The sequence below is a fragment of the Oceanobacillus jordanicus genome, from assembly GCF_022095695.1.
Taxonomy (GTDB): Bacteria; Bacillota; Bacilli; order Bacillales; family Amphibacillaceae; genus Oceanobacillus_B; species Oceanobacillus_B jordanicus.
Map to the genome: position 1 here is coordinate 172,669 of NZ_JAIFZM010000001.1, position 57,671 is coordinate 230,339.

Here is a 57,671-nt window from a genome sequence, read left to right on the forward strand (position 1 = left end):
CATGTTTCTAGACACAGCGCAGAGCAAGTGAAGGAAGTTATTGAAAGAGAAAACCCAGATGCCGTTTGTGTGGAACTGGATGAACAGCGATTCCAATCCATTCAGGATGAAAACCGCTGGCGTAATATGGACATCTTTAAAATAATTAAGGAAAAGAAGGCCACGCTATTATTGATGAATTTGGCTATATCTTCATTCCAAAAAAGGATGGCTAAGCAGTTTGATATTAATCCGGGGCAGGAAATGATCCAGGGGATTGAATCGGCTAAAGAGACAGGGGCAGAGCTTGTGCTTGCCGATCGCAATATCCAAACGACCTTCTCTCGTATTTGGCGGGGGATTGGTCTTAAAGGGAAGGCTACCTTACTGATGCAAGTAATCGCAGGCATATTTAGTAAGGAAAGCATTTCAGAGGAAGAACTGGAAAAGATGAAGAACCAGGATACGATTAATACGATTCTTCATGAATTCACAGAGCATTTTCCAGAGTTAAAAACCCCCTTAATTGATGAACGCGATCAATATTTATCGCAAAAGATCAAGGATGCACCTGGTAAGAAAATTGTTGCCGTACTTGGAGCAGCGCATGTGCCAGGGATTAAAGAGGAAATAAACCGGGAGCATGATTTAAACAAACTAACGGAGCTCCCGGCAAAATCATCTTGGCCCAAAGTCATTGGCTGGACCATCCCATTTATTATTTTGGCGGTCATCGTCTACACCTTTATCGCTAATCCGACGGCTGGTTGGCAGCAAACAATAAGTTGGGTCGTATGGAACGGTGCCCTTTCGGCTATTGGGGCTATCATCGCACGTGCCCACCCGCTGGCTATTTTGACTGCCTTTATCGTGGCGCCACTAACCTCTTTAAACCCACTGCTTGCTGCAGGGTGGTTTGCTGGTTTTGTGCAAGCGTATTTCAAGAGGCCTAATGTGGGTGATTTTGAAACCCTTACTGAGGACGTATTTACCGTGAAGGGGTTTTTCCATAATAAAGTAACCCGTGTGCTATTGGTTATATTATTGACTAACTTGGGAAGCTCACTTGGAACATTGATTGGTGGAGTGGATGTTATCCGTCGATTTATCGAAAATATATAAGAACAAGGAACCCTGGTGCCTGCCAGGGTTTTTGTTTTGCCTTTTTAATAGGTCCTAACAATTTCTGATTATTCTCCATCGTGAAAAATAAATTTCTGTTAATCTAGTCATTTTATATTTACTTTTCTATCATTTGTGTCTAATATATTTAGGGACACGAAATAATAAGGCGGCGAACATCATGCGATTTATTCAAGAATGGGTAACGCAATTCAAAACATACAATAATAATATTAAACTAGCTATTTTGGCAAATATTTTTTCCCAAGTTGGTCTGGGGATTTTTATGGTTGTTTACAACTTTTATATACGGGAGCTTGGCTATAGTCAGGATGTAAATGGCCAGGTCATTGCGCTAACAGCACTTGCCACAGCGATTATTCTCGTACCAGCTGGTTTTCTCAGTGATAAGTTGGGACGAAAACGCATTATGGGGTTTGGCATCCTCGCAGCAGGGCTGGTACTTTTTTTACGGAGTATTATAGAATTGGAATCTTTGTTACTGGTAGCAGGTTTTGCTACAGGGATATTCACTGCCTTTTTGCAGGTTTCTACGGTACCATGGCTTGCAGAGAACTCTGCTCTAAAACAGCGCGTGCATCTGTTTAGCCTGCATGCTGCACTTGTCACGGTTGCGAATGTAATTGGGAGTATCCTTGGAGGTACCTTGACCGATTTGTTTTCCCTTTTAACAACAGATCTGCAAAGTATTCGGTATACCTTAATTATTGGAAGCTTGTTTTATTTTCTATCCTTCTTTCCTATATTAAAGCTGAGCGAACAACGTAAACCGAAGCCTGAAAAGAAACAGAAATTCAATATGAAGCAGTATGTCAGCGAAAATAAGTTTGGTTTTAAAATTATCGCGCTTTTCGCCATTGCGCAGTTATTAATTGGGTTCGGTAGCGGGCTTGTCATTCCATATCTTAACCTGTATTTTGCCGACAGGTTTTCTGCCTCAAATTCTGTAGTTGGTCTGATTATTTCCATCGGTCAAGCGGCTACGGCTATTGCCATGTTTGTTGGGCCTTTTGTTGTGAGCAAGATGGGCGAGGTACGTGCTGTTGTCACCTTACAACTCCTTTCACTGCCTTTCCTGCTATTGACCGCTTATACGGATAATTTACTGTTGGCAACGGTTGGGTTTTTATTCAGGCAAGCTTTAATGAACGCTGGGAACCCAATTCAGTCCTCGCTCATGATGTCACAGGTGGACGATTCGATGAAAGGCCTGGCGAACTCAGTAAACCAGATGGTATTCAATTTAGGTTGGGCATTTATGGGCCCTGTTTCTACCGGAATTGTGCTTAAGTATGGCTCCTATTGGGGCTATGCTAATGTGTTTACAATTACGGCCTGTCTCTACCTAGTCGGTTCCTTGTACTTCTATTTTGTTTTCCGTTCTGTGAAGCGGACGAATGAACCTGTGGAAAACAAACCGGCATGATGAATAAGCCTGCTGCATAAAATGTATAAACCATGCCCTAGATGGAGGGAACCTAATGGATATACTAAACAAAGTGAAGCAGTATCGTGAAGAAGAGAAAACATTGAAGTGGGAAGGCACGTTTGCAGATTACCTTGCAATCATAAGGGAGCGGCCAGAAGTTGCCCAAACTGCGCATTCGCGTGTGTACAATATGATAAAGCACTCCGGTTTAAGTGAAAGAGATGGTAGAAAGATGTACCACTTCTTTGGGGAAGAGATTTTTGGGCTGGAGGAATCGATTGAACGACTAGTGGAGGAATACTTTCACCCAGCAGCGAAACGACTTGATGTGCGAAAACGGATATTATTATTAATGGGACCGGTCAGTGGAGGGAAATCTACCATTGTTACCATGCTAAAGCGTGGTTTGGAGCAGTATTCAAGGACGGACGAAGGTGCAGTTTATGCCATAAAGGGCTGCCCAATGCATGAGGATCCCCTGCATTTAATTCCGAAGCATTTACGCGAGGAGTTTTATGATGACTATGGGATTAGAATAGAAGGAAGTCTGTCGCCATTAAATACAATGCGACTGGATAAAGAGTATGGTGGGAAAATTGAAGATGTTCTGGTAGAACGGATTTTTCTCTCGGAAGATAAGCGAATTGGAATCGGCACATTTAGCCCTTCTGATCCCAAATCACAGGATATTGCAGATCTTACGGGGAGCATCGATTTCTCTACGATTGCAGAATACGGGTCTGAGTCAGATCCACGTGCATACCGGTTTGATGGGGAATTAAATAAGGCAAACCGAGGGATGATGGAGTTTCAAGAAATGCTAAAATGTGATGAGAAGTTCCTTTGGCATCTGCTTTCCTTAACACAAGAGGGTAACTTTAAAGCCGGACGATTTGCGCTCATAAGTGCTGACGAACTAATTGTTGCCCATACAAATGAGTCAGAGTATCGCTCCTTTATTTCCAATAAGAAGAACGAGGCACTTCATTCCCGAATTATTGTCATGCCAATTCCTTATAACCTTCGGGTAAGTCAGGAAGAACGTATTTACGAAAAAATGATTAATGAGAGTGACATGAAGCACGTCCATATTGCTCCCCATGCCCTGAGAGTTGCAGCGATATTTTCTATATTGACAAGATTAGAAGATTCTAAGAAACAAAGTGTTGATATCGTGAAGAAAATGCGTCTATACGACGGGGAAAATGTGGAAGGGTTTAGTCAGATAGACGTAGAAGAATTAAAAAAAGAATATCCTGTTGAGGGCATGAATGGAATTGATCCACGTTATGTTATTAACCGTATATCCTCTGCCATTATTAGAAAAGAAGTGCCTTCCATTAATGCATTGGATGTATTGCGATCGTTAAAAGATGGACTTGATCAGCATGCATCGATTTCAGATGAGGCAAAAGAAGATTACATGAATTATATATCGGTGGCCCGGAAAGAGTACGACGAGATTGCTAAAAAAGAAGTACAAAAAGCGTTTGTCTATTCTTATGAAGAATCTGCTAAAACGTTGATGGATAACTACTTGGATAATGTAGAAGCATTTTGCAATAAGAATAAGCTACGAGACCAGTTGACCGGGGAAGAAATGAGTCCGGATGAAAAACTAATGCGTTCGATTGAGGAGCAGATTGGTATTTCGGAAAATGCGAAAAAGGCTTTCAGGGAAGAGATTTTGATTCGAATTTCTGCATATGCTCGAAAAGGAAAACGATTCGACTACAATTCTCATGATCGTTTGCGTGAAGCGATCCAAAAGAAATTATTTGCTGACTTGAAGGACATTGTTAAAATTACCACCTCATCGAAAACACCAGATGAGTCTCAATTGAAAAAGGTTAATGAGGTCATTTCGCGCCTGATTGACGAACATGGCTACAACTCTGTATCTGCCAATGAGCTACTGCGGTATGTGGGAAGCTTGTTGAATCGATAAGAAAAGCGCAGGCAAGATAGAATGAACATGTTTTAAAAATAAAAAAGCTTCCTTTTGAATTTACTTTCAGGAGGAAGCTTTTTTCGTTTGATGTAGTTAGGAAAGCTTCTCTATAAAGTAGGCTGACGTTTTGGGAGGATTTGATTCTTGTAGGTAGTCACTATATATTCTTACCTTTTGGTTAATTTTAAGATTGTGAAACAAGGGTTTGGCTTTGTGTAGGAGAAGAGGTGCTATTCAATCAACCATGTATGTGGTCCAATCGATCAAGAACGTTGTTCTATCAATCAAGAAAGCAGTCCAATCAACCAAGAATGCGGCTCAATCAATCAAGAGAGCGTCCCAATCAACCAAGATTGCGATCCAATCGATCAAGATTGTAGCCTAATCAATCAAGAGAACAGCCCAATCAACCAAGAATGCGACTCAATCGATCAAGAGAACGGCCCAATCAACTAAGATAGCAATCCAATCGCCCCCAGCCCTTCCCGAAAAATTAATCCAGCCGCACCCCAATCCAATTAATACGTCCAAAAAGTTTAAAAAATGCAATAATTAAGTTGTCTTTGCATAGTATAGAGAAAGCCATTATTGCTTTGATAAGTTAGTAGGAGGAGAGGTTATGCAGGAGAAAAAGGAAACCTTTGTTGTCTCCCAGGAAAACTGGTCCCTCCATCGCAAAGGCTATCAAGATCAAAAACGACATATTGATAAAGTAAAAGATGCGATAAAAAACAACCTCCCCGATTTAGTAAGTGAGGAAAGTATCATTATGTCGAATGGCCGCGATGTTATTAAAATACCAATACGTTCATTGGATGAGTATAAGATCAGATATAATTACGACAAGTCAAAACATGTTGGGCAAGGGAATGGAGACAGCAAGGTTGGAGATGTCGTCGCCCGTGAGCCAAATAAAAAAGGTAAAGATGGTGCTGGTCAGGGTAAAAAGGCTGGAGATAAGCCAGGAACAGATTATTATGAAGCAGAAGTTTCTCTGGCAGAATTAGAAGAAGCATTATTTGCGGAATTGGAGCTGCCAGACTTGGAACAAAAGGATCAGGACAACATCATTACTGAGAAAATTGAGTTTAATGATATCCGGAAAAAAGGATTGATGGGGAATATTGATAAGAAGCGGACGATTCTTACTTCCATAAAGCGTAATGCTACAGAAGGAAGACCTGGCATTATGCCAATATATAATGATGATTTACGTTTTAAAACGTGGAATGAGGTGACGAAGCCTGAGTCAAAAGCAGTCGTACTTGCAATGATGGACACAAGTGCTTCTATGGGAACATTTGAAAAGTATGTAGCACGTAGTTTTTTCTTCTGGATGACCCGTTTTCTTCGTTCCAAGTACGAAACAGTAGAGATAGAATTTATCGCCCACCATACTGAAGCAAAGGTAGTTTCAGAAGAGGATTTCTTTTCTAAAGGGGAAAGTGGTGGTACGATTTGTTCCTCTGCTTATTACAAGGCTTTAGAGCTAATCCAGGACACGTACAGACCATCCAGCTATAATATTTATCCTTTTCATTTTTCTGATGGGGAAAACATTACGTCTGATAATCCAACCTGCATTCGGTTGGTAAATGAAATTATGGATCTATCGCAAATGTTCGGATATGGTGAAGTAAATAGCTATAATCGCCCGTCCACCTTAATGCGAGCATACAGCACGATATCGAATGAAAAGTTCCGACATTATGTGTTAAAAGAAAAAAAGGATGTCTACCACGCAATGAAGCAATTTTTTACTACTAAACCTGCATTAGTATAAGCAACATACTGCCGCCAGCATAGAAAAAGCTGACGGCAGTTTCTATTCGATTACTTCAATAGTATAAATACCTCTGTCCGTTGTTAAAGAAAAGCGGGAGCCATCAAATTGGTACAGCGAAGAATCCTCAAGCGGAATTTCGTAAACAGAAGAAGGGAGCTGTTCCATATTCTGTGCACTGTTTTCTACTTGCCCTGTCCCATTCAGTTGTAGGGAATGAAGGGGGGTGTATTCATCCAGACGGTGGGGATTTGATTCATAGGTGACAGCCCGGAGGTCGATAATCAATTCATCACAGTCGTCGATTTCCTGTTTGACTACCCGTACTTTTTTCCCGTTCCACTTCGTTAATAACTTATTAAATTTTTCGATCGTTAAGTATTGATCCATTGTCATCCCTCCATTACCGTATTTTCCCCTTTTTGAATAGAAACATACCTAGAATTAAAAGCGAAACAACCTAGCTTGCGATTCGTAATTAGACGAAAAAGGAAGTGCGCACGTCAAAAAAGGCTCCGGTTTTTAGCCAAAGCCTTGCTCATATATCTAATGCATTTACGTTGTACGTAATCGTTTAAAAACAAGTCCATGCCTTGGACTGAATAAAAAGGCAAGGATAAATAATATGCCCGTAGAACTAGCCATCGATCCAGCAATTGAAACATTAAAATATACGGCGCTTCCATAGCCAATTAAGGCAGATAAAATGCCGATCGCTCCACTCATCCACAACATCGTGAAAAATTTGTCTGTTAAAAGATAGGCCGTCGATCCAGGTACGATAAGCATCGCTACTACGAGAATAGCACCTACACTGTCAAAGGATGCAACGGTTGACAGGGATACCATAATCATTAGCAAATAATGAATAAAAACAACTGGAACGCCAATCAGCAGCGCATATTGCGGATCAAAGGTAGATAGTTTGATTTCTTTGTAAAAGATTGCGATTAAAAGTAAGTTAACGAAGAGCACCCCTCCAAGCATCCAAACAGCTACAGGGCCCAAGGAAACTCCCCCAATTTGGAGCGTGTTCCATGGCACAAAGGCAATTTCCCCCATCAAGGCATGTTGTACATCCAAATGGACTTGATCGCCAATAAAGGCAATGAGTACTACCCCAAGTGCGAAAAGGGAGGTGAAGACAACACCAATTGCTGCATCCGACTGCACGCCAGAGCGATGTAGTGTCTCCACAAAGAAGGCGGTAAGTAGGCCAACAATTGCTGCGCCAATTAACATCGGAACACCATTAAGAGACTGGGTTACAAAGAAGGCACCGACTATGCCTAGTAGTACTGTATGGCTGATCGCATCAGCAATCATGGACATCTTACGCAAAACAAGAAGCGAGCCCGTTACACCACATGTAAGCCCTACTAAACAACCAGTTATTACAATCCATAATGTATAGGTCATGCCTGTCTAACCCTCCTTATGACGAGCCCTTTCTTCTTACCAAACAACAAAGATATAAAAAAGATGAAGGATGCACTGAGTACGATTACCGGACCAGTAGGCAAGCCAACTATCGTGGTACTGATAACTGCCCCGAGCACTCCAGATATTGCGCCGAATATTCCGGCTAGGATCGCCATCACACCCAATCTCTCTGTCCAATATCTTGCTGCAAGAGGGGGAGTAATTAATAAAGCGGCAATTAAAATGACCCCAACCATTTGGATTCCGATTACAACGATAGCAACAACAAGGAACAACATTAAGCCATTTAGAAAGCTAACAGGTAGACCTATACCTTTCGCAAACTGTGGATCGAACAAGGTTAGCTTAAATTCTTTAAAGAAGAGCATAGAAATTAATACTAAAAGGAATGCTCCCCCTGTGATAAGCTGAACATCACTTTTCACTAGTGATGCTGCCTGCCCAAAGATAAAGGTGTCCAGACCCGCTTGGCTACCGGTAGAATTTTGCTGAATATAAGTTAGCAATACAATACCAAATCCAAAAAATACAGAGATAATAATCCCAATTGCAGCATCTGTTTTTATTCGCGATTTGTTAATAATAAACTGAATAGCTTGGGTTGCCAGGAAGCTCGTAATGGCTGCTCCAATTAAAAGGATAGGTATACTTTTCACTTCAAAGATTAGAAACATAATACAGACTCCAGGCAGTGCGGCATGGGCCATTGCATCACTAATTAGACTTTGTTTTTTTAGTAATACAAAGCTACCAATAACGCCGCTGGCAAATCCTAAGAGCAGACTCCCTACTAACACCCATTGGAAATTAGCATTACTCAGACTCGAAAGCAAGGTGTCCATGTGCGTGATGCTCCTTTTCTGTGCTCGGCGTTTTTTGTAAAAAGGCAATTTTCCCGCCGTAGGTTTTTTCCAAGTTTTCCAGTGTGAAAACCTTTGGAGTTTCCCCAAAGTCTACTAGCTGTTTGTTCAGAAGCAAGACATGGTCGAAATAATCTTCTACTGTTTGCAGATCATGGTGGACTACGATAACCGTCTTACCTTCCTGCTTCCAATTTTTCATCAACTGAATAATAGCCCGCTCTGTTGCTGCATCAACTCCGGAAAATGGTTCATCCATAAAGTAAACCATGGCATCTTGAGCCAGTGCACGTGCCAGGAAGACACGCTGTTGTTGGCCGCCTGACAGTTGGCTAATCTGCCGTTCGGCATAACCCAACATTCCCACCTTTTGAAGACACTCTCTAGCCCAGGTGATTTCCGCTTTTTTGGCCCGTTTAAATATGCCGATATGGCGGTACCTTCCCATCAGTACGACATCAAGCGCATTGGTTGGAAAGTCCCAGTCGACTTCACTGCGCTGTGGAACGTAACCGATCAGTTTCTTTTGTTGCGCATATGGTTCCCCATATACTTTTACTTCTCCAGTAATAGATGGGATTAGCCGCAATATAGATTTTATTAAAGTGGATTTTCCTGCGCCGTTAGGCCCGATGATCCCTGTAATTGAACCATTCGGAATGGAAAAAGATACGTCTTCCAAAACAGGTTTTTTATCATAAGATACAGTTAGATCTGAGACATGAAGTGCATGCATTGGTTCTCTCCTCCTTTTTAAGTATTACTTATTTTAAAGAATCTACGATGGTGTCGACATTATGTCTGAACATTCCAATATAGGTTCCTTCCTCTGTACCTTCTTCACCCATGGCATCGGAATATAGCTCTCCACCAATGGAAACATCGTGACCTGCTTCCTTTGCACCTTCTACAACAGCATTAATTGACCGTTCAGACACACTGCTTTCAACAAATACCCCTTTAATATTCCGTTCTATGAGGACATCGATAATGCGTTGAATATCGTTTACGCCATCAGATTCAGTACTCAATCCTTGTAGTCCGATAACCTCAAAGCCATACGCTTCCCCGAAATAATTGAACGCATCATGAGCAGTTACTAGTACACGGCTCTCCTCTGGTATTTCGGTAAACCGATCTTTTGCATAGGTTTCTAGTTCTTGCAATTCGGTTAAATACGCTGATGTATTTTCTTTATACACCGACTCATTGTCTGGATCTAACTCAATTAACCCATCTCGTACAGCTTCTGTTGCTCGTTTCCATAGACCGATATCAAACCAGACATGTGGGTCGCTAATATCCGGACTGGCTGGATCTGCCAAAAGCTCCTCATTCGGAATACTTTCAGCAACCGCAATCGTTGGCTTTTTTTCCTGCATATTTTGAAAAATCTCATCCATTTGTCCCTCTAAGTGTAGGCCGTTGTAGAAAATGATATCTGCTTCGTTAAGCTTTTGGATATCTCCTTGAACGGTATTGTATAAATGTGGATCAACGCCAGGCCCCATTAAACTTTCAACTTCTATCGTCTCTCCACCTACTTGCTTTGCTATGTCCCCAATTTGGGCAATCGTTGTTACTACTTTGACTGGTTCCTTGCTAGAACCTCCATTACTTTCTGTCTTGGTGGAGCAGCCAACCAATCCAAATAACAAGAACACAAAACCAATTAAAAATAATTTTTTCATTTTCATTTTCCCCTCTCTCTATTTTGTTTCCTTTGTGCAAAACTTAAGCAAAAAAATATAATGGCATTTTATGCTGTGCTAGTAAGTGTTGTGATTGCGATAAATATTTATACGATAGTTAAAAAGTTTACCTTAGGCAAATTATATTCGGTAAACTAAAAAAATGCAACGGTTTTACAATAAAAAAATAAAACGCTCCCTAATTAAAAGGAGCGTGTAGTTTAAGCGAAATTTAGAACTGTAGATGATGTCGTGTATCCACCATTAAATGAGTAGAAATTAAAATGAAGAGGACGTGTCATCTGACACGTCCTCGTTAAACTTTATTGAAGTGCTTTATTTAATGTTTCTAGATTTTTTTTCATAAGACTGAAATAGTCTTCTTCATTTTCCGCATCTTCCTCCGTTAGAACGGAAAGATTATGCAGTTGCAATGGCTCTGCACCAATTTCATTACGGATTACTTCTGCTACTTTTGTCGTTACGTTTTGCTCAAATATAACATATTTCAAGTCTTTTTCCTTTGCAACACTAATAACTTCTGTAAGTTCCTTCTGGGACGGCTCTTCACTAGAAGATAGTCCTGAAATCGGGATTTGTGCAACACCATAGTTTTCTTCCCAATAGCCGTACGCAGCGTGTGAAACAATCATCTCAGGGTTTTCTTTCGATTCTATTAAAGTATGAAACTCTGCATCTAAATTCTCTAAGTCTGCTTTCAATGTTTCAAAGTTTGCTTCAAACGTTTCTTTTTCTTCAGGCTTTAATTCTACTAACTGGTCTTTAATATTTTCCGCAAGGGCGATAGCACGAATTGGATCTAACCATACGTGTGGATCCATGTCCCCGTGATCATGATCATGTGTAGCTTCTTCGCCTTCGTGATCGTGCTCTTCCGTGGTAGCATCTTCGCCTTCGTGATCGTGCTCTTCCGTGGTAGCATCTTCGCTTTCGTGGTCATGTTCTTCCGTGGTAGCATCTTCGCCTTCATGGTCATGCTCATGGCTGTGTTCCACTGTCTCAATTCCCTCTGCAGCTTCTATTAGGGCAACGACTTCGCCTTCAAGTGCTGAAGACATGCTTTCTGCATAGGATTCCATACCCATTCCGTTATAAATGAAGGCATCAGCTCCGGCGATATCCACCATTTGTTTGGAGGTTGGTTCAAACGTATGAGCATCTGCGCCGAGTGGCATAATGCTTTCCACTTCAACAAACTCACCACCAATTTTCTTAGTGAAATCTTCAAGTGGATATAAAGTGGTATAAATCTTAAGCGGGTTATCTGATCCGTCATTGTTTTCAGCAGACGTATTTTCAGACTCGCTATTACATGCAGCTATGAATAACAGTGAAAACAATAGTCCGGTTAGAACTATGTAATTTCTTTTTTTCATTTGTTTGCTCTCCCTTACGTTTATATCGTTTTGATCTTTTCATATCATAACGTAATGGTTACGGTTTGTAAATAGTAATTGTTTCGATTTGCGAGAGTTTCTTTGCTAAATGTCTGGATGTTAGAAAGTTGTTCATCATTAATAGCCCTTCTCATACACTATATAAAGCATGATAGGAGGGATATTCGTTGACCGACACGAGAGCACTTACCCGTGCAATTGAAGAAATTACCGAAATTGCAACCGGATTTGGTTTGGATTTTTATCCGATGCGTTATGAAATTTGCCCTGCTGATATAATTTATACATTTGGTGCCTATGGGATGCCAACCCGTTTTTCCCATTGGAGCTTTGGTAAACAATTTCACAAAATGAAGCTGCAATATGATCTTGGCTTAAGTCAAATATATGAGTTAGTCATTAATTCAAATCCTTGTTATGCTTTCTTGCTTGATACAAATAGTCTCATACAAAACAAATTAATCATCGCACATGTCCTTGCCCACTGTGATTTCTTTAAAAATAACGTTCGTTTTTCCAATACACGGCGTGATATGGTGGAAAGCATGACAGCTACGGCGGAAAGAATTGCTAACTATGAAATGGTTCATGGCAAGGAAGAAGTGGAGCAGTTTTTAAACGCAATTCTTGCTATTCAAGAGCATATTGATCCATCCATTGTTCGGCCAAAACTCCCTGCTTATAATTTGGAGGATGATGAAGAAGAAGAGCCATACAAAGCAAAAACGGCTTATGATGACCTTTGGGATTTGGATAAAACAACAGATAAAGGAAAACGGTATGTGAAAAAGCGGAAAAAGTTCCCGCCACATCCAGAAAAAGATTTACTATTATTTATTGAAGAGTACAGCACGGAGCTAGAGGATTGGCAACGCGATATTTTAACTATGATGCGGGAGGAAATGCTTTATTTTTGGCCACAGCTGGAAACAAAGATCATGAACGAAGGCTGGGCTTCGTACTGGCATCAACGTATTCTTCGTGAGATGGATCTTAGCACAGAGGATACCATTGAGTTTGCCTCATTAAATGCAGGTGTGGTGCAACCATCCAAGCAAGGCATTAATCCTTATTACCTTGGGTTGAAAATCTTTGAAGATATAGAAGAACGCTATAACAATCCAACAAAGGAAATGCGAGAACTCGGCATACAGCCTGGATCGGGTAGAGAGAAAATGTTTGAGGTAAGGGAAATAGAAGCTGATATTTCGTTTATTCGCAACTATTTAACAAAAGAGCTTGTACAGCGGGAGGATCTTTATCTCTTTGAGAAGAAGGGCAGAGACTATACGATAACCGATAAAAAATATGAAGAAGTGCGCGATCAGCTTGTGTCCATGAGGGTAAACGGAGGGTTTCCTTACATCACTGTAGAGAATGGAGATTACTTGCGAAATGGCGAGTTATATTTGAAACACAGCTATGAAGGTATGGAGCTCGATATTGGCTACCTAGAAAATGTTTTGCCCTACATTTATCAGCTATGGGGGAAGACCGTTTATATGGAAACCTCTGTAGAAGAAAAGCCAGTCGTCTACTCCTATGATGGGAAAAAAGTGTATCAGCGGAATTTGTAAATTAAAATGCGCTGTTACCTGGTGTTAAATGTCTAAGTTGAAAAGAGGAGCAGCTTCCATAAGCTGCTCCTCCTTATTTTTTATTCCTAGCGAGCTGTTCCCTATTCCTTGTACCTGGTGGCTGTTCTAGCCAATGGTTCTCAATCATTAGATCTGCGCCACTTTTCGCTAGTTTCGCTACTTCAAGCGAGAGGCGTTCATAATTAACGGCTAAATCTAATCTTTGGCTGGCCGCAGCAGCAGTGGCGTAATTTCCAATCCCAGCAGAAATTAACAAGGACATATGAAACATGATCATTTTGTCAGAAAATGTTTCTGTCGTCGAGTTGCTAACAGCCACATCTGGAAGTTGTGGTGTTTCAATGTTATTGTCACTTAAGATGGAATTAAATATTTTTCTGTGCTTTTTGGAAATCTCCTTTGATCTTAAAAGGAAATCCTGTACCTTTTTGTTAGGGGAAGTTTGAGCAAAAGCAAGACATAGTTTCATGCCAACATAATTGGACAGGGCATTCATGTATAAATGAGAGATCTCGATAGCGTTCAACGGGCGTTTATCACTAAATGGATTAAGCCCGCTATAATACTCTTTGCTGTTAATGTAATCTGCTTTTTTAGGTACTTCAATATAAGGAATGCGTGGATTAACCCCTTTATGTGTCGCAATTTCAACTGTTTGATTATATAAGGAAGCTGTTTGGTTTAGGGAAGTAGTGAAGTAATCCCGGATGGAAGGCTTTGTACTCATGGACAGTAACCCGCTGTAGGATAGCATGCCAACCTTTGCCAAATGGCCTACATAGGTTAGACAGAATGTATCGGAAAACAGCCATGGGGCATCTAAATGAACATCCTTACTCGTAAATCCATTTGGAATCGCATATTCTTCCGCTTCAAAGATGGCTGTTAGCTGTGTAAGATGGCCATCTGAAATATCCAAGGCATGCTGAATTGCAGGCTTAATATCAGGGTCTTGAATATGCTGAATCATAAACTGGAGGATATAGATAGACATGCTGTCATTTACATAGGCTGTCCAAAGGGAGGCGATTTCACCTGAGTCTAAGTGAATCTTTTTTTCTTCGTTCATTTCTTCACTCCTAGCTAGTTTAGTTACTTTCTAGCTTCTCTCAAATACCATTTATTATGTAAATGTTGTTTTTAAAATAGATGGCATTGAATGATTTGGAAAATTTTAATATTTCCGCTAAAGTTCTAAAAATGTATGGACATATTTATTTTGCGTGGTAAACTTTAAGTAAGTATATAAAGTGAAAACGTCAATCAGTGGAGGTTTTCATTCTTTCCCCACTAATTGTTAGTTGAACGAATCGGCGTGTTAGCGTCCGTTTAATCCCACTAAAAACTAACAGTTTCACCTCATGTTTTGAATTGGGAGTCTTACGGACGGTTGCACCGGGATAAAAGGGGCTCGTAGTATGAAACTTTGGCTAAGGAAGGCGGCAGTCGTCCTCATTACCATAATGACGCTGGGAATGTATGTCCCGCCAGCTTTTTTAAACGCTGATGAGAGTAAAGACGATATCTCTGCCAAAACCGATATAAAAGAAGATATTTCCACCTCTGTAGCAGAAGCAGATAGTCCATTAGAAGAGGAAAGGCAAGAAGATAAAAGCGTCTCCTTTGTCCAGTCAATGACATCAGAGGCAAAGGTACAAACGATGAAAAAACTTGGCCCGAAAATTTCGTCGCAAATTGATCCTGTATTCTTAGATACCATTTTATTTGGTGTGGAAGAAGCAGTAACCAAAACATTGGCTACAGTTGATGAGTCGGATTACCCTTTTATTGGGATCACAGATCAACCAACAGATGGATGGGGAGAAAAGATATTTAACCTCTATGATGTTCGGACAGATAAAGCCCTCGCGAAGTTCCATGTACGCCGGGATAACCGTCCAATGGAAGGTTATTGGTTTAATTTTCATTACCATGTAAGTAATGATCGCTTCGAAACACACCGGGAGATTGGTGAAATATTTTGGAATAAAAACGTTCCTCCGAAATGGATGGCATAGTTGATAATGAAAGGAGCTGGATTATACATCCAGCTCCTTTAATATGTCTCCAATATTGCGATTGTGGATAACAAGATCCGCATAGTAATCCAAGTCAGTTTCCTCGCGGTTAATAATGACAAGTTTTGCTCCACTATCTTTTGCAATTAAAGGAAATTGGTTTGCAGGAGTCACACTTAGAGAGGAACCAAGCACCACAAACAGGTCACAGGCCTGTGCTTCTGTAAAAGCCTGTTGGAAAGCTCTTTGTGGCAATGCCTCTCCGAATAGAACAATAGAGGGGCGGAGAATACCACCACAATCACAGTGGTATTCTTTATCAAGATACGCTTCACTGCTATATTTCTTGTTACAGGACTGGCAATACAGTGTTTGCAATGTACCGTGTAACTCCGCTACCTTTTGGGAACCTGCTTTTTGATGGAACCCATCGACATTTTGGGTAATAATCGATTTTAATTTTCCTTGTTTCTCCCAGTCCGCTAAAATGTAGTGACCTTTATGGGGCTCATAGGTTTTCACTCCGAGCACTCGTTGGCGATAGAATTCTGTAAAGGCATGCACATTTTTATTTAAAGCATCAGTACTTGCAATTTCACTTGGGTCTAGGTTATTCCATAACCCTTGCTTTGCAGAACGAAAATCAGGCAATCCACTTTCGGTTGACATACCAGCCCCTGTAAATACTACAGTATAACTTGCATCATGAAGCCATTGCTCTAGCATCCTTCCACCATCCCATCTAACTTTTCGTGTCCAATTTAACAAAACGAAGATATTTAGTACGTGTTGCTCTACTACTAGTGTATCAAATTTCTAACTACTGTCCCATCATCCATGTCCTTGCATATTCTATATGGAAAGAACCCAGAAAGGATGACAGGTATGGGGCTATATATGGATCGAAACAAGCATCGAAACTTGTTTAAAAACAAGGAACCATTAAAAGAGCCAAACCAAGGGATCTATATAAAAAATCATGTAGCTGAAATGATAATGGAGCAAAAGAAAGTAAACGAGTCGCTTCACCAGACGCAAGTAAAAATGAAGCAGCATTTTTATAGACAAGAAGGAAAGAATGCTGGGCAATGGCGGGAAATGCTAACGGAGTTAAACGCATTACAACAAAATAATTCAATGCAAGACAGACGTGATGCAGAGATGATTCGCCTTTTGGAGCAAATGGAAGAAAAGCATACAAGAATGGAAAAGCTACTAGAAGATACACAACGAACAAATAAGGAGCTTTCCGGGAAAGTGAACCATCTACAATTGGCCCAGTCAGATATGACGGATCATATAACGTCCCGGAAACAAGAGGATAAGGATTTACGAACTAGTTTGCAGCAACAATCTGAGTGGCAGGAAAAAATCGAAACAAAGCTAACGAAACAGGAGGAGCATCAGAAAGCTGTCATGGCAAGTCTGGAAAACCAGGAAGCCTTAACGGAAAAATTGGCGAGGCAGCTTGACCATGTTCGTTCTACCTTGTTCGAACGAACCAGTCATTTGGCAGAAAAAATTGAAGAGAATTATCGTCTAACCACCACATATATTACAAAGCTCTTCACTGGCTCAGAAAATCAAATAGCACACTTTAAAATGGATCGAAGGCAAAATAAAAAGTAGGGAAATTCCCCGTCGATGTGCAGTACATGGACGGGGCGGTTTCCTTACTAATGTTTTACTGGAATGGTTTCCGTTAGTCTGCTGATTTCTACCATCTGTTCATGGTCCATCTCATCGAGTGGAAAGACAGTAGCGGTGCCGTTATCTTCTGCAACTGACTGGATATAAACCGGTATCCCAGCGTAATCAACTTGAATTAAATTCGGAGCTTCTAGGATTTCCCTTACGCGTTGTTTTTCCATAGGTGTGGCTCCTTAATGCCGCTTGTTTGGAAGCTTTTTGGCCGGGTCATTAAACCCTTGGCGCTTTTTATTTTGTATATCCTTTTGCTTTGTTTCATTAAACTTTTTAACGAATTCATTTGTACTCTCCATTTAATCCCCTCCTGAAGAAAATGTCCCCTTTAATAATTTAACCAGTGGTGACCAAATCATGTGAGGATTTTCGTTTTCCTTTTCAAGTGGGGGGTAATACTTTATTATATGGATAATATGAAGAAGTGCATTCATCCAAGGAGGAATTTACCAAGTGATTATTGCTATAATCATTTTAATACTTACATCGTTTTTCTTTTCCGGTAGTGAAACAGCTTTAACTGCAACGAATAAAATGAGATTACAGTCTAAGGAAGATAAAAAATCCAAAAAATTACTCGATATCGTTTCAAAGCCTGAGCAATTTATAACCGCTATTCTAATTGGAAATAATATTTCAAATATACTGCTGCCAACCTTGGTTACCATGGTTGCCCTAGAGTATGGATTTAGTGTTGGTTTGGCTTCTGCTATCCTAACAGTCGTGATTATTATCTTTGCAGAAGTTATTCCTAAATCGGTTGCTGCAGCTTTTCCGGATCGCATTTCGTATATTGTTTATCCGGTTATTCGGTTCGTTATCATAATTTTTAAACCGTTAACGTTCCTATTAAATTCGATTACTGGCTTTATTATAAGGAGTCTATCTAAAGGACAGGATAAAGAGGCATCTGTATCGAAGGAAGAAATTAGAGCCATGGTGGATATTGCCCGGACAGAAGGCATTTTTAAACAAGACGAGTCCCATCGAATTAAAGGGGTTTTAGAATTCAATAATTTAAATGTGAAGGATGCCTTAAAAACTCCTAGAGTAGATCTTGTTGGCTTGCCAAACAACGCTACCTTTGAGGAGGCTCGTGATGTCGCCATTCAAAATCCTTTCACAAGATATCCCATTTATGAAGAAGATGTGGATAATATTATAGGGGTATTTCACTCGAAATATTTATTATCTTGGTCGATAGACCCTGATCAAACATTGGAATCCTTTAGTGATATGGACCCGCTTATTGTGTTTGAGTTCCATTCGATTGAATATGTTTTTCGTAAAATGATCCAAGAGAAAAAGCATATGGCTGTGGTGTTAGATGAGTATGGGGGAACAGAAGGGATTATCACGCATGAGGATATCATCGAAGTGTTAATTGGACTTGAAATTGAAGATGAGACAGATGTCGTGAGTGAAGCCCTGGTGGAAAAAGTATCAGATAAGGAAATCGTGTGTCACGGAAAAATACCGCTCCACCGCTTAAATACCATTTTTCATACGAATATTCCTGAAGAGGAAGATGTGCTTGCTGGCTATTTAATTAAGGAGTTTAATTATTTTCCTGAAGAAGGGGAAACGCTTACTGCTGCTGGATTAACCTTTACTATTTTGCGGACAGATGACCGAACGTTAAAACGTGTCCAAATTTTGAAGGAACCCGAAAAGGGAATTAGATAAGCAAAAGGCATGCTGCTATGTAGTAGCATGTTTTTTGTATTGCGTATATAATCATATAGTTATATACTTATGCAAAAGAGGTGATGGCGTATGGTAAAGGCGAGTGTTGAAATGGAGCAAGCAGCAGTGATCCTTAAACTGCTCGGGGATAGAACCCGACTTACGATGTTAAAGCTGTTGGATGAACATACCTGCTGTGTGTGTGAGTTTGTGGAAATTTTTCAAGTGAGTCAACCATCAATTAGCCAACATTTACGTAAGCTCAGAGACGTTGGTCTTGTGAAGGAAGAACGAAAAGGCCAGTGGATTTTCTATTCGCTGAACAAAACGAATACGTACTATACTTTTCTTGTGCCCTTATTAGAACAGCTTCCTGATCAGCGTTATCGTTTAAAGGAGCTTGAGGAGAACGGTACAAGAATAAATTGTTGTTAGGGGGAAATATATTGTTATCTGTCATCTTAGCGTTACTCATTTTCCTGGTGACCTTAATCTTTGTCATTTGGCAACCGAAAGGATTATCTATTGGCTGGTCAGCTTGTTCCGGTGCAGTACTTGCTTTATTGGTGGGGGTAGTGGACTTCCATGACGTGGCCGAAGTAACCGGTATTGTATGGAATGCTACACTTGCCTTCGTAGCCATTATCCTTATATCATTGGTGCTTGATGAAATCGGGTTTTTTGAATGGGCAGCACTACATATGGCCAAGGCGGCAAAGGGTAATGGGGTTAGAATGTTTATCTATGTTAGTATCCTTGGAGCAATTGTTGCGGCCTTTTTCGCAAATGATGGCGCAGCATTAATCCTCACCCCTATTGTGCTTGCTATGGTGCGGAATTTAAAGTTTAAAGAAAAAATGATTTTTCCATTTATCATGGCAAGCGGGTTTATTGCAGATACGACCTCTTTGCCCCTCGTGGTAAGTAATTTGGTAAACATTGTGTCAGCGGATTTCTTTAATATTGGATTTGTCGAATATGCTTCTCGAATGATCATACCGAACTTTTTCTCCCTAGGAGCAACCATTCTAGTTCTATTTCTATACTTTAGAAAAAATATTCCTGCAACCTACGATGTCACGCAGTTAATGAAGCCGGCAGATGCTATTAAGGATAAGAAAATGTTCCGTCTTTCCTGGTATGTACTTGGAATATTACTTGTTGGTTACTTTATTAGTGAGTTCATCCATCTGCCTGTTTCGATTGTAGCTGGTGTGGTAGCCATTTTCTTTTTATTCATGGCTAAGTCAAGCAAGGCTGTTAATACCCTTGCTGTAATCAAAGGAGCACCTTGGGCGATAGTCTTTTTCTCTATTGGAATGTATGTGGTGGTCTTTGGTTTACGGAATGCAGGGCTTACGGACATTTTAGCCGTCGTGATCCAAAAGAGCGCGGAGCAGGGATTATTTTTCGCAACAGTAGCGATGGGGTTCATTGCAGCAATTCTTTCCTCGGTTATGAATAACATGCCGACTGTTATGATCGATGCTATTGCAATCGCGGAAACAGATACAACAGGAGTGATTAGAGAAGCGCTGATTTATGCGAATGTGATTGGATCAGATCTTGGACCGAAAATTACGCCAATTGGTTCATTAGCAACTTTACTGTGGCTCCATGTTCTCTCGCAAAAGGGAATTAAAATATCATGGGGGACATACTTCAAGACAGGGATTATCCTTACGCTCCCTATTTTATTTATTACATTAATTGGTTTATATTTAACGTTAACTTTACTATAGGAGGTAGAAAAACATATGGCTAAAAAAAGCATTTATTTTTTATGTACTGGAAACTCATGTCGTAGCCAAATGGCGGAAGGCTGGGCAAAAAAAATACTTGGTGATGAGTGGGAAGTGAAGAGTGCGGGTATTGAAGCACATGGTTTAAATCCTAAAGCGGTTCAGGCAATGAAGGAGATCTCCATCGACATCTCTGACCAGACCTCTGACATAATTGTTCCGGAAATTTTAAACAATGCAGACTTGGCAGTAACGTTATGCGGTGACGCGGCTGATAAATGCCCAATGACACCTCCCCAAGTACGTAGAGAGCACTGGGGATTTGATGATCCAGCAAAAGCAGAAGGAACAGAGGAAGAGAAGTGGCAAGTTTTTCAACGTGTTAGAGATCAAATAGGTGAAAGAATCAAGCAATTTGCCAAGACGGGGAAGTAAAGATTTAAGAGAGACTGGAACAGTTATGGTAAGTGTCTAATTTTCGCTACGGATAAATACTACGCTTTCCGTGGGCACGGCCTCAGCCTCCTCAGAAGCAAAGGACGCTTCTGAGGGGGTCTTCGGACTCGTGCTGTTCCCACTGGAGTCTGCGTATTTTCCTCCGCTATATAGCGTATGTAAACCAATCCCCAACGTGTAGGAAGGGGAATCGTATTCGAAGGCTATATGGGCGTTCCCGGGTTTGAGTTTCAAACCTCTCTTGTCCCGGTCTTTCTTTTAGTAAGTGATGTTGCTCTATGCCCACCACATGTCGCCCATGGATTCTTTAACCATGACTGGCTTGAGGTTTTCTACTGCTTTCGTGAAGCCTTCGTCTACTGACATGAGGCCATCTTCGTGTTCAATGCTAACTACATAATCATAATTCATTAAACGTAGGGTGCTCACAATATCGGCCCATGTTTTCGTGTCATGACCAAATCCGACACTTCTAAAGTACCACGCTCGATCACGCATTTGGGAATAGTCGGTCATATCTGTAAGTCCATTTCGGTTCATATTTGGCTGGTCAATGATCGTATCCTTCGCATGGAAATGATGAATCGCATTTTCACGGCCAAGAATTTTAATCGATTCAACAGGATCAATGCCTTGCCACCACATATGGCTAGGATCAAGGTTGGCACCAATTGCCGGACCGCACGCTTCCCGAAGTTTCAACATGGTTGCAGGAGTATGTACAGAGAAGCCACCATGTAACTCAAGTCCAATCTTAACACCATGTTTTTCTGCAAAATCATTTTTTTCCTTCCAGTACGGAATAAGCTTTTCTTCCCATTGCCATTTTAGTACCTCTTGGAAGTCGTGTGGCCAAGGTGTCACTGGCCAGTTTGGATAGAGGGCACCTTCATGGTCTCCTGGGCATCCAGAGAAGGTATTTACAACCGGTACACCAAGCTTCTCAGCAAGGATAATCGTTTTTTCTAATATTTCATCTGCAGGTTCTGCAATTTTCTTTTGAGGATGAAGAGGGTTTCCGTGACAGCTTAGGGCACTAATCATTAACCCGCGTGATTCCACTTTTTGTTTGAATTCGGATAATTTCTGTTCATCGTTGAGTAGTTCATCAACCTTACAGTGTGCATCACCAGGATAACCACCTGTTCCTAACTCTACCGCTTCCAATCCTTTGGAAGAAACGTAGTCTAACATGTCATCAAATGACTTATCGGAGAATAATACTGTAAAAACACCTAATTTCATTTGAACAACCTCCTCTATTAGTCTTGTATATTCATTTTGTAATCCTTTACATTACTAAACATATATAATTCAACATGATAAATCAACCATTTTGTATATATTTAAAAAATATATTGACAGAAAATTGGGACTGTATTACTATAAAATTGTAAACGATTACAATTGGCGGCATTTGAAAAGAGGGACACCATAATGACCAACATCCACCACGTAGCAAAAGAAGCAGGCGTATCTGTCGCCACGGTATCACGTGTATTAAACGGGCAAAATAGCGTTACATACAAGACGAAGCTAAAGGTTGAAGAAGCAATCAACAAGTTGAATTATGAACCGAGTGTACTGGGCAGAAATCTACGAAACTCTGAAAGCAGAATACTATTGATTCTTATCCCGCAAATTTCTAATCCCTTCTACACAGAAATAATTAAAGGAATTGAGCAAACTGCAATTAGTCTTCACTATAATATTTTACTTTGCGAGACAGATTCAAGTCCACAACGTGAGAACATCTATTTTGAGCTTGTGCGCAACAAGATGGCTGATGGTATTATCTCTATGGACCCTGCGGTAAATCGAGAAACCTTACTTAAACTGGCTGAGAAGCACGCGATTATCCAATGCAGTGAATATACGCCAGACAGTGGGATACCGTATGTAACGATTGATAATGAAGAGGCTGCCTATCGTGCGGTAAATCATCTGATTCAAATTGGCCACCGTAACATTGCGATGATCAACTCTGATGAGACCTATCTCTATGCACAGCAGCGGAGACAGGGCTATCAAAAAGCGTTGTTGAAGCACGACATTCCAATCCGACCAGAATATGTCCTACATGCTTCTGAGCTGGGGTTTGATAATGGACAGCAGGCAATGAAAAGGATTCTAAAGCTGAAAGATCGGCCAACAGCCGTTTTTGCAGTGTCAGACTTGTTGGCTATCGGTGCACTAAAGGAAGTGAATAATCAACGATTACAGGTACCAGAAGATATGGCCATTGTTGGTTTTGACAAGATCGATTTTTCCAATATGACCTATCCAACTTTGACGACCATCTCCCAGCCAATGTATAAGATGGGAAAGATTGCAGCAAGCATGCTCATTGACCGGATAAAAGGAAAACAGGTTGAAAGCGTCATTTTAGAACATGAACTTGTAATTCGTGGCTCAACTGCAGGATAACTACCTAAGACTAGCGCTCTGTTATTAAACGTCTGCTTTAATAGTAGAGCGCTAGCCTTAGACAGATAAATGTAAACGTTTACAATGGCTTGGCTAGTATTTTAAAAACACAAAAGGGGTGGTTGGTGTGAGAAAGCTTTGGTTGTTTTTGTTGGCATTATTCGTTATTGGTTTAGTTGCTTGTGGAGAGGAGAGCAGTGGGGATAGTGAAGATGGAGGTGATAGCGTAGATAGCGATCTAACGATTGGCATATCCCTTCCTTCTGCAACCCATGGGTGGATGGGGGCATTAATTGATAATGCGGAAAGTCAGGCGAAGGAGATACAAGAGGCAGAAGGTATTAACTATATTATGACGAATGCAGCAGATCCTAACTCTCAGGCAAATGATGTGGATGATCTGATATCACAGGATGTAGATGTAATTGTTATGCTTCCTATTGAATCTGCAGCACTGTCGCCAGTAGGGCAAAAAGTAAAAGATGCCGGTATCCCATTAGTTATCGTCGATCGTGAGCTGGAAAATGATGCAGCAACAGTCGTCGTGAAAGGGGATAATGAAGGAATTGGTGTAAATGCTGGGGAGTACTTCATTGATAAGTTAGGCGGAAAAGGAAAGATAGTCGAAATTACCGGACCTCCTAGTTCTGTTACAGAACAACGTGGTGCAGGCTTTAAAGAGGCAATTGAGAGCACAGATGGCATGGAGATCATTGCATCTCAAAGTGGAGATTTTTCAACCGAGACTTCTTTAGAAGTAATGCAAAACATTTTGCAAGCACAACCGGAAATCGATGCCGTGTTTACGCAAGATGATGGAATGGCATTAGGGGTAGTGCAAGCAATTAAAGAAGCCGGACGCGAAGATATTCAATTTGTGACAGGTGCAGGTGGAGCGAAAGAGGTATTTGAAAGTATTAAAGATGATGGCCTTATTTCGGCAACTTTCCTTTATTCACCAACAATGGTTCGAGAAGGTGTGAAAATTGCAGCAGAGCTGGCTAAGGGAGAAGATCCAGAAGAAACAATGGTTATTATGGAAGCGACAGAAATCATTAAAGACAATGTAGAAGAGCAATATGATCCTGACTCTAAATTCTAATTAAATGGTGAGGAGGCACAATGTAAAAAGGTTACAACATTGTGTTTCCTTTAACTCATTTGGCCCAAGCTGGGTAGATTGGTTGGTGTTCCATAATAGCGGTACTCTAAGCTTTTGATCGTCTAGCTTCGAGCACCAAAAACTAGGCTACTTCGTGAATCGCCCTGCAATAAGTCATCATCGGTTCGCATGCTCACCGTGATTCCTTTATTTCAGTTGATTCACTCCAGTCGCTACGTTTTTAACCGGTGCTCTAAGCTTTTGTTTAATAAAGGGGGATAGTTATGTCGAATGATTGGATTGTAGAAATGAAGGATATTGAAAAGTCGTTTAACAGGATCCCTGTATTGAAAAAGGTCACGTTACAAGTGAAAAAAGGGGAAATTCATGCACTGCTTGGAGAAAATGGCGCTGGAAAGTCTACCTTGATGAATATACTCGGCGGGGTGCATTTAGCTGATAAAGGATTCATTATGGTGGATGGAGAAAAAGTTGCGATTACGACACCAAAAGAATCTCAGCAACTTGGAATTAGTTTTATTCACCAGGAATTAAATGTCGTTGGCGATTTACGAATCTATGAAAACATGTTCCTAGGTTCAGAGCTACGTAACAAGTTAGGCATTCTAAAAGTAGAAGAGATGTGCCGACAGACCAAGGACATTTTAGCAAAGCTGGGTGTCAGGCTTGACCCAAAGGAATACGTTCGTAATTTAGATACGTCCTACAAACAGCTTATTGAAATTGCCCGCGCCCTTTTACACAGATCCCGCATTATTATCATGGACGAACCAACGACAGCCCTTGCAGAGCATGAAGTGGAAAGATTATTCAGTTTCATGACAAAACTCCGGGAGACAGGCGTCTCCATTATTTATATCTCCCATAAGTTAAAGGAAATTAAAGCGATCTGCGACAGGTATACTGTACTGCGGGATGGGGAGTGGGTCGCAACAGGGAGCTTAAAGGAAACAGAGCTAGACCAGATTACAAACATGATGGTTGGTAGATCCGTTTCAGAAGAGCGATTTGTGCAGGAACATTCCTTTGGAGATACGATACTCGAAGTAAAGGATTTAGGCTGCGAGGGTGAATTTCGTGATATTAACTTTGTTGTAAGGCGAGGAGAAATAGTTGGCTTTACGGGCCTTGCGGGCGATGGGAGAACTGAGCTTATTGAAACGCTATTTGGCTATAGAAGGAAATCGACTGGCGAAATAAAGGTGAATGGCAAGCAGGTGAAAATAAATCATCCTAAACATGCTTTAAAAGCGGGGCTTGGCCTTGTTCCGAAAGATCGTAAAGAAAATGCGATTATTAAAGATTTAAATGTTATCCATAATCTAACGCTCTCCTCCATGAGCCACTTTGAACAGGCTGGTTTTATTCAGGAAAAGAGAGAAAAGAGTAGGTTTTCTTATTACCGCGATAAATTAAATATAAAACTTCACGATCCAACTGTCACGATAGATAAATTAAGTGGGGGAAATCAACAAAAAGTCGTCATTGCGAAGTGGCTGGAAGTAGGTCCGGATGTTCTTATCTTTGATAACCCTACTCAAGGGATTGATGTTGGTGCCAAAAGAGAGGTCTACCAGCATATTATTGACCTTGCTGCGGAGGGGAAAGCAATCATTATCCTTTCTTCTGAAGCACCGGAAATAATGAAGGTTTGCCATTATATCCACGTCATGTATCAAGGAGAAATCACAGCTAGTATCAATGGTGATAAGGCGACAGAGGATCTGATTATGAGGTATGCAACGGGATCGAAAAGGGAGGGTGGAAAAGGTGGGAAATACAGAAATGCAGCCACAGCAAAAGAATAGACAAGAGCGTTCGATTTTGAAAGATAAGCTATCTTGGCTGTGGTCGGAGTACAGCGTCATTATAGCCTTTTTAATTATTTTTATTGCAGCATCTTTTATGAGTCCAAGGTTTCTCGATATTAACAATCAGATGAACATTCTTATGCAAGTTTCCATTATAGGGATCATCGCACTTGGAATGACTGTTGTCATGCTGTCTGGAGGGATCGACCTATCGGTAGGATCTGTCCTTGCGTTGGTCGGTGTCATTGCTGTTATAGCATTAAATGCAACGGGTAGTATTATTGCAGCAGTTTTGACAGCTTTTATTGTCGGTTCCTTTGCAGGGCTCCTTAACGGATTAATGGTCGCAAAGGGAAGGATAGCTTCCTTCATTGCCACCCTTGGTATGATGGCAGCTGCCAGGTCAATTGCCTTGTATATTGCTAACGGAGGAAGTATCTCAGGAGAAGTATCTGGTTTTAGTGCGATTGCCAATAGTGAATTCCTCATGATTGATTACCCGATTATTATTTTTATTATCATGACAGTGTTTGTCTATTTGCTTATGCATAAAACTAGATTTGGGCGATACGTTTATGCAATTGGAAGTAATGAAAAAGCAGCCATGTTATCGGGGATTCGGGTAGATAGAGTGAAAATAGGGGTATATAGTTTAACAGGGCTTTTGGTTAGTGTTGCAGCTACAATTGAAACCTCTCGCCTCAATTCCATTTCCTCCTCAAGTTCGGGAGTGTCCTACGAACTAGATGCCATTGCTGCGGTCATTATTGGTGGAACAAGAATGACTGGTGGAAGAGGGAAGATTATTGGAACATTTTTCGGTGTTCTCATCCTAGGTATCTTAAATAATATGATGAACTTAATGAATGTATCCCCCCACCTGCAAGGCTTTGTTAAAGGGTTAATCATCATCGTAGCGGTAGTATTTCAAAAACGCGAGTAGTAGAGGGGCGATGAAAATGAAAGCAGGTATTATTGGGTGTGGATCGATTGCAAAATTGCGCCACGCACCAGAATATAAAGCAAATAAGCAGATCTCGGAAATTGTGTTTTATGACCGAAATCCCGAGCGATCAGAACGCCTTGCTTCCATGTTTGATGGCTCTGTGGCGAGGTCAATTAATGACTTGTTAGAAGACCCCACAATTAAGGTGATCAGTGATTGTTCCTCAAATGAAAATCATCATATTTTCTCAACGAAAGCTTTATTATCTGGAAAGCATGTACTTTGTGAAAAACCCATTTCTCTAACTGTAAAGGACGCACAAGAGATCTTGGAAGCAGAGAAGAAATCAGGCAAGGTATTGATGGTGGATCATAATCAACGCTTTACTCGCGCACACCAAAAAGCAAGAGAGATTATTCGAGGTGGGGAGTTAGGTAAGGTTCTCACCTTTAGAACGACCTTTGGCCATAAAGGGCCAGAACACTGGGGAGTGAATAAATCAAATTCTACATGGTTTTTTAAAAAAGAACGTTCTGGATTTGGAGTGGCGGGTGATTTGGGAATTCACAAGCTCGATTTAATCCATTACCTTCTGGAAGACGAGATTACAAAGATTAGTGCTTTTCAAGGAGCGCTTAATAAAGTGGATGAACAGGGTAAGCCAATTGAAGTCTGTGATAATGTCGTGGCCAGTATGCAAACAAAAAAAGGTTGTCTCGGCTCGGCATCCTTCTCCTGGTCCTATTATGGAGAAGAAGATAACAGTACTGTTCTTTATTGTGAAGCAGGTATTTTGAAGATTTATCACGACCCTGAATACCAGTTGGAAGTGATTAAAAGCACTGGAGAGAAGATTAATTATCAGCTGGAAACTATTCAAACAAATGACAACCAAACCAATACGGGTGTTATTGACGCGTTTATCCATTGTGTAACAACGGGTGAAAAACCAATTGCTTCTGGCCAGGATGCCCTAGGGTCGTTAAAAGTAGTACTAGGAATGCTTCAAGCAGCAGAAACTGGTCGTGTTATCAGCCTAAATCCGTCTTAAGAAGGAAGTACACACATAGCACCCTCCGCTTTTCTTTTGCCCTCTGTTCTATGAGATAGTAAGATGTAGGGGAATGGAGGGTTTGTATGAACCTTTTAGCAAAACAGCCTTATTTTAAAATGGAACGGAAGGTAACGAGCATAGAGCAAATTGACATCGAGCATGAGCGCGTACTGACGTTATTTGATGAGAAGATTACTACCCAAAATAGAGAGTTTTTGATGAAAGATATTCTAGATGTTTCCTACCGTGAAATAGGTACTGACGGTGGTGGCCTTTTATACTTACACACATCACAGGGCGTCTATTCCTATACGGTCAGGGAATCTCCTATGGCATTTGTTGAGGCCTACCGCTTACATTGCCAAGCATAATTGTGTCTAATAAATGACACCAAGTCATAATGTATTGAATTATGACTTGGTGTCATTTATTATGGAGATATATCGAAGTGACACATTGTCACATTTGGAGTGAATTGTATGCCAACCTTAACGTTTTATAATCTTCCTGAAGAAAAGAAACAAAAACTAGTTGCTGCTGCAGAGCAGGAATTTTCCCGGGTACCAGTTTATGAAGCCTCTATTGCGAATATTGTAAGGCAGGCTGGAATACCGCGTGGAAGCTTTTATCAGTACTTTGAAGGGAAAGAGGATGTGTTCTTTTTTCTGTTGAATACACAAGCACAGAAACGCAGACGTACTTTTTTTTCTCTCCTGGAGAAGCATGGCGGTGATATATTTCAAACAATGACCGAAATGTATGCCATCCTATTACAAGAAATTCCAACACAAGAGAATCTCCAATTTTTAAGGCATGCCTTTCTTAATATGACGCATAAAGTGGAACAATCGCTTGCAGAGATGTTCAGTTATGGGGATAGGAACGAAATGATAGATGGCCTTAGACCTTATATTAAAATGTCTGCTTTAAATACGAAATCTGAAGATGAGCTTGTACATGTTATGCAAATCATAATCGCTGTTACAATGCGAAATATTATGGAGAAATTCTCACGAAATCTTTCTGAGGAGCAGGCAATGGAGAATTACAAAATAGAATTGAACTTATTGCAAAAAGGGCTTTGCAAATGATATCACGAGAGGAAGTTTAAATTGGTCGCTGGAGCTGTGAATAATCTTAAAACATTAAAAGTAGAATTAACTAGATTTATGATGTCCTATAAATTTGCTTTACACGAAATGAATACTAAAATCGATATTCTTAAACAAGAGTTTCATTATATTCATGAGTATAATCCAATTGAGCATGTGAGTTCTCGGTTAAAAGCACCCGAGAGTATATTGAAGAAAGTTAAAAAGAAAGGGTATGAGTTGTCACTTCCTGCCATTAGAGAGAATGTTCGTGATATCGCGGGCATACGAATAACATGTTCCTTTATCGGTTTTGGACAAGAAGACTCCATCCTCAAGCTTAGCTAGGGTGGAGAAATTGTCTGGTTTTCATGTATTACATACAAATAACGAACATTTGTGCGTGTTTTTCTGATATAATAGATGTACTATTCATATAAGAAAGTTGTGATAAATATGTCTATTCACAAAGCCTATAAGTTCCGAATCTATCCAAATGCACCACAAGAAGTCTTCATTGCGAAGACGATTGGTTGCTCCCGTTTTGTGTTCAATCATTTTCTGAATCAATGGAATGAAGCTTACACCAAGACGGGAAAAGGCTTGACATACAAGGCTTGTTCCGCCCAGCTGACACAACTCAAAAAGCAATTGGTGTGGCTCAAAGAAGTGGATAGCATAGCCATGCAGTCAGCGCTTAAACACTTGGCTGATTCATACAACCGCTTTTTTAAAAAACAAAATAAAGCCCCACGTTTTAAGTCCAAGAAAAACCCTGTTCAATCTTATACCACGAAGTATACCAATCATAATATAGCGGTTGTTGGGAACAAACTCAAATTGCCAAAATTAGGTCTTGTCAGATTCGCCAAGAGCCGTGAAGTGGAGGGGCGGATCCTGAGCGCTACGATAAGACGCAATCCGAGTGGGAAATATTTTGTTTCGGTTTTAGCTGAAACAGAAGAAAAACCGTTACCCAAAACTGGTTCTGCTGTTGGAATCGACGTCGGCCTCAAAGATTTTGCCGTGCTTTCGGATGGGACGGTGTATGCGAATCCGAAATATTTTCGTACATTAGAGTCCCGCTTGGCAAAAGAACAGCGTATTCTATCCCGGCGTAAAGAGCTGGCGATAAAGCAAAAACGAGCCTTACAGGACGCCATGAACTATCAAAAACAAAAGCGTAAAGTAGCACGCCTCCATGAGCGTATTAGCAATGCACGGCATGATTACCTGCATAAAATTTCTACTGCTATTGTCAAAAACCACGACTTTATCGGTATCGAAGACTTACAGGTGTCCAACATGCTGAAAAATCACAAATTAGCAAAAGCCATCAGTGAAGCGAGCTGGTCACAATTTCGACAGATGCTAGAATACAAAGCGGCTTGGTATGGAAAGCACGTGATAACCGTTGCCAGGAATTTTCCGTCTAGTCAGCTTTGTTCCACACCAGATTGTGGCTATCAAAATAAAGCCGTTAAAAATCTCGGGTTGCGCCAATGGGTTTGTCCCCAGTGCGGCGCACATCATGACCGGGATAAGAACGCAAGCTTGAATCTTAAAAACAAAGCGTTACGACTTCTAACTGCGGGAGCGCAGGGATAGCCTAATAACATAACTTTCGGTTACGAAGGTGTTCTTAGGAATCCCCCCTTCAAACGTCTGTTAAGTTGGGGGTCATTCAAATCAGATATCTATGAAATAAGTGACATGCTTCAACGTCAAAAGGATATTACAGTGATTGAATGTAAGGACTATATTAAAAACCCGAAGCCAAATGGATATCAGAGTCTTCACCTCATTTTGCAGGTTCCCATTTTTATGTCTGATCGTGAAGAGAATATGTATGTCGAAATTCAAATTCGAACGATTGCCATGGATTTTTGGGCTAGTTTGGAGCATAAGATCTATTATAAATATAATAAAGAGGTTCCAGCACACCTAACGGAAGAGCTGAAGGAAGCCGCAGACTCTGCGACGAAGCTGGATCGTAAAATGGAAGAGATTCACCGCAAAATGGCCCAGATCAAAGAGGATAATAATGAAGAAAAAGAAAATCCACTGGAGCTTATGTTGCTTAATGAGCGTTTTGCATTACCGGAAGATTTCCTGGAAAAAGAATAAATAAATCAAAGAAAGGCATGGCTTCCTGCCATGCTTTTCTTTGAAAACTATTGATCGAGTTTTCGTCTTCCCCATAGACCGAATGATCGATTTACATAAATGATGATTGCTCCCGCTACTAACAACACGAGTGGGATAACCCAAGTAAATCCAAAAGCCACCAGCATAGGGGCAAAGGTAACAATCGCAATATCAAAAGGTGCTACACCGATATACGCTAGTGCATAATCATCGGTCGTTTTACTCTTTAGTTCTGGGTCTACAATCCGTAGTAGGGCAAGTCCCATTGCCACCGTACCAGTACTCCAACCCCAACCGAACAAGGATTTTTCCACCCAAAAGTCTTTAAAGATATTAGGCCCAATAAAACGAAAAAGAATGTATGCCCAAATCGTCCCAAATAGGAAGAGCAGAGCTAGCGGAAGTGCGTAATCTACCACAACCGTTATATTAATGGAGGCAATCCCAATCGCTACAAGATAATCTGTTGCTGTTCCACCTATACGTTCCATTACCCGTTGATCCACATACTCATCTGCCTTTACTTTGCGGCTTGCGACTTGAAAAAGCAGAGCCAGAATAAAAGCAATACTAAATAATGGGATGGATACTGCAGGAATGGCCTTTTGTAAAATGTCAGATACCCAATAGGAAACCCCAATGACCAGCGCAATAATGGAAATATGCAGAACAAGCGGGTCAATTGAGCTAGGTGATACAGTCTCTTCACCCATTGCAGTGCGTTCTGTTTTTCCCATTAACCCTGTACGCAATTCGTTTGGTAGATCCTTAAAGCTTTGGATGAATTTCGTATGTCCTTTTTCAGTACTGCGTTTTACTAAAACCAATCCACCAAGTACTGCAATTAAAATTCCGATAGTAGCTGACGTCATGGCAAGGTCCATAGCCTCATCCCAACCGTAATATTGGAAGCCTTCGCCAATTGCTGCAGCTGTTCCGTGTCCTCCAAGGAAACCAGCACCGAGAATTAAGCCAAAGCCGCTTGGCAAATCTGAGAAAAGGGGTACTAACACGATTAGCCCAAATAGTGCACCAGCTCCCCACATAAGAAGGGTTAATAGCATGGAAAACGACCACATCTCTCTTACGCGATGAATAATTTCCTTCAAGTTTACCTTTGCTGCACCGATTGGTATGGCTGCAAAAATAACCGCAATTAGAAGTCCGGGATAAGAACTAAATTGGTCTGAAAAGGGCAGCCAATCGAAACCACTTGGACCAAAGGCTAGTCCAATAAAACCGGCTATCATGCTTGCAGGGAGAAAGAGTGCCTGCATCCATTTTAGCTTTGCTCGCAGAATCGTTCCTGCTAGTAATAATCCAGAAATAATACTTATATCAATCATAAATGCTACTATAGTAAATTCATTCATTCAATTTCCTCCCTTTTTGTTGTGTATTTACGAGATTTTGTGTCTAAAAGTCTCTTGGGAGAGCAAAGCACCTCTTAGAATAGGTTTCGTGCAATGTGTTTGGTACTTCAGGCACCAGGTATGGCACAGAATATAACTTATCTTAAGATTTAAGCTTAGGGATCAATAATGGCCGATGATGGTATCCTCTATGAGGTGAAAAAACGTGTGGAATAACTCAGTTAAGCATGGTTTGTGATTTTTCCTTGTGGGCAATGGATATGAAATAAGATCTTATAAAGTGAGGACATATCACGAAATGTTTTTCAATTTAGTCTTTCTTTAAGTAAAGGCATGACCATACAACAACTGAGTATTTCCTTATAAATATGGTGTATCTTGTGGCGTTTACGCTTGTATAGGGGAGCGTTACCTTGGAAGGTGGTTTTTCCGTTTTAAAAAATAAATGGGCCTTTTCTATAAGCTTTTAATTTCTTTTCCAAAAAGATAAGATAATGTACCGTTTGAGCAGTCCCCCATATTTAGAAGTCCTTTCTTACTATATATCAAAAAGTAGGGAAAAAGGAAGACTTTTAGGCTAAATTATATCTTTCCAAATTTCTTAATGATGAAAAAAGAGAGTTGTATCATTGGAGAGAAGGGTAAAGGGGCAATCGGCATGGGTAATTGGATAAAAAGGAAAAGCCGAGCGGGGTACGTAAACCGCTCGGCATGGTAATTTGATAGTATCCTTAACTTATTGCTTCTCAATTTGAATGATGTTTTTTTCGTTTAATGCAACCTTACCTTGCCTTTGGAGGGTAAGCATTTCGCCTTCTTGAAGATTTGTAAAGACAACTGGCGTCATAATCGATGTAGCATTCTTTTCAATATAATCCAGATCTGCACTTAGTAAAGGCTGTCCTGCCCTAACTGTATCACCTTGCTCAACTAGTGTTTCAAATCCAATTCCATCCAAGTGAACCGTATCAATTCCAACATGAATTAAGATTTCTCTACCTCCATCGGATTCGATTCCAATTGCGTGTTTTGTAGGGAAAACATTGACTACTTTTCCGTTGACTGGAGAGACGATTTTTCCATCTGTTGGTATGATAGCAAAACCATCGCCCAACATTTTGGCAGAGAAGACTTGATCCGGTACGTTTGTAATAGAGACAATTTCGCCTTCTAGTGGTGTGTGGATCGCTTCATTTGTTTTGCCATCGTTCTGCATCGCTTCCGGATTTATTTCTTCCATCTGTTGCTTAACTTCTTCCTGTTGATTTGTTTCCGTAACCCGCGGTCTTCTACCTGAAATAATATCCTGCATTTGTCTTTTCAATGTTTCGGATCGCGGTCCGAAAATCGCCTGAATATTGTCACCGACTTCAAGTACTCCAGCAGCACCAAGCTTCTTAAGTCTGCCTTTGTCTACATCTTTTATTGATTTAACGGATACACGAAGTCTGGTAATACAGGCATCTAAATGCGAAATGTTTTGCTGTCCACCTATTGCGTCTAACACGTTATAAGCAAGGTCACCAGCTTCTGTTTTAGTGTCGTCTTCTAATTCATCATCTTCTTCACGTCCTGGTGTCATCAAATTAAATTTTTTAATGAAGAAACGAAAGATAAAGTAGTAAATGACAGAAAAAGTCAATCCAAGAATAATGGTAATCCACCAGGGTTCCTGGTTAGGTAGTATTCCAAATAAGGCGAAGTCAATCGCACCACCAGAGAACGTGTATCCTACGTTGACACTGAACATGGTCATAAGTACAAAGGACAGTCCATCCAGTACAGCGTGAAGGAAAAACAACAGTGGTGAAATAAACATAAATGTGAATTCAAGTGGCTCTGTAATCCCTGTTAAGAAGGATGTTAACGCAGCAGAACCTAATAATCCTGCAACGAGTTTCTTTTTAGCTGGTTTTGCTGCATGGTACATTGCAAGCGCTGCAGCTGGCAGTCCGAACATCATGATTGGAAATTCACCTGCCATAAAGTTACCAGCAGTAATATCAACGCCATCTTTTAATTGAGCGAAGAAGATCGTCATGTCCCCACGTACAATATTTCCTGCAGCCGTTGTGTACGAACCAAATTCATACCAGAAAGGCGCGTGAAAAATATGATGCAATCCAAATGGGATGAGTAATCGTTTAATAAATCCAAAGAAGAATACTGCAAGATAAGTTCCCTCTTCAATTAACCAGTGAGATGCACTATTCATCGCGTCTTGTACAGGTGGCCAGATAAGGAGTAGCAATAAACCTGCTACAAACGCTATAGCAGCCGTAATAATTGGTACAAACCGTTTACCTGCAAAGAAGCCAAGGAATGAAGGCATTTCAATATCATGGAACCGGTTATAACAAAATGCGGCAATTAGCCCGACAATAATCCCGCCGAAGACACCTGTCTGTAAGGTAGGTATCCCCAATACAGTCGCATAGCCAGGATCTGCCACTACCATCTCAGGTGTCACGCCAACCCAGGAACTCATTACCTGGTTTAGTACTAAGTAGCCTACAATTGCAGCAAGACCTGCTGTGCCATCACCGGCCAATCCGATTGCTACTCCGACTGCAAATATAAGTGCTAAGTTATTAAAGATAATGCCACCGGCATCTTCCATTACAGTTGCCATAAGTTGAATCCAGTCTGCACTTAGAAAAGGCAGATACTCAAGCATCGATTCTTGTTGAGCTGCGTTACCAAAACCAAGTAACAAACCAGCTGCTGGCAGGAGTGCTACCGGCAACATTAAAGCTTTTCCTACTTTTTGTAGGATGCCAAAAGCCTTTTTAAACAAAGGAAACCCTCCTATAATATAAGGACTTAATTGATTAGTTAATGAGAGCAAATGAGAAAAAATCACATCAGCTTCTCTTTTAGCGAATATGTACGTGATACTCGGGAATTCAAAATTTAACTGCCTCGTCATTGCTTCTAAGCTAGCTAAAATTTTATACACTCCTAGCGTACAAAAAAGGCATGAACAGAGACGATGAAAAAGATGATAGGACTAATTTCCCCATATCATTTTTTCATAATCGTCTCTACTCATGCCTGACCGAATCAGTAACACGTATAATCGTATGTCATTATTTTGTTATAAGCCGTTGAAGATGCATTGTCAGATATACCGCTTCAGCTTCGTAAACGGGCTTTTTTAACGTTTGCTGCATAATTTTAATTATCTTCCACGAGAGATTGTAGCATGTTGGATACTCAGATTTCAATAGGGAAGCTATTTTTTCCGGCTCCTGTACTATTTCATCATTTAGTACCCGCTCAATGGTATAGCGTAAGTGCCGGAGTAAACGGGCGTATTCCATCCCTTCCCGGTCAATCGTTACGCGCAACTGCACTTCTATCATCTCAATCAGCTGAATAATGAGTTTGGAGTAGCGATTCACATCGGAGACGGCTTTATCCGTAATCGCACTGTGGACGTGTAAAGCAATAAAGCCAATTTCGCCTTCTGGCAAGTCTATTTGCATGGAATGGTTGATAAATTCCACTACCTCAGCGGCAACCTCATATTCGAATGGATAGAGCGCTTTCGTTTCTGTTAAAAACGGATTTTTGATAGCCATTCCATTTAATAGTCTTGTAGTGGCAAACAGAATATGATCTGTCAGCGCAACATGGACCTTTTCACTAAGTATAGTTCGTGTTCTTCTTCGAATGATCTCAATAGAAGAAATGATAGTATTTAGCGTGTTTTCGTCTAAATCAGGGATTAGGCTCTTATAATGTTCTTGCGCCTTTTCATTACGCAGAACAAATAGCTTTTCCACTGTATTTTCAGGAATGATGGAATCTTTACTTTTGTTAAAGCCAATCCCTTTACCTATTAAGACTACTTCGCGCTGATTATCATCCAGGGCGATTAGTACATTATTATTGAGAGCCTTTACGACTTTGTAATCATTCATTTTTTATCACGTCCTTAAAGCTCTATCATAGCATTATACCAGGGAATATGAAAAGAACTTTAATTATGTGATGGATAAGAATAAAGCTACTATCCTTTAAACTTCTTTTACTACAATTGCTTGTGTTGACTTAATCTTTTTACATTCTTCAAACATTTCTTTCTCTACTAGTCCCAATTTAATTGCTGCCTCTAACTTTTCTGTATCTGGTTTTTTTTCAATGAGAACAAAATCCTGAAGATTAGCCTCTTCTAGCTTTTTAATTGTTAGGTCTGTTTCATAAGCAATACTAGATCGAATTTGGCGCTTTAGCTCATAATGGCCACGACTAATTTCTCCTGCTTTGTCTTTTCCTAACTCTTCATCTAAGTAAGTATGAAATTTTTTCTTTAATCGATTCATTTCTTGTTCCAGTTCTTTCTTTTGTTTATTTAATATATCGTAGCGCTTTACATCTTCTTCAGAAACGATTTCGGTGTTATTCATCATCATTCCCCCTAGGTTCCCTTATGAGTAATGTTTATGAAAAGAACCATAAAATCATGACAGGCAGAGAGCCAGTTTGTTAACAGAATGTGTATTTTTCAGAACAGTGCAAATTACCATTTAAATTTCGGGAAAATGTGCTATGATATTAACTATACAAATTTTTAACAAAAGGGAGTTTATGGTTAAGCAGGAGGTACATATGAGCGAGATAGGGGATAAATTAAAGAAGCTAAGGGAAGAAAATGGGTATACTCCAGAGGAAATTGCAAGGGAGTTGCACTTTACCAAAAGCGTTGTTTGGAGCTATGAACTTGGAAAAAGAGAACCAAGTCCTAAACACCTTTGCCAAATGGCGCAGTTATTTGGTGTAACGGTTGATGATATTCTTAAAGAAGAGAAACATAAAATAGTAATCGACTTGCAGCTAGATAAAACATGGGAAGACTATAAACTCTTTGTAGGTCATATGGAGCTAAGCAAAGCAGAGGTAGAAGATGCCATCTTACTTATCAAGGCTCGTCGTATGGTGAAAAGCCAAACGGAACGAAGACTAAACGGTTCTTACGGCAGAAGACACTGATCTATAACGCAAATTCTAATAATCAAGGATAGGCAAATAAAAAGCGACTGGTTTTACTGAACTAGTCGCTTTTTCGTGTTCATGGAGCTTATCTAATCATGCACTCTATAGAATATTTGTGTTTAATTTCTTTGGCCAAATGGAATAATACCTATAGATATAATAAAAGGAGTGTATATCCATGGACAACCAGAATGAAATCAAAAAAGAGGTTGAGCATATACTTGATAATAGTCATGTAGGAACAATGGCTACTGTAAAGAACAACAAGCCGCATTCCAGGTATATGACTTTTCATAATGAAGGGTTAAAACTTTATACACCTACGAATGAAGATACGGATAAAACAGAAGAGATAGAAGAAAATCCTTATACGCATATCATTTTAGGCTATGAAGGGGAAGGATTTGGAGACAGTTTTGTGGAATACGAAGGGAAAGTACGTTTCAATGATTCGGAAGAGGTAAAGAAGGCTTTATGGAATGCCCATATGAAGCTTTATTTTGATGGGCCGGATGATCCGAACCTTGTCGTGCTGGAAGTTGAACCAGTAGCAGTTCGGTTAATGAATAAAAAAGGGCAGCCACCAAAGGAATTAGAAATGTAAAAAAGGAAAAAGGGTTGGGACATAACGTCCCAGCCTTTTTAAAAAACAAAAAATAAGAAAAAAGACTGCTTAATCTCCGCTACGGAAAAAATGCTCCGCTTTCCGTGGGCACGGCCTTAGTCTCGGGCCAACAGGATGTTGGTCACGAAGGCGTTGCCACAGGACGTGGCGCTCTTAGCCTTTGTTCCTTCGCTTCTTGTGGGGCCTTCGGACTCGTGCTGTTCCCACAGGACAAGTAAGGCTTCGTCAGCGATTCATCGCACGCAGAAAATGCGAATGCATTTTCAAGGAGTCTCCGCATTTTCCCTTCGCTAAAGTGTGATTCAGATAACAAAAAATTAGGGATTATCCGGAAGTATTCGAACTGTTTTTACAATACTTAAGTGTCCTTTTTTCTTGTATAATTTTCTTTTTCCTCATCCATTTGAATATATCTCTTCGTTAGTTCTGCTTACCTGTTATTTATTTAAGACTTGATGAGCAGGTAGATGAAATAAATACCGCCGATTACGGAAACGACTAGGCCTACGGGGATTTCAGAAGGAGAAAGAATGTTTCTTCCTACTGTGTCAGCGACAAGAAGAAGAAAACCACCCATCAGCGCTGTAATTGGCAATATAGCTTGATGTCTCGTTCCTACTAATTTTTTAACTAGATGTGGTGTGACAAGGCCAAGAAATGCAATACCGCCGCCTACGGCTACACTTGAGCCTGCAAGGGCCACCGCAGCGAGCAATAAGAGCATTCTTTCCCTTTCCACCCTTGTACCAAGGCCTTTCGCAATATCATCCCCAAGGTTCATCGTGTTTAGTGTATTTGCCTTTAAAAAAGTATAGGGTAAAAGAATTAAGATCCATGGCAATAAAGCATAAACGTAGGTCCAATCTGTCCCTGAGATATTCCCTGATAGCCAAACGGTGGCTCTCGTAAAATCGTTTGGGTCCATTTTTAATTGGAAAACGATGATTAAAGCAGAGAATGCTGCGTTAATTCCAATCCCGACAAGGATAAGACGAATAGGGGATACCCCGTTTTTCCAAGAAATCGCATAGATTAAGGTAGCTGCCACGACAGAACCGATTAAGGCTGCTGCTGGCAACAGAAAGATCGAAGCAGTGGAAGCTGTTATTGTACCCGATTGAAACAGGTAAATAGAAAGAACCACAGCAAAGCCAGCACCAGCATTTATTCCAATAATACCTGGGTCGGCCAATTCATTTTGTGTCACGCTTTGCAGGATTGCCCCTGAGACGGCCATTCCTGCTCCAATCAGAAGGGCAATTACCATGCGTGGAAGACGAAAGTCAAATAGAACTAAGCTGCTTTGCGATGTTCCATTACCTGTTAGGGTTTTCCACACATCGACAGGCGAAATTTGCATAACTCCTAAGTTTAGACTAATTATAAGCGTAAGAAGAATTGCTATAAATAAAGAAACGGCCACTAGCCAAGCTCTTTTTGTTGGGGTTAGCTTTTTCATTGCTTTGCCCTCCCTTCACGGCGTGCAAGATAGAGGAAGAAAGGCACACCAACTAATGCCGTAATGGTGCCCACTGGTGTTTCAAATGGTGGGTTAACCATTCGGGAAACCGTGTCAGCTGCCACTAGTAAAATACCCCCGAGTATGGCGGAGCACGGTATTATCCAGCGGTAATCGGTTCCTACAAGAAAACGTGTAATATGTGGGATGACTAGCCCAATAAATCCAATAGTTCCCGCAATGGAAACCGCAGCCCCTGTCAACAGCAAGACAACGAGGGTCCCAATGATTTTGACTAGAAATGTTTTTTGGCCAAGTCCCCTTGCAAGGTCTTCACCAAGATTGAGAACGGTAATAGAACTGCTTAATGTCAGTCCAACTATTAAGCCTATTACAACTATAGGAGCCAGCAATTGGACATGGACCCACTGCACACTGGCGACACCGCCTGCATACCAAAAACTTAAATCCTTTGCTATATTGAAGTGAATGGCAATCGCAGAGGAAATGGAGCTGAGTAAAGCAGTTACCGCTGTACCAGCAAGGGCCAGCTTTACAGGTGTCAGTCCAGATTTGGACAATGACCCGACACCAAACACGATCCCTGCACCCAAACCAGCACCGAGAAACGCCCAAACCATAACGGTAACATTTGAAGCACCTGGCATAAGGGCGAAGGAAATGGCCATCATAAACGTAGCACCAGCAGTGACTCCCATAATAGAAGGGGAAGCTAGTGGATTACGTGTCATTCCTTGCATAATAGAACCAGAAACAGCAAGAGCCGCACCAATTAAAGTAGCTGCCAAGGCCCTTGGAATTCGTAGATTACATATAATTTGATGAGATGTTTGTAGTGTGTCAAATTGTACGAAGCTCTGCCAAATGGTACTTACTTTAATATCAGCACTCCCATAAAGGATAGAGAAGGCAATACAAAAAATGAGTATTACCGAGCCGCCAGTTAAGATAAACGTAGCCACCATGGGCCTTGATTGCTTGTACCCCTTTGCAGCAGAAAATCTATTTAAAAAAGACATAAAAGTTACTCCCCGTATAAAACAAAATTAAAACTGTTGCCATTATATTATAAGGGATAGCATGCAACAATAACATAAGAAACACTCTTGAATCTGGAATAAATAATTTTATTGTAAATGAGAATGAAAATTGTTATCATTAGGAAAGTTACTGAAATATTCAACATAAAGGAGAACAATGAGAATGAAATTAAATAAAAGTTTCGTGCTAATAGGCATTTTATTTTTAGTTTTATTGCTTGCAGCTTGTGGAGGAAACGAAGATAGTGAGAATGCTTCGGAGGACGGAAGCAACGAAGAAACGCAGGAAGGACAAGCTCGTACCCTGACAGATGCAGCAGGAAATGAAGTAGAGATACCTGCCAATCCGGAAAACGTTATCGCCTCCTACTTAGAGGATTATTTAGTAGCACTTGATATTACACCTGTTGCGCAATGGTCCGTTCGTGATGGAGAAGATGTGCAGGACTATTTACAGGATGACCTTGGTGACGTTCCAACTATACCAAGTGACCTTCCATACGAGGCCGTGGCAAGCTTTGAACCAGACTTGCTTATTATGGATTCAGCAGAAATGGTAGAAGGAAATAAATATGACCAGTATTCTAAGATAGCACCAACTTATGTAGTAGGAAATGAGCAAAATAATGAGTGGCGTGCTGAGCTTGAAGAAGTAGCAAAAGTGTTTGGAAAAGAAGACAAAGCTGAACAAGTACTGGCAGAATATGAAGAAAAGGCAGCGAGTGCCAAGGAAGAAATCAATACTGCTATCGGTTCTGACTCTGCCGTAGCCCTTTGGTTATTTAGTGATACTTTTTACATTGTAAATGAAAATCTCTCTAGTGGGGATGTGCTTTACAATGATTTAGGAATAACTACACCGAACGTCGTGAAAGAAATTTCAGGAGATTCGGTTCAAAACTGGTCTGAAATTTCCCTGGAAAAATTGGCTGAATTAGATGCAGATCACATTTTTCTAGCAAACGATGACAGTGATAGTGGATCAAAAATGCTTGAAGATCCAATCTGGCAAAACATCCCTGCAGTAAAGAAGGGAAATATTTATGAATTCTCTGGGGATTCAGCTTGGCTTTACACTGGCCCTATCGCCAACTCTCAAATCATTGATGATGTACTCAAAAGTGTAAAAGAATAAGCACAGGAACACCTCGACTCCGTTTCGCTGAGCCAAGGTGTTTTTTTGTTGTCTAGGAAATTATAAAATTCTAGTGCTGTGGATAACGAAACAATTGAATTTGCCACGTCCAGCTCCAGCGACCAGAAACTAGGCGACTTCACGAAATCGCCCTACGATAAAGAAGACTTGCCGACTGGTGAAGACCAGAGGCCTAGTCGCACTTATACCCGAGGGTGAAAAGAAGACTTGCCGACTGGTGAAACCAGAGGTCTAGTCGCACTTATACCCTTGCGGTGAAAGTCATCATCGATTGGGTAAATAGAGGTAGGTCGACTAAAAACGTCCTTGCCGGCCAACGCCGACATACCCCTTTTGCAGGGGCATGATTCCTTTATCTCAGTTGATTCGTTCCACTCGCTACGTTTCTAAACGGGCACTTGCGCTTTTGTTCTACATGAATTTACTGATGTCTGAAAAAGATTGAACAGATATGCTACTATAAGAATATCTAACATGATTGACACCTATTGCTTGGCAACATAACATTCCAAGGAAGGGAAGGTATGTACATGTATGAGCAGAAAACAAAGGAAAACGAGGCAAGTGTAGTGGAGTTTATTGAACAGATAGAAAACACTGGAAAACGAGAAGACGCATACAAGCTTTTAGAGATTTTTACGGAAACCTCAGGTTATCCACCCAAGATGTGGGGAGCTAGTATAATCGGCTTTGGGTCATACCACTACAAATATAAAACCGGTCATGAGGGGGATGCAATGCTTGTCGGCTTTTCACCTCGAAAGGCAAATTTTAGTCTGTATTTTGCTACCGGTGACACAGAAAGAGAAGCATTGCTAAAAAAGATTGGTAAGCATAAGTCCGGGAAATCCTGTGTGTATATTAATAAGTTGGACGATATAGATGTATCTGTCTTAAAAGAGCTCATTACGCAGTCTATTACCTTTCTTAAAAAAACATATCCAGTAGAATAACTCCCTTAAAGGTGCCCTCGAGTGGGTCCTTTTTTGTTTGAATAAAGAAAGGCTTTGCGTAGAGGGTAGGACAATGAAATAAATGTCAAAGTTTGTAGAGACACGAATTTCTACAGCATTTTCGTATGGATGATATTTTTAATTATAGTGGGTAAGCCGTTACGAAATTTAAAGCGTTTAATCATTTCCGCTATATGACGGAAAATCAATGTGTTCAGTTGAAAGCGCTTTTAAAATATACTTGATGTAGTAGAAAAACAAGGAGGAACCAACATGAAGAATATAATGCTAGCATGTTCAGCAGGTATGTCTACAAGCTTACTCGTTTCCAAAATGGAAGAGAAGGCTGCAGAGAAAGGAATAGAAGTAAACATTTGGGCAGTTGCACAGGACAAAGTGGTGAAAGAAGTCGAAAAAGCAGATGTGCTGCTAATCGGACCGCAGATGCGATTTATGAAAAAGAAGTACACGGTAGTTGCAGAGGAACACGGCATCCCGCTTGATGTGATTGACCCAATCGCATATGGGAGAGTGGATGGAGAAGCTGTCCTCAATAAGGCCTTAGAGTTAATGGAGAATTAACAGATGAAGAGGGGGAACGATCATGAATAGTAAGTTCATGAATTTTTTAGAGAACATGTTATTGCCAATTGCAGATAAGCTAAATAATAATCGTTATTTGTCTGCCTTAAGAGATGGATTTATGGTTGCATTACCACTAATCATTTTTGGCTCTATCTTTGTCGTAATTGCTAACTTTCCTTTTCTGGATAAGATGATCAGTGAAGAAGCATTTACGGCATATCAAAACGCGCTTGGACCGGCTTCGGCAGCAACATTAAGTATAATGGGTGTCTTTGTCATGATAGGTATTGGTTATAAACTGACGGAGCACTACGGTGGTGAGGCCATCTATGGTGGAGTAGTAGCCTTAGCCGCATTCTTAATTATGACACCACAGGTTCTGGATGGGGTATCTGGTGTTATTCCTACTTCCGTTCTTGGGGCAGAAGGAATGTTTCTAGGTATCTTTACAGCGTTTATATCAGCAGAATTATATCGCTATTTTGTAAAAAAAGATTGGACCATTAAAATGCCAGCGGGTGTCCCTGGTGCTGTGTCCAGGTCGTTTAGTGCACTAATTCCGATAACGTTAACCTTAACGGTATTCTTGTTAATCCGTATCATATTTAGTTATACAGGCTTTGAGACAGTACAGAACTTTATTTATAGTGTTATTCAACAGCCTTTGACTGTACTTGGAAGCGGTCTACCTGCAACAATCATAGCGGTCTTATTAATTCAGGTCTTCTGGTTTTTCGGACTGCATGGTCAAATTATTATCAACTCCGTATTTGACCCGATTTGGTATACGCTTAATGATCAAAACCTTACAGCATTTCAGGCAGGTACGGAATTACCGAATATTATAACCAAGCAATTTATAGATTCGTTTTTAGTAGGGATGGGCGGATCTGGTATGACGCTTGCAGTAATTATTTTAATCTTTATGATTGGAAAGAGTAGACAGTTAAAAGAGCTAGGAAAGCTCGGGGCGCCAGCAGGTTTATTTAATGTGAATGAACCAATTATTTTTGGATTGCCAATTATTATGAACCCATTAATCTTAATTCCATGGTTGGTTGCACCTGTAGTAGTAACACTTATCACTTACTTTGCAATGTATTCAGGCATTGTGCCACCACCAGCTGGTGTTATTGTTCCATGGACGACACCTCCTATATTAAATGGATTCCTAGCCACAGGAAATGCCTGGCAGGGCGGTGTATTACAAGCCTTTAACTTACTGGTAGTAATCGTCATATGGTGGCCATTCTTAAAGATTTTAGATAAAAACTATTACGAGACAGAGAGAAAAGAAGCTAAGTAAGTAGGATTCTAGATTATTTCAAAAAGTAAACGTGTAACGATAATAATAGACTTTCGAGGTGGATAGCTTGTGGAGACAACAACAGAAATTGCTTTTCAAATAATACTATTTGCTGGAAATGGAAAATCCAACGTTATGGAAGCAATCCAGGAGGCAAAAAAGGGAGATTTTGCTGAGGCAGATCGATTGGTAGAAGAAGCTGGGGAAGAGTTAGGGAAAGCCCATTCTTATCAAACACAACTCCTACAAAAAGAAGCAAATGGAGTAGAGAACCTGATCAACGTTATGCTAATTCATTCACAGGACCACTTAATGACTGCGATGACTGTACGAGATCTTGCGATTGAAATTATTGAAATTTACCGGAATAAGTAATAAGGCATCAAGTGCAATAGGAGGAATAATAAATGGAAAAACAAACGAATTATTCATTCCCTAAGGATTTCTGGTGGGGAAGCGCGACATCTGCTACCCAGATAGAAGGAGCAGCAGATAAAGGTGGAAGAGGTAAGAATATTTGGGACCATTGGTTTGAAACAGAAGAAAATCGTTTCTTTGAAGGCGTGGGACCCGAGCAAACATCTGATTTCTACCACCGTTACAAAGAGGATATTGCCCTGATGAAGGAAATTGGCCATAATACGTTTCGCTTTTCGATCTCCTGGTCCCGCCTCATTCCTGGTGGACGGGGAGAGGTCAATAAGGAGGCAGTAGCGTTTTATAATGCGGTAATTGATGAATTGTTAGATAATGATATTGAACCGTTTATAAATCTCTATCATTTTGACATGCCTTATGAATTACAAGAAGAGGGCGGTTGGGAAAGCCGCGAAGTAGTGGAAGCCTATGTGAGCTATGCTACGGAATGTTTCCAGCTGTTTGGCGAACGCGTGAATACTTGGTTCACCTTTAATGAACCAATTGTGCCAGTTGAGGGCGGTTATTTATATGATTTTCATTACCCAAATATTGTCGATGCTAAAAAGGCCGTACAGGTTGCATACCATACGATTATTGCCCACGCTAAAGCAGTAGAAGCATTTCATGGTTTACCAGGACAAAAGGGAAAGATTGGTATAATTTTGAACTTAACACCTTCTTATCCAAGAAGCCAACATCCTGCAGACTTAAAGGCTTCCCGAATTGCCGACTTGTTTTTTAATCGTAGTTTTTTAGATCCTGCCGTATTAGGGGAATATCCTGAGGAATTAATTGAACTTCTAGGAGAACATGGGCAATTGCCAGAAACGCTGCCCGGGGATAAAGAGTTAATAAGCGCCAATATAGTAGACCTGCTAGGTGTTAATTATTATCAGCCACGACGCGTCAAAGCGAAGGAGAATGAACCAAATAAAGAGGCACCGTTTATGCCGGATTGGTTCTTTGATCAATATGAAATGCCTGGAAGAAAAATGAATAAATACCGTGGGTGGGAGATCTATGAAAAAGGCATCTACGATATTATGATAAATTTAAAAGAAAATTATGGGAATATTGAGTCGTTTATCTCAGAAAATGGTATGGGAGTGCAAAATGAGGAACGCTTTACCGAGGGCGGAGAGATCCAAGATGATTACCGCATTGAATTTATTCGAGAGCATCTGAAATGGTTGCACATGGCAATAGAAGAGGGTTGTAATGCTAAGGGCTACCACCTTTGGACTTTTATGGATAACTGGTCTTGGATGAATGCATACAAAAATAGATATGGCTTCTTCTCCATAGATCTTGAAACGATGGAAAGAGCACCGAAAAAGAGTGCAAGGTGGTTCAAGGATGTATCTATAAATAACGGGTTTTAAACAGGTGTATTGCCACATTTGCACACTGGGAATATAAGAGGACCGTTAACTTTTTAGGTATACATGAAGAAATAATGCACGTGTGTAGAGGAGAGTCATGATCATGAACTCCAGAATGAAAGTGATATTAAAGGAGCTTATGCAGTCGGAAACGTATGTAACGGGTAAGTATCTCGCAAATATTAATAAAGTAAGTACTCGAACCACCAGGGACGATATTCGAAACCTAAATATAGAACTGGCAGATTACGGCGCTCTAGTGGAATCTATAATGAGCAAAGGATATAAATTAGTTATAAAGGATGAACAGCTCTTTCGGAATTTCTTGACTGAGATGTCAGAGTATTTGTACATGAGGGATGATGTACACCCACAGACACCGAAAGAGCGTGTACACTTTATTATGGTTCGATTACTGCTTGAGGAACTTTATATTAAGCTTGAAGATTTGGCAGAAGAATTGTTTGTCAGCAAATCAACAGTTCAAAATGACTTAAAGGATGTCAAAAGAATTTTGCTTGCTTATGACATTACTCTCGATTCCCGCCCAAACCATGGATTGATGATAAAAGGGGACGAAGTAAAGGTCAGGTTTTGTATTGCCGAAATTATGTTTAACCGTACGCAAGGGGACGGGTTTAATTACCTTGACCCTCTATTTTCCTTTTTGACGAAGGCAGAACTTGATACAATTCAAGACATTATTTTAACACAGATTAAAGCACATTCTATTACGTTATCTGATATTGCCATACAAAATCTTGTCGTACATATCGCGATCGCTTATGAACGGATTAGGAGCGGTAACCATGTTACATTGTACAGATTGGATGCACAACAAATTGAGGAACAAACGGAATACGTTGTGGCTCACAATATTGTAGATAGTATTCAAAAGACATTTCTAATCACTTTTCCGCAAGAGGAGACAGCGTATATCGCCATCCACTTGCTAGGCACTAAGATGCTTACCTTTGATGCTAAGGGAGATAGGCTGGAGCAGGTAATGGAAGCAGAGATCCTAGAAACTGTGACCAAGATGCTTGAAAGAGTAGAAAGTGAATTAAGTCTGGGTGTGAAGGATGATCAAGAATTGGTCATGGCCTTATGTCTACATTTAAAGCCAGCGATTAATCGGTATAAATACGGCATGAATATTCGCAACCCTATGCTTGCTGATATAAAAAGGAATTACCCACTTGCTTTTGAAGCAGGGATATTAGCAGGATTAGTGATTGAACAACATACCGAAACGAAAATAAATGAAAATGAAATAGGCTATTTAGCACTTCATATAGGAGCCGCCATTGAAAGGAGAAAAATCACCTCAGGTCCATTAAGGTGCCTGGTTGTTTGTGCGTCAGGGCTGGGGACAGCACAATTAATTTATTACCGGTTAAAAAACCGATTTGGAGAGAGTTTGGATGTTGTAGGTACAACAGAGTATTACAAATTGAAAAAGCGGTCTTTAGAAGGTATTGACTTTATTATTAGCTCCATCCCAATTAGAGAGGAATTTCCAATTCCAATATTGGAGGTAAACGCAGTATTGAGTAGTAACGACATGGAAAAGGTTGATCGGTTTTTGGCAAAAGAGCAAAACAATACATCTAGGTTGTTTAAGCGAGAGCTGATGTTTCTGAACATGGATTTCAAATCTAGAGAAGAAACAATGACGTATATTTCCGAGCAACTTATGCAGCGGTCTCTTGTAGAAGAGACATTCCTTTCATCTATTTATAAAAGAGAGGAAGTAGCACCAACCTCATATGGGAATCTGGTCGCCATACCTCATCCAATAACACCGCAATCATCCCAAACGTTTTTAGCAGTATGTACCTTACAGGAGCCGATAGAATGGAAAGAAAAACAGGTCCAATTTGTTTGTGTACTTTGTGTGAAAAAGAATAGCCAGGAGGACCTCCAATTTATGTACGAAGCACTGGGGGAAATTGTAGCCAGCAGGCCACTAGTAGAAAAATTAATCAGTGCGAAAAACTATGACGAATTTATGAACCAACTTATAAGGGAAGCAGAATTATAAGGAATCTATTCTAGTTGAATAGATTCCTTATTTCATGTTAGGACAAGATAATAAAGCCACATAATGCCTTGTAATACACGAAGTATTGGGGAAATCTAATAGTGGACTTACTTCTTTATTCATGATATATTTATATTGAATTAAGAATATATTAATTAAGTATAATCGAACATATAGGAGGTACGGATGGTGAACGAATTAAAAGGAATCCACCATGTTACAGCAATTACGAGCAGTGCAGAAAAGAATTATGAATTTTTTACGTATGTACTTGGAATGCGACTTGTTAAAAAGACAGTGAACCAGGATGATATTCAAACATATCATTTATTCTTCGCAGACGATAAGGGAAGTGCGGGAACGGACATGACCTTTTTTGACTTTCCTGGTATCCCCAAAGGGAGCCATGGCACGAATGAAATCTTTAAAACGTCCTTCCGGGTTCCAGATGATGCCGCGCTAGATTATTGGGTGAAACGATTTGACCGCCTTGAAGTTAAGCATTCTGGAATTAAGGAGCAATTTGGTAAAAAAACGTTATCCTTCATTGATTTTGATGACCAGCAATACCAACTAATCTCTGATGAACATAATGAGGGAGTAGCTTCAGGTACACCTTGGCAAAATGGCCCGGTACCACTAGAGTATGCCATTACTGGCCTTGGCCCTATCTTTGTTCGAATTGCTAATCTAGATTACTTTAAAGAGGTGCTAGAAAAAGTATTACAATTTAGAGAAGTTAACAGTGAAGGCGCCTTTCATTTATTTGAAGTTGGTGAAGGAGGCAATGGTGCACAGGTAATTGTAGAGTATAACCCTGTTTTGCCAAATGCAATTCAAGGTTTTGGAACAGTGCATCATGCAGCCTTCCGTGTAGAAGATCGTAACGTACTTGAGGAATGGATTAAACGCATGGGTGACTTTGGTTTTCAAACATCCGGTTATGTTAACAGACACTTTTTCGAATCACTCTATGCCAGAGTAGCACCACAAATTCTGTTTGAGTTTGCGACAGATGGACCTGGATTCATGGGGGATGAGCCATACGAAACATTAGGAGAAAAACTATCACTTCCTCCATTTCTAGAGCCGCAAAGGGAAGAAATCGAAAAAATGGTACGTCCGATCGATACTGTTAGAAGTACCAAGGATCTCACAAAAGAATAGCATGTAGAAAACCTGTCAGCAGCGAAAATTTGCGTTGGCAGGTTTTTTAATTTATACACACTATCTACTTCTTTTGTATGTATGTTAAGGATTATCTAACAAATAATATGCAGGATAAACCTTAAAAGGAGAGATAACATTGCAACTTGCATCCCATGAGTTAAACGAGTTAAGCGAGCTTATAGCCGGCTGTTTTAACACAGTAACCTGTATGTCCAGTTTTATAAACCAGGCACAAGACCCAGAATTGAAGGAAATGCTTCAAAGGCATTTTCCCCTTCATGTAGCGGATTATAACCTTAAAGTGGAGTTTGTTCAAAGCGCTACCACGCCTGATATTAATAAATTTCAGCCAGCAGAATTACTCCCAAAGCTGGATTCATATACAAAGGCTCCGGTAAGTCAATTCCCTTCTTCTGCTCCACGTACTGACGTGCAAAAGCATACTGACAGAGAAATTGCGCTAGCCTATCTTCTAGGTCAGAAAGCTTCTGCCAAAAATTATGCTGCAGCTACGGTAGAATGTGCTAATCCCGATTTAAGAACATTCTTAGAGAAAGCTTTCCTTAATAGTAGCCACCATGCATATGAAGCTTGGGAATATATGACGAAAAATGGTTATTATCCACTTATGCCAGCGCCCCCTGAAGCAATTCAAGCCATTGCTGGCATGTATCAGCCTGTACAACACCAGTAAAGAAATAAGAGAAATAAACCGATATGTGATCGTTACATATCGGTTTCTATTTAACGATTACATATCATAATAATGTTTCCGTCAGGATCCTTTACAGTGAAAAAAGCCAGATCATCATACCGTTCTATTGGCGAATCAACGTGGTAGCCTAGTTCTTTTACAAAAGAATAAGCATTTTCAATCTCATCGGTGTGGAAATTGAATATCGGATGTTTCGACGGATACACTTGCTTTTTCTCTCTGCGGGGCCCTGCGTCTAATAGTAGACCCGTATAATGATTGATATTCATTTTATATACTGGTTCTCTCACTTCTTCTGCTTCATATGTTTGTCCAAGTAGGCGACAATACCATTCCACCGATGTAGGTAAGTCGTTAACATGGATAAATACTGTGTTCATTTGATTTTTAATTGGACTCTTCATCGATTCACACTCCTTATTTAAGTCATTGCACCTTGCCCAACTTTCGTAAATGGTAGTATCTTGTCTTAAACTTTGTTGCCCTCTTTGGTATATATAAATATTCTCTACGGTCACTACTTTTCCTGCATTTTTCTTTCTGGCTGGAATAAAATATGGGGGAAATTTATTTACCGATACTGCAGGAAATTACAATAAAGAAGATGAATAAGATAAGTGGGATTATAACGAGAAGAAACGTGGAGGTGGAAGTAATATGACGAAAAATCAGGAGTTTTTTAGAAAGATAAATAATGCTTTTATGACGGGTGATGTGGACACAATCTTTGCAAATATTTCAGAGAATATTGTTTGGAATATGGTAGGGAGTAATGTTCTGGAAGGGAAGGATACCGTAATAAAAGAAATGGAGCCAATGAGGGGTTTTGAAACAGCCCATCAAACAAAACAGATCATTACACATGGGAAGACGGCTGTTATTGAAGGAACAATGGCAATGGAGGAAGAGGGTGTTCATAAGAAGTACGCTTTTTGTGATATCTATAAGCTGGACAAGCATAAAGATGGGAAAATAAGTGAAATCACAGCATATTTAATTGAGATAGAATAAGGGGCTGGGAGAATGGATTCAATTCTTTTTATTCACAGTGCGGGTCCACAGGAAGGTCGAGAAGGTAGTCAGTTGCTGGCCCATTATTTGAAAAAGGAATGTGCTAACACGCATAATATTATTCATCCAGCAATGCCATCGCCTTTGGATCCTTATTATGCAGAGTGGAAGAAAGAGATTCGGAGAACACTAGATTTGGTGGAAGGAGAAGTTACTTTAATTGGCCATTCATTAGGAGGTTCTGTATTGCTTAAATATTTGGCTGAAGAAGTAAACATACCATTTAACAAACTGATTTCCATTGCCGCACCCTTTTGGGGTATTAATAAAGGATGGCAAAGAAAAGATTTTATCCTTAAGTCCAATATCTCAGGGGAAATTCCATACGTTCCTAATATTTTCTTTCTTCATAGTAAACTTGACCCAATTGTCCCAATTGAACATATGCAACGTTATTTAAAGCACTTTCCTCAAGCTAAATTTATTGAACTTGAAGGGGATGCTCACTTGTTTATGGATGGATTGCCTAAGTTAGTTGAGGTGCTAAAAGAAGCGTAGTAACTTCATAGTTCAAATTAACTAAAAAAACTTGCTGTTCTGTCTAACTGTGTTATTCTTTTTTTAACTATTAATCAGGAGGATGCAGTATGGAAGAACCTTTATTTAACATTCCTCACCACACTTATTCTACACTAAGCCAGGCCGAACGTTATCTGCTCGAGTACATTCACCAGCATATTGGAGATATTGCAACAATGTCGATTGTGAAGCTAAGTGAGCAGGCCAATGTATCTACAGCTACGATTGTAAGGCTTATGAAGAAAATTGGATATAATGGGTATACATCTTTTAAGTATAGGCTTAAACAAGATAAAAAAATGATGGATGCAGATGATTCACTGCGAGATATTGATGACGATATTAAACAAGTCATTCGTAAAAATGAAGAAGAAGTACACAAGACCATCCAATTACAAAGCGTAGGACAGATAGAAGACGCTGTTCAAAAAATACATGACGCAGAAAGAATATATATTTTCAGCAGAGGTTTTTCTGAAATGATAGCAAAGGAAATGATGATCAAGTTACAAGCCTTGGATAAGATATGTGAAACACACGAAGATCCTAATATTATCCGTGTGAAATCTAGGAAGGTCGGTAAAAATGATTTAGCTATTTTTGTCTCATTGAATGGTGAAACAGCAGAGTTGGTTGAAGCATGTCAGAATTTAAATATTCGTCAGGTAACAACCATCACCTTAACGACGAAGGTAGACTCTACACTCAGTGAACTATCTGATATGACGCTTCTTGGTTATAAGACAGATCATTCCTTGTTTCAAGAATATGAAGTACGTTCTAGACTTTCCCTAAATGTAATAGCCCGAATATTACTTGACGCCTATGTTATCCGCACAAAGAAATAGCTGTTTTACCCCCTCTCTTATTAGAAGAGAGGGTTTTTTAGTTTTTCTTATGTGCTTTTGTAAAGGTTTACAAAAGCTGAAAACATTTACACAAAAAATTATGTAATACTTAAAATAACAAAAAAGAAAGAAGGTGTGACTTTGATTTATACTTGCACCATGAATACAGCAATCGATTTATATGTCGCCTTAGATCACTTAGTTCCTAATAAGGTCAACCGTACTCGCGACGAGGATTATCAGCCGAATGGAAAAGGTGTAAATGTTTCCATCATGTTAAAAAAGTTGGGTATTGAAAATACCGCCCTAGGATTTATAGGGGGATTTTCTGGTAAATATATCGACGACTCATTGAGAGACTTACAGATAACAACCGAATTTATAGAAGTGGATGGTATCACTCGAATCAACGTCTTTGTCAATGCCGAAGAAGAGTACAAAATTGTTAACCAGGGACCGACGATAAAGGCAGAAGAGGTACAGCACTTATTGCAAAAAGTTCAGGGTATTAAATCGGGTGATACGCTCGTGGTTTCAGGTAGTCTGCCGAAAGGAGTCCCTGAATCGGTTATAACAGACATAGCGTCTATTTGTGCGGAGCAGCAGGTGAAGTTGGTTCTTGATACAAGTGTTGATTCTGTACTAGACACACTTTCATACCAGCCATTCCTTTTAAAGCCAAACGATGAGGAGATTGCAAAGTGGTTCCAAAAAGATCATCCCTTAACTGAAGAAGAATTACTGATATACGGACAAGAGTTGCTAATAAAGGGAGCACAGAATGTAATCATTTCTAGAGGAGAAAAAGGAGCGTTATATTTAACTGAAAACATGCAGTTAAAAGCTAATGCGCCTAAGGGAGAAGTGGTAAATACAGCGTGTTCTGGAGATGCAATGCTTGCTACTTTTATCGCAAGGCAGAATCAATCAAGCTCAATGGAAGAAGCACTGGCCTATGCCGTCGCAACTGGGGCCTCTACTGCATTTTCCAAAGGCCTCAGCGATTTAGAGGATGTATCAAACTTAAGAGAACAAATTGACATCACTACTTTATAAGGGGGAGTAATAATGAGCAAGAAAAAAATTGTTGCGGCAACAGGATGCCCTACAGGGATAGCTCACACGTTTATGGCTGCAGAAGCTTTAAAGAAAGCAGCAGAAAAATTAAATGTTGAAATAAAAGTGGAGACACATGGTCAAGTAGGTGTTGAAAACGCCTTGACCCCTCAAGAAATTAAAGAAGCAGATGGGGTTATCATTGCGGCTGATAAGGACGTTAATGCCGATCGTTTTCATGGAAAGCCATTGGTTGACGTACCTGTAGCGAAAGGAATACGTACTCCGGAAGATCTCATCAATCAAATTATAAATGGAGAAGCATCCGTGTATCGAGCAAGCGATTATGAAGGAAGTAGTGAATCCAATACCGAAGACACAACTACTCAACACGATAAGCAGACTACTTCAGGAAAGAATTGGGGTCATACCATTTATAAACACCTAATGAATGGTGTTTCCCACATGCTTCCGTTTGTTGTAGGTGGCGGTGTGCTTATAGCCATATCGTTCCTATTTGGAATTTATTCTGCAGACCCTGAAAACGAACAATATAACCAGTTCGCAAAACTATTAAATGATGTGGGCGGTCTGAGTTTTAGTGTAATGGTACCAATTCTAGCTGCATTTATTGCAGAGTCTATTTCCAAACGACCCGGAATGGTAGTTGGGTTTGTTGGTGGTCTTTTAGCAGATCAGGGAGGAGCAGGATTCCTTGGCGGTATTCTCGCTGGTTTTATTGCAGGTTATATTATCATCTTGCTACAAAAGCTTTTGAAAAAAATGCCACATTCTTTAAATGGGCTAAAATCAATCTTTTTATACCCAGTACTTGGTATCTTCCTTATTGGGATTATTATGACACCTATCATCGTGCCATTGACTGGCCTTAATGAAGGACTAATGAGTTTTCTTGAATCTGTTCAATCTACTAACCCACTACTCTTAGGTTTAATTGTAGGAGCGATGTGTGGATTTGATATGGGCGGACCTTTTAATAAAGCTGCCTATGTAACTGGCACACTACTTTTATCTGAAGGAAATCTCTATTTTATGGCAGGGGTCTCTGCAGCATGTATAGCGCCACCTTTAATTATTGCTTTTGCAACTGTGATCTTCCGCAAATACTTCACGAAAGAAGAGCGTAATGCAGGTGCTGTAAACTTTATTCTTGGTTCAACCCATATTACAGAAGGAGCAATCCCATTTGCAGCTAAAAACCCCGTCGTTGTATTGCCGATCATTATGTTAGGTTCCGCAATCGCTGCAATCTTGACCTATATGTTTGGCGTGCAGGTCCCTGCACCACATGGAGGATTTCTAGTTTTACCAGTTGTCACTGGAGCATTTCAATGGGTTCTATCTATTTTAATTGGTTCCCTTGTCGGAGCATTCATCTATGGACTGTACAGAAAGAAAGCAGCTAACAACCAACCAATTAAGGAGTGACAAAAATGAAAAATATGATCAAATCAAGTTATGTTAAATTACAAGCAACAGCATCCTCGCAGTTAGGTGTTTTTCAGGCAATTGCCGACATAGCAGTTGAAAATGGGATAGCGGATAACGCCGATGAAGTGGTTAAAGGACTTAAAGATAGAGAAGCACAAAGCACTACTGGGTTTCAGGATGGCTTTGCCATCCCTCATACTCAGTCTACTTCGATAACAAAGCCAGCGGTTGTGATCGTACGTACGGAGACAGGCATAGAATGGGAATCATTTGATAACCAACCAGCCTTTTTCTTCATCTCTTTGTTAATTCCAGAAGCTGAAGCAGGAACTACGCATTTGCAGGCTCTTTCAGCCCTATCAAGAACACTAATGGATGAAGAGAAGAGGCAGCAATTGTTAGATGCAACAACTACGGAGCAGCTTTCATTATTAGTAGAAAAATCTATTACACCAGAGGAGGCAAATTAATATGGGTTTATTATCAACTACACCAATGCTACAGAAGGCTAAACGAGACAAACATGGGATTGTTGCATTCAACGTCCACTCATTCGATAGTATTTTCTGGGTTTTGGAGGCTGCAGCGGAGCTGAAATCTCCTGTCATTCTCCAGACAACCGTAGGAACGGTTAAATCACTTGGCGCAGAGAATATTGTGAAGGTAGCAAAAGCAGCCTCAGAGCATTATCAGATACCAACTGGTTTGCACTTGGATCATTGCACAGATTATGAAGTGATTAAAACAGCTATACGTGCTGGCTACACATCTGTCATGATTGATGCGTCCATGCATGCTTTTGATGAGAATGTGAGACAAACAAAAGAAGTTATGGACTTGGCAGATTCCCTAGGAGTAAATGTAGAAGCTGAACTTGGAAAAGTTGGTGGAGTGGAAGACGACATCGTTGTAGCAGAAGAGGATGCTCAGAAAGCTGTGCCAAAGGACTGCCAAAGGTTTGTTGAGTTAACGGGTGTTCCAACACTTGCACCTTCTATTGGCACGGCTCATGGTATCTACAAAGGGGATCCTGATATTGATTTTGACCGAATAGAAAAGATTGCACAGGTTGTCGATGTACCACTTGTGCTCCACGGTGGGTCTGCCGTTCCCGACCAGGATGTACGGAGGTGTGTTGCAGAAGGAATGGCTAAAGTCAATGTATCTACTGAACTTAAAAACGCTTACTCCAAAGCAATACGTGAGCATTTTGAGCAGGAACCGGATAGTCTTGATCCACGAGCATATTTGCAAAAAGCGAAAGATGCAGCGAAGGAAATGGCTAAATCAAAGATTCGAATGGTCGGAAGCGAAGGAAAAGTTGTTCCCGTATTTTCTGAGTGATAAAATAAAAGAAGTTGGTCTTTCTCTGTTGGGGAAAGACCGTTTCTTAATGGAGGGAATAAACAATGAAGCTTATCGCAATTGATTTAGATGGAACACTTCTTTCCAGTAACGGCACAATTAGTGAAGGAAATGTAAAAGCTATTAAGTCAGCACAAGAGGAAGGTCATGTCGTTGCTATATCCTCTGGGAGGTCATTGCACGACACGCGGGAAATAATGCGACGTGCTGATATTACATGCCCTATTATTACAGGGAATGGTGCAAAATCGTACCATGCAGAGGAATATATCCATAATTTATACTTTTCCGATCAAGTGCTTAATTCTATGATGGACGTTTTAATTGATAGTGGCCTGTATTTCGAAATTTATACGAAAGACGGGATTTTGGTCGAGGAAAATGGAAGAGAGCAGCTTGAGCAAGAAATTAGAGACCTTGGTGAGGATGATCCAAGCTGGGCTGAAAAGGTCGTAGAAATACAGTACCAGCAGCATGGTCTGCAGTATGTCCCACAATACACGGACATTGACTTTGCCGGCAAACAAGTTTACAAGCTATTTGTCATGTCCTTTCAGAAAGACGAATTAGATAAACTTCGAGATCACATTGCTGAGAGAACGGATATTTCGA

58 protein-coding genes and 2 pseudogenes (2 of these 60 only partly in view) are annotated in these 57,671 nt (G+C 40.3%); 41 read left to right on the forward strand and 19 right to left on the reverse strand.

Features of this window, described 5'->3' with window-relative positions; genetic code table 11:
- The 3 genes from K3T81_RS00870 to K3T81_RS00880 all read left to right on the forward strand — a co-directional run.
- Window positions 1-1,101 carry the 3' portion of a TraB/GumN family protein gene (locus K3T81_RS00870; protein WP_238017556.1) on the forward strand. It extends 66 nt beyond the left edge of the window, so only the last 1,101 of its 1,167 coding nucleotides appear in the window; the start codon falls outside the window, past its left edge; the stop codon is at window positions 1,099-1,101.
- 181 nt (window positions 1,102-1,282) lie between these two features.
- Complete coding sequence (locus K3T81_RS00875; protein ID WP_238017559.1) at window positions 1,283-2,548, forward strand: MFS transporter; 1,266 nt, start codon at window positions 1,283-1,285, stop codon at window positions 2,546-2,548.
- A gap of 55 nt (window positions 2,549-2,603) precedes the next feature.
- Window positions 2,604-4,499: a PrkA family serine protein kinase gene (locus K3T81_RS00880; protein ID WP_238017562.1), complete on the forward strand. Its 1,896-nt coding sequence runs from the start codon at window positions 2,604-2,606 to the stop codon at window positions 4,497-4,499.
- Window positions 4,500-4,595: 96 nt separating this feature from the next.
- Here K3T81_RS00880 and K3T81_RS00885 read toward each other — a convergent pair whose 3' ends face one another.
- On the reverse strand, window positions 4,596-4,703 hold the full coding sequence (locus K3T81_RS00885) for a DUF3221 domain-containing protein (RefSeq protein WP_202606424.1): 108 nt from the start codon (window positions 4,701-4,703) through the stop codon (window positions 4,596-4,598).
- 10 nt (window positions 4,704-4,713) lie between these two features.
- Here K3T81_RS00885 and K3T81_RS00890 point away from each other — a divergent pair, with 10 nt between their 5' ends.
- Together K3T81_RS00890 and yhbH are read left to right on the forward strand one after the other, a co-directional pair.
- Window positions 4,714-4,887: a hypothetical protein gene (locus tag K3T81_RS00890; protein ID WP_238017565.1), complete on the forward strand. Its 174-nt coding sequence runs from the start codon at window positions 4,714-4,716 to the stop codon at window positions 4,885-4,887.
- A 234-nt stretch (window positions 4,888-5,121) separates the two neighbouring features.
- The gene (gene yhbH, locus K3T81_RS00895; RefSeq protein WP_238017567.1) at window positions 5,122-6,285 is read left to right on the forward strand and encodes a sporulation protein YhbH; all 1,164 of its coding nucleotides are present in this window, start codon (window positions 5,122-5,124) and stop codon (window positions 6,283-6,285) included.
- Window positions 6,286-6,327: 42 nt separating this feature from the next.
- Here yhbH and ymzB read toward each other — a convergent pair whose 3' ends face one another.
- The 6 genes from ymzB to K3T81_RS00925 form a co-directional block, all read right to left on the reverse strand.
- Window positions 6,328-6,675, reverse strand: a complete 348-nt coding sequence (gene ymzB / locus K3T81_RS00900; protein WP_238017570.1) for a protein YmzB — start codon at window positions 6,673-6,675, stop codon at window positions 6,328-6,330.
- A 165-nt stretch (window positions 6,676-6,840) separates the two neighbouring features.
- Complete coding sequence (locus K3T81_RS00905; protein ID WP_238017572.1) at window positions 6,841-7,704, reverse strand: metal ABC transporter permease; 864 nt, start codon at window positions 7,702-7,704, stop codon at window positions 6,841-6,843.
- Window positions 7,701-8,570 carry a metal ABC transporter permease gene (locus K3T81_RS00910; RefSeq protein ID WP_238017574.1) on the reverse strand — a complete coding sequence of 290 codons (870 nt, stop codon included), beginning with the start codon at window positions 8,568-8,570 and terminating at the stop codon, window positions 7,701-7,703. Before K3T81_RS00910 ends, K3T81_RS00905 begins: the two co-directional genes overlap by 4 nt.
- On the reverse strand, window positions 8,542-9,324 hold the full coding sequence (locus K3T81_RS00915) for a metal ABC transporter ATP-binding protein (RefSeq protein WP_238017575.1): 783 nt from the start codon (window positions 9,322-9,324) through the stop codon (window positions 8,542-8,544). Before K3T81_RS00915 ends, K3T81_RS00910 begins: the two co-directional genes overlap by 29 nt.
- A gap of 28 nt (window positions 9,325-9,352) precedes the next feature.
- Window positions 9,353-10,279, reverse strand: a complete 927-nt coding sequence (locus tag K3T81_RS00920; RefSeq protein WP_238017578.1) for a metal ABC transporter solute-binding protein, Zn/Mn family — start codon at window positions 10,277-10,279, stop codon at window positions 9,353-9,355.
- A gap of 323 nt (window positions 10,280-10,602) precedes the next feature.
- On the reverse strand, window positions 10,603-11,676 hold the full coding sequence (locus K3T81_RS00925; RefSeq protein WP_238017581.1) for a metal ABC transporter solute-binding protein, Zn/Mn family: 1,074 nt from the start codon (window positions 11,674-11,676) through the stop codon (window positions 10,603-10,605).
- A 188-nt stretch (window positions 11,677-11,864) separates the two neighbouring features.
- Here K3T81_RS00925 and K3T81_RS00930 point away from each other — a divergent pair, with 188 nt between their 5' ends.
- Complete coding sequence (locus tag K3T81_RS00930) at window positions 11,865-13,274, forward strand: SpoVR family protein (RefSeq protein WP_238017584.1); 1,410 nt, start codon at window positions 11,865-11,867, stop codon at window positions 13,272-13,274.
- 73 nt (window positions 13,275-13,347) lie between these two features.
- Here K3T81_RS00930 and K3T81_RS00935 read toward each other — a convergent pair whose 3' ends face one another.
- Window positions 13,348-14,364: a DUF3231 family protein gene (locus K3T81_RS00935; RefSeq protein WP_238017587.1), complete on the reverse strand. Its 1,017-nt coding sequence runs from the start codon at window positions 14,362-14,364 to the stop codon at window positions 13,348-13,350.
- Window positions 14,365-14,713: 349 nt separating this feature from the next.
- On the opposite strand from K3T81_RS00935, the gene K3T81_RS00940 reads away from it, so the two are divergent.
- Window positions 14,714-15,313: a YpjP family protein gene (locus tag K3T81_RS00940; protein WP_119576234.1), complete on the forward strand. Its 600-nt coding sequence runs from the start codon at window positions 14,714-14,716 to the stop codon at window positions 15,311-15,313.
- A gap of 21 nt (window positions 15,314-15,334) precedes the next feature.
- On the opposite strand, the gene K3T81_RS00945 is transcribed toward K3T81_RS00940, so the two are convergent.
- Window positions 15,335-16,039: an NAD-dependent protein deacylase gene (locus K3T81_RS00945; RefSeq protein ID WP_238017590.1), complete on the reverse strand. Its 705-nt coding sequence runs from the start codon at window positions 16,037-16,039 to the stop codon at window positions 15,335-15,337.
- A gap of 159 nt (window positions 16,040-16,198) precedes the next feature.
- Here K3T81_RS00945 and K3T81_RS00950 point away from each other — a divergent pair, with 159 nt between their 5' ends.
- On the forward strand, window positions 16,199-16,942 hold the full coding sequence (locus tag K3T81_RS00950) for a hypothetical protein (RefSeq protein WP_238017593.1): 744 nt from the start codon (window positions 16,199-16,201) through the stop codon (window positions 16,940-16,942).
- Window positions 16,943-16,989: 47 nt separating this feature from the next.
- Here K3T81_RS00950 and K3T81_RS00955 read toward each other — a convergent pair whose 3' ends face one another.
- Window positions 16,990-17,184, reverse strand: a complete 195-nt coding sequence (locus K3T81_RS00955) for an H-type small acid-soluble spore protein (protein ID WP_238017595.1) — start codon at window positions 17,182-17,184, stop codon at window positions 16,990-16,992.
- Between the two features lie 12 nt (window positions 17,185-17,196).
- On the reverse strand, window positions 17,197-17,316 hold the full coding sequence (locus tag K3T81_RS00960; RefSeq protein ID WP_081779477.1) for a DUF4023 domain-containing protein: 120 nt from the start codon (window positions 17,314-17,316) through the stop codon (window positions 17,197-17,199).
- Window positions 17,317-17,470: 154 nt separating this feature from the next.
- Here K3T81_RS00960 and K3T81_RS00965 point away from each other — a divergent pair, with 154 nt between their 5' ends.
- The 4 genes from K3T81_RS00965 to arsC all read left to right on the forward strand — a co-directional run bounded on the left by K3T81_RS00965 (window position 17,471) and on the right by arsC (window position 20,880).
- Complete coding sequence (locus K3T81_RS00965; RefSeq protein ID WP_238017598.1) at window positions 17,471-18,703, forward strand: hemolysin family protein; 1,233 nt, start codon at window positions 17,471-17,473, stop codon at window positions 18,701-18,703.
- Window positions 18,704-18,793: 90 nt separating this feature from the next.
- Window positions 18,794-19,138 carry an ArsR/SmtB family transcription factor gene (locus K3T81_RS00970; RefSeq protein WP_238017601.1) on the forward strand — a complete coding sequence of 115 codons (345 nt, stop codon included), beginning with the start codon at window positions 18,794-18,796 and terminating at the stop codon, window positions 19,136-19,138.
- 11 nt (window positions 19,139-19,149) lie between these two features.
- Window positions 19,150-20,445: an arsenic transporter gene (locus K3T81_RS00975; RefSeq protein ID WP_238017603.1), complete on the forward strand. Its 1,296-nt coding sequence runs from the start codon at window positions 19,150-19,152 to the stop codon at window positions 20,443-20,445.
- A gap of 15 nt (window positions 20,446-20,460) precedes the next feature.
- Entirely contained in the window at window positions 20,461-20,880 is a 420-nt protein-coding gene (gene arsC / locus K3T81_RS00980) for an arsenate reductase (thioredoxin) (RefSeq protein ID WP_238017605.1), read from the forward strand.
- Window positions 20,881-21,177: 297 nt separating this feature from the next.
- Here the strand turns inward: arsC and K3T81_RS00985 are convergent, their stop codons facing one another.
- Window positions 21,178-22,146 (reverse strand): sugar phosphate isomerase/epimerase family protein, encoded by a 969-nt coding sequence (locus tag K3T81_RS00985; protein WP_106898230.1) that lies wholly within the window; start codon window positions 22,144-22,146, stop codon window positions 21,178-21,180.
- Window positions 22,147-22,338: 192 nt separating this feature from the next.
- Between K3T81_RS00985 and K3T81_RS00990 the strand changes: the two genes are divergently transcribed.
- The 10 genes and pseudogenes from K3T81_RS00990 to K3T81_RS01035 all read left to right on the forward strand — a co-directional run.
- Complete coding sequence (locus K3T81_RS00990) at window positions 22,339-23,328, forward strand: LacI family DNA-binding transcriptional regulator (protein ID WP_238017607.1); 990 nt, start codon at window positions 22,339-22,341, stop codon at window positions 23,326-23,328.
- Between the two features lie 127 nt (window positions 23,329-23,455).
- Window positions 23,456-24,430 (forward strand): substrate-binding domain-containing protein, encoded by a 975-nt coding sequence (locus K3T81_RS00995; RefSeq protein ID WP_238017609.1) that lies wholly within the window; start codon window positions 23,456-23,458, stop codon window positions 24,428-24,430.
- 284 nt (window positions 24,431-24,714) lie between these two features.
- Window positions 24,715-26,259: a sugar ABC transporter ATP-binding protein gene (locus tag K3T81_RS01000; RefSeq protein WP_238017611.1), complete on the forward strand. Its 1,545-nt coding sequence runs from the start codon at window positions 24,715-24,717 to the stop codon at window positions 26,257-26,259.
- Window positions 26,237-27,205 carry an ABC transporter permease gene (locus tag K3T81_RS01005; RefSeq protein WP_249226013.1) on the forward strand — a complete coding sequence of 323 codons (969 nt, stop codon included), beginning with the start codon at window positions 26,237-26,239 and terminating at the stop codon, window positions 27,203-27,205. Before K3T81_RS01000 ends, K3T81_RS01005 begins: the two co-directional genes overlap by 23 nt.
- A 10-nt stretch (window positions 27,206-27,215) precedes the next feature.
- Window positions 27,216-28,259, forward strand: a complete 1,044-nt coding sequence (locus tag K3T81_RS01010) for a Gfo/Idh/MocA family protein (RefSeq protein ID WP_238017615.1) — start codon at window positions 27,216-27,218, stop codon at window positions 28,257-28,259.
- Window positions 28,260-28,345: 86 nt separating this feature from the next.
- Window positions 28,346-28,633 carry a hypothetical protein gene (locus tag K3T81_RS01015; protein WP_106898225.1) on the forward strand — a complete coding sequence of 96 codons (288 nt, stop codon included), beginning with the start codon at window positions 28,346-28,348 and terminating at the stop codon, window positions 28,631-28,633.
- 108 nt (window positions 28,634-28,741) lie between these two features.
- On the forward strand, window positions 28,742-29,353 hold the full coding sequence (locus K3T81_RS01020; RefSeq protein WP_161464847.1) for a TetR/AcrR family transcriptional regulator: 612 nt from the start codon (window positions 28,742-28,744) through the stop codon (window positions 29,351-29,353).
- Window positions 29,354-29,431: 78 nt separating this feature from the next.
- A pseudogene (locus tag K3T81_RS01025) lies at window positions 29,432-29,662 on the forward strand (GTP pyrophosphokinase family protein); the annotation flags it as partial.
- Between the two features lie 147 nt (window positions 29,663-29,809).
- A complete protein-coding gene (tnpB, locus tag K3T81_RS01030; protein ID WP_238017617.1) occupies window positions 29,810-30,961 on the forward strand; it encodes an IS200/IS605 family element RNA-guided endonuclease TnpB in 1,152 nt (383 codons plus the stop codon).
- A 72-nt stretch (window positions 30,962-31,033) separates the two neighbouring features.
- Window positions 31,034-31,480: pseudogene (locus K3T81_RS01035) on the forward strand (GTP pyrophosphokinase); the annotation flags it as partial.
- Between the two features lie 47 nt (window positions 31,481-31,527).
- Here K3T81_RS01035 and K3T81_RS01040 read toward each other — a convergent pair.
- The 4 genes from K3T81_RS01040 to K3T81_RS01055 all read right to left on the reverse strand — a co-directional run bounded on the left by K3T81_RS01040 (window position 31,528) and on the right by K3T81_RS01055 (window position 37,286).
- On the reverse strand, window positions 31,528-32,874 hold the full coding sequence (locus tag K3T81_RS01040) for a sodium/glutamate symporter (protein ID WP_106898223.1): 1,347 nt from the start codon (window positions 32,872-32,874) through the stop codon (window positions 31,528-31,530).
- Between the two features lie 736 nt (window positions 32,875-33,610).
- The gene (gene ptsG, locus K3T81_RS01045) at window positions 33,611-35,671 is read right to left on the reverse strand and encodes a glucose-specific PTS transporter subunit IIBC (protein ID WP_238017620.1); all 2,061 of its coding nucleotides are present in this window, start codon (window positions 35,669-35,671) and stop codon (window positions 33,611-33,613) included.
- A gap of 292 nt (window positions 35,672-35,963) precedes the next feature.
- The gene (glcT, locus tag K3T81_RS01050) at window positions 35,964-36,800 is read right to left on the reverse strand and encodes a glucose PTS transporter transcription antiterminator GlcT (RefSeq protein ID WP_036577791.1); all 837 of its coding nucleotides are present in this window, start codon (window positions 36,798-36,800) and stop codon (window positions 35,964-35,966) included.
- A gap of 96 nt (window positions 36,801-36,896) precedes the next feature.
- Window positions 36,897-37,286, reverse strand: a complete 390-nt coding sequence (locus K3T81_RS01055) for a hypothetical protein (protein WP_051558026.1) — start codon at window positions 37,284-37,286, stop codon at window positions 36,897-36,899.
- 202 nt (window positions 37,287-37,488) lie between these two features.
- Between K3T81_RS01055 and K3T81_RS01060 the strand changes: the two genes are divergently transcribed.
- Together K3T81_RS01060 and K3T81_RS01065 are read left to right on the forward strand one after the other, a co-directional pair.
- The gene (locus K3T81_RS01060; RefSeq protein WP_051558025.1) at window positions 37,489-37,869 is read left to right on the forward strand and encodes a helix-turn-helix domain-containing protein; all 381 of its coding nucleotides are present in this window, start codon (window positions 37,489-37,491) and stop codon (window positions 37,867-37,869) included.
- Window positions 37,870-38,050: 181 nt separating this feature from the next.
- The gene (locus K3T81_RS01065) at window positions 38,051-38,476 is read left to right on the forward strand and encodes a pyridoxamine 5'-phosphate oxidase family protein (RefSeq protein WP_238017622.1); all 426 of its coding nucleotides are present in this window, start codon (window positions 38,051-38,053) and stop codon (window positions 38,474-38,476) included.
- A 466-nt stretch (window positions 38,477-38,942) separates the two neighbouring features.
- On the opposite strand, the gene K3T81_RS01070 is transcribed toward K3T81_RS01065, so the two are convergent.
- Complete coding sequence (locus K3T81_RS01070) at window positions 38,943-39,956, reverse strand: FecCD family ABC transporter permease (RefSeq protein ID WP_238017624.1); 1,014 nt, start codon at window positions 39,954-39,956, stop codon at window positions 38,943-38,945.
- A complete protein-coding gene (locus K3T81_RS01075; RefSeq protein ID WP_238017626.1) occupies window positions 39,953-40,996 on the reverse strand; it encodes a FecCD family ABC transporter permease in 1,044 nt (347 codons plus the stop codon). The genes K3T81_RS01070 and K3T81_RS01075 overlap by 4 nt, the downstream gene beginning before the upstream one ends.
- 184 nt (window positions 40,997-41,180) lie before the next feature.
- Between K3T81_RS01075 and K3T81_RS01080 the strand changes: the two genes are divergently transcribed.
- The 9 genes from K3T81_RS01080 (at window position 41,181) to K3T81_RS01120 (ending at window position 50,727) form a co-directional block, all read left to right on the forward strand.
- On the forward strand, window positions 41,181-42,152 hold the full coding sequence (locus K3T81_RS01080) for an ABC transporter substrate-binding protein (RefSeq protein ID WP_338044580.1): 972 nt from the start codon (window positions 41,181-41,183) through the stop codon (window positions 42,150-42,152).
- Between the two features lie 551 nt (window positions 42,153-42,703).
- Window positions 42,704-43,126 carry a DUF1801 domain-containing protein gene (locus K3T81_RS01085; RefSeq protein ID WP_238017629.1) on the forward strand — a complete coding sequence of 141 codons (423 nt, stop codon included), beginning with the start codon at window positions 42,704-42,706 and terminating at the stop codon, window positions 43,124-43,126.
- Window positions 43,127-43,399: 273 nt separating this feature from the next.
- A complete protein-coding gene (locus K3T81_RS01090; protein ID WP_036577782.1) occupies window positions 43,400-43,708 on the forward strand; it encodes a PTS sugar transporter subunit IIB in 309 nt (102 codons plus the stop codon).
- A 22-nt stretch (window positions 43,709-43,730) separates the two neighbouring features.
- On the forward strand, window positions 43,731-45,017 hold the full coding sequence (gene celB, locus K3T81_RS01095; protein WP_238017631.1) for a PTS cellobiose transporter subunit IIC: 1,287 nt from the start codon (window positions 43,731-43,733) through the stop codon (window positions 45,015-45,017).
- A 69-nt stretch (window positions 45,018-45,086) separates the two neighbouring features.
- Complete coding sequence (locus tag K3T81_RS01100; RefSeq protein ID WP_338044581.1) at window positions 45,087-45,392, forward strand: PTS lactose/cellobiose transporter subunit IIA; 306 nt, start codon at window positions 45,087-45,089, stop codon at window positions 45,390-45,392.
- A 32-nt stretch (window positions 45,393-45,424) separates the two neighbouring features.
- Complete coding sequence (locus tag K3T81_RS01105) at window positions 45,425-46,819, forward strand: glycoside hydrolase family 1 protein (RefSeq protein ID WP_238017633.1); 1,395 nt, start codon at window positions 45,425-45,427, stop codon at window positions 46,817-46,819.
- A gap of 103 nt (window positions 46,820-46,922) precedes the next feature.
- On the forward strand, window positions 46,923-48,863 hold the full coding sequence (locus K3T81_RS01110; protein WP_238017635.1) for a BglG family transcription antiterminator: 1,941 nt from the start codon (window positions 46,923-46,925) through the stop codon (window positions 48,861-48,863).
- Window positions 48,864-49,052: 189 nt separating this feature from the next.
- Window positions 49,053-50,030, forward strand: coding sequence for a ring-cleaving dioxygenase (locus K3T81_RS01115; RefSeq protein ID WP_106898593.1), 978 nt, complete (start codon window positions 49,053-49,055; stop codon window positions 50,028-50,030).
- A 139-nt stretch (window positions 50,031-50,169) separates the two neighbouring features.
- The gene (locus tag K3T81_RS01120) at window positions 50,170-50,727 is read left to right on the forward strand and encodes a spore coat protein (RefSeq protein WP_238017638.1); all 558 of its coding nucleotides are present in this window, start codon (window positions 50,170-50,172) and stop codon (window positions 50,725-50,727) included.
- 50 nt (window positions 50,728-50,777) lie between these two features.
- On the opposite strand, the gene K3T81_RS01125 is transcribed toward K3T81_RS01120, so the two are convergent.
- A complete protein-coding gene (locus tag K3T81_RS01125; RefSeq protein WP_106898211.1) occupies window positions 50,778-51,152 on the reverse strand; it encodes a VOC family protein in 375 nt (124 codons plus the stop codon).
- A 253-nt stretch (window positions 51,153-51,405) separates the two neighbouring features.
- Between K3T81_RS01125 and K3T81_RS01130 the strand changes: the two genes are divergently transcribed.
- The 8 genes from K3T81_RS01130 to K3T81_RS01165 all read left to right on the forward strand — a co-directional run.
- Entirely contained in the window at window positions 51,406-51,759 is a 354-nt protein-coding gene (locus K3T81_RS01130) for a nuclear transport factor 2 family protein (protein WP_106898210.1), read from the forward strand.
- Between the two features lie 12 nt (window positions 51,760-51,771).
- The gene (locus K3T81_RS01135) at window positions 51,772-52,317 is read left to right on the forward strand and encodes an alpha/beta hydrolase (RefSeq protein WP_238017641.1); all 546 of its coding nucleotides are present in this window, start codon (window positions 51,772-51,774) and stop codon (window positions 52,315-52,317) included.
- Between the two features lie 89 nt (window positions 52,318-52,406).
- Complete coding sequence (locus K3T81_RS01140) at window positions 52,407-53,186, forward strand: MurR/RpiR family transcriptional regulator (RefSeq protein ID WP_238017644.1); 780 nt, start codon at window positions 52,407-52,409, stop codon at window positions 53,184-53,186.
- 141 nt (window positions 53,187-53,327) lie between these two features.
- Window positions 53,328-54,242: a 1-phosphofructokinase gene (pfkB, locus tag K3T81_RS01145; RefSeq protein ID WP_238017646.1), complete on the forward strand. Its 915-nt coding sequence runs from the start codon at window positions 53,328-53,330 to the stop codon at window positions 54,240-54,242.
- A 12-nt stretch (window positions 54,243-54,254) separates the two neighbouring features.
- Window positions 54,255-55,691 carry a PTS fructose transporter subunit IIC gene (locus K3T81_RS01150; RefSeq protein ID WP_161464130.1) on the forward strand — a complete coding sequence of 479 codons (1,437 nt, stop codon included), beginning with the start codon at window positions 54,255-54,257 and terminating at the stop codon, window positions 55,689-55,691.
- A 5-nt stretch (window positions 55,692-55,696) separates the two neighbouring features.
- Complete coding sequence (locus K3T81_RS01155; RefSeq protein WP_234368395.1) at window positions 55,697-56,164, forward strand: PTS sugar transporter subunit IIA; 468 nt, start codon at window positions 55,697-55,699, stop codon at window positions 56,162-56,164.
- 1 nt (window position 56,165) lies between these two features.
- Complete coding sequence (locus tag K3T81_RS01160) at window positions 56,166-57,038, forward strand: class II fructose-bisphosphate aldolase (RefSeq protein WP_238017649.1); 873 nt, start codon at window positions 56,166-56,168, stop codon at window positions 57,036-57,038.
- 65 nt (window positions 57,039-57,103) lie between these two features.
- On the forward strand, window positions 57,104-57,671 hold the 5' portion of the coding sequence (locus K3T81_RS01165) for a Cof-type HAD-IIB family hydrolase (protein WP_238017651.1). 278 nt of this gene lie beyond the right edge of the window; only the first 568 of its 846 coding nucleotides appear in the window; its start codon is at window positions 57,104-57,106; its stop codon lies off the right edge, out of view.

What these genes read in the sequence shown, in the direction of transcription:
- K3T81_RS00905 (WP_238017572.1), bottom strand. Translation starts at nt 7,704, where the DNA reads ATGACCTATACATTATGGATTGTAATAACTGGTTGTTTAGTAGGGCTT.
- K3T81_RS01130 (WP_106898210.1), top strand. Translation starts at nt 51,406, where the DNA reads ATGACGAAAAATCAGGAGTTTTTTAGAAAGATAAATAATGCTTTTATG.
- glcT (WP_036577791.1), bottom strand. Translation starts at nt 36,800, where the DNA reads ATGAATGATTACAAAGTCGTAAAGGCTCTCAATAATAATGTACTAATC.
- K3T81_RS01125 (WP_106898211.1), bottom strand. Translation starts at nt 51,152, where the DNA reads ATGAAGAGTCCAATTAAAAATCAAATGAACACAGTATTTATCCATGTT.
- K3T81_RS01000 (WP_238017611.1), top strand. Translation starts at nt 24,715, where the DNA reads ATGTCGAATGATTGGATTGTAGAAATGAAGGATATTGAAAAGTCGTTT.
- K3T81_RS01070 (WP_238017624.1), bottom strand. Translation starts at nt 39,956, where the DNA reads ATGAAAAAGCTAACCCCAACAAAAAGAGCTTGGCTAGTGGCCGTTTCT.
- K3T81_RS00875 (WP_238017559.1), top strand. Translation starts at nt 1,283, where the DNA reads ATGCGATTTATTCAAGAATGGGTAACGCAATTCAAAACATACAATAAT.
- K3T81_RS01060 (WP_051558025.1), top strand. Translation starts at nt 37,489, where the DNA reads ATGAGCGAGATAGGGGATAAATTAAAGAAGCTAAGGGAAGAAAATGGG.
- K3T81_RS01020 (WP_161464847.1), top strand. Translation starts at nt 28,742, where the DNA reads ATGCCAACCTTAACGTTTTATAATCTTCCTGAAGAAAAGAAACAAAAA.
- K3T81_RS01155 (WP_234368395.1), top strand. Translation starts at nt 55,697, where the DNA reads ATGAAAAATATGATCAAATCAAGTTATGTTAAATTACAAGCAACAGCA.
- K3T81_RS01075 (WP_238017626.1), bottom strand. Translation starts at nt 40,996, where the DNA reads ATGTCTTTTTTAAATAGATTTTCTGCTGCAAAGGGGTACAAGCAATCA.
- K3T81_RS00955 (WP_238017595.1), bottom strand. Translation starts at nt 17,184, where the DNA reads ATGGAAAAACAACGCGTAAGGGAAATCCTAGAAGCTCCGAATTTAATT.
- K3T81_RS00970 (WP_238017601.1), top strand. Translation starts at nt 18,794, where the DNA reads ATGGTAAAGGCGAGTGTTGAAATGGAGCAAGCAGCAGTGATCCTTAAA.
- K3T81_RS01010 (WP_238017615.1), top strand. Translation starts at nt 27,216, where the DNA reads ATGAAAATGAAAGCAGGTATTATTGGGTGTGGATCGATTGCAAAATTG.
- arsC (WP_238017605.1), top strand. Translation starts at nt 20,461, where the DNA reads ATGGCTAAAAAAAGCATTTATTTTTTATGTACTGGAAACTCATGTCGT.
- K3T81_RS01080 (WP_338044580.1), top strand. Translation starts at nt 41,181, where the DNA reads ATGAAATTAAATAAAAGTTTCGTGCTAATAGGCATTTTATTTTTAGTT.
- K3T81_RS00960 (WP_081779477.1), bottom strand. Translation starts at nt 17,316, where the DNA reads ATGGAGAGTACAAATGAATTCGTTAAAAAGTTTAATGAAACAAAGCAA.
- celB (WP_238017631.1), top strand. Translation starts at nt 43,731, where the DNA reads ATGAATAGTAAGTTCATGAATTTTTTAGAGAACATGTTATTGCCAATT.
- K3T81_RS00880 (WP_238017562.1), top strand. Translation starts at nt 2,604, where the DNA reads ATGGATATACTAAACAAAGTGAAGCAGTATCGTGAAGAAGAGAAAACA.
- K3T81_RS01150 (WP_161464130.1), top strand. Translation starts at nt 54,255, where the DNA reads ATGAGCAAGAAAAAAATTGTTGCGGCAACAGGATGCCCTACAGGGATA.
- K3T81_RS00950 (WP_238017593.1), top strand. Translation starts at nt 16,199, where the DNA reads ATGGGGCTATATATGGATCGAAACAAGCATCGAAACTTGTTTAAAAAC.
- K3T81_RS01110 (WP_238017635.1), top strand. Translation starts at nt 46,923, where the DNA reads ATGAACTCCAGAATGAAAGTGATATTAAAGGAGCTTATGCAGTCGGAA.
- tnpB (WP_238017617.1), top strand. Translation starts at nt 29,810, where the DNA reads ATGTCTATTCACAAAGCCTATAAGTTCCGAATCTATCCAAATGCACCA.
- K3T81_RS01140 (WP_238017644.1), top strand. Translation starts at nt 52,407, where the DNA reads ATGGAAGAACCTTTATTTAACATTCCTCACCACACTTATTCTACACTA.
- K3T81_RS01105 (WP_238017633.1), top strand. Translation starts at nt 45,425, where the DNA reads ATGGAAAAACAAACGAATTATTCATTCCCTAAGGATTTCTGGTGGGGA.
- K3T81_RS01065 (WP_238017622.1), top strand. Translation starts at nt 38,051, where the DNA reads ATGGACAACCAGAATGAAATCAAAAAAGAGGTTGAGCATATACTTGAT.
- K3T81_RS01015 (WP_106898225.1), top strand. Translation starts at nt 28,346, where the DNA reads ATGAACCTTTTAGCAAAACAGCCTTATTTTAAAATGGAACGGAAGGTA.
- ymzB (WP_238017570.1), bottom strand. Translation starts at nt 6,675, where the DNA reads ATGGATCAATACTTAACGATCGAAAAATTTAATAAGTTATTAACGAAG.
- K3T81_RS01135 (WP_238017641.1), top strand. Translation starts at nt 51,772, where the DNA reads ATGGATTCAATTCTTTTTATTCACAGTGCGGGTCCACAGGAAGGTCGA.
- K3T81_RS01055 (WP_051558026.1), bottom strand. Translation starts at nt 37,286, where the DNA reads ATGAATAACACCGAAATCGTTTCTGAAGAAGATGTAAAGCGCTACGAT.
- yhbH (WP_238017567.1), top strand. Translation starts at nt 5,122, where the DNA reads ATGCAGGAGAAAAAGGAAACCTTTGTTGTCTCCCAGGAAAACTGGTCC.
- K3T81_RS00925 (WP_238017581.1), bottom strand. Translation starts at nt 11,676, where the DNA reads ATGAAAAAAAGAAATTACATAGTTCTAACCGGACTATTGTTTTCACTG.
- K3T81_RS00940 (WP_119576234.1), top strand. Translation starts at nt 14,714, where the DNA reads ATGAAACTTTGGCTAAGGAAGGCGGCAGTCGTCCTCATTACCATAATG.
- K3T81_RS01090 (WP_036577782.1), top strand. Translation starts at nt 43,400, where the DNA reads ATGAAGAATATAATGCTAGCATGTTCAGCAGGTATGTCTACAAGCTTA.
- K3T81_RS00920 (WP_238017578.1), bottom strand. Translation starts at nt 10,279, where the DNA reads ATGAAAAAATTATTTTTAATTGGTTTTGTGTTCTTGTTATTTGGATTG.
- K3T81_RS00915 (WP_238017575.1), bottom strand. Translation starts at nt 9,324, where the DNA reads ATGCATGCACTTCATGTCTCAGATCTAACTGTATCTTATGATAAAAAA.
- K3T81_RS01040 (WP_106898223.1), bottom strand. Translation starts at nt 32,874, where the DNA reads ATGAATGAATTTACTATAGTAGCATTTATGATTGATATAAGTATTATT.
- K3T81_RS01085 (WP_238017629.1), top strand. Translation starts at nt 42,704, where the DNA reads ATGTATGAGCAGAAAACAAAGGAAAACGAGGCAAGTGTAGTGGAGTTT.
- K3T81_RS01005 (WP_249226013.1), top strand. Translation starts at nt 26,237, where the DNA reads ATGCAGCCACAGCAAAAGAATAGACAAGAGCGTTCGATTTTGAAAGAT.
- K3T81_RS00985 (WP_106898230.1), bottom strand. Translation starts at nt 22,146, where the DNA reads ATGAAATTAGGTGTTTTTACAGTATTATTCTCCGATAAGTCATTTGAT.
- K3T81_RS00910 (WP_238017574.1), bottom strand. Translation starts at nt 8,570, where the DNA reads ATGGACACCTTGCTTTCGAGTCTGAGTAATGCTAATTTCCAATGGGTG.
- K3T81_RS00945 (WP_238017590.1), bottom strand. Translation starts at nt 16,039, where the DNA reads ATGCTAGAGCAATGGCTTCATGATGCAAGTTATACTGTAGTATTTACA.
- K3T81_RS00990 (WP_238017607.1), top strand. Translation starts at nt 22,339, where the DNA reads ATGACCAACATCCACCACGTAGCAAAAGAAGCAGGCGTATCTGTCGCC.
- K3T81_RS00935 (WP_238017587.1), bottom strand. Translation starts at nt 14,364, where the DNA reads ATGAACGAAGAAAAAAAGATTCACTTAGACTCAGGTGAAATCGCCTCC.
- K3T81_RS01160 (WP_238017649.1), top strand. Translation starts at nt 56,166, where the DNA reads ATGGGTTTATTATCAACTACACCAATGCTACAGAAGGCTAAACGAGAC.